Source organism: Achromobacter sp. ACM05 (assembly GCF_019218915.1).
Classification (GTDB): domain Bacteria; phylum Pseudomonadota; class Gammaproteobacteria; order Burkholderiales; family Burkholderiaceae_B; genus Achromobacter; species Achromobacter animicus.
In genome coordinates this window covers 1,081,075-1,137,431 of sequence record NZ_JAHUWQ010000001.1, presented here as the reverse complement: position 1 = coordinate 1,137,431, position 56,357 = coordinate 1,081,075, and the positions used below count along the sequence as shown (strand labels likewise).

Below are 56,357 nucleotides of genomic sequence, written 5' to 3'. Positions count from 1 at the left end.
ATCCGCCAGGGCGCCAAGCTGGTCGAGACGGCCATGGACATCACGGATGAATTGGGCGGCGGACCCACGCCGCCGCAGCCCGCCCGCAAGGACGCGCCCGTCGTGCTCCCCCCGCATCCCGTGTTGGACGCATTGGGCTTTGACCCGCTGCACCTGGATGCCATCCAGGCGCGTTGCGGGCTGGAAACCGCCGCCCTGCAGACGCAACTGGTTGAACTGGAATTGCAGGGCCGCATCGCCCGCCTGGATGACGGCCGCTACCAGCGTTTGCACTAGCACCGCAACGGGGCCGGATGCGATGGCGCTAATATGTTCGGCAGCGCCGCAGCCTTGTAGCGCCGGTCACCCAATACCGATACAGGAAGAGACATGGCATTGCCCTCCCGCGTGAAGATCGTCGAGGTATCGCCCCGCGATGGTCTGCAGAACGAAAAGGAATTCGTCCCCACCGACATCAAGGTGGAACTGGTCAACCGCCTGACTGCCGCAGGCTTCCCCAATGTGGAAGCCGCGTCGTTCGTGTCGCCCAAATGGGTGCCGCAGATGGCCGACGGCGCCGACGTGATGGCGCGCATCGAGCGCCGGCCCGGCACCATCTACTCCGTGCTGACGCCGAACATGAAGGGCTTTGAAGGGGCGCTGTCCGCCCGCGCGGACGAGATCGTGATCTTCGGCGCTGCCAGCGAGGCCTTTTCCCAGAAGAACATCAATTGCTCGATCGCCGAATCCATCGCGCGCTTCGAACCCGTGGTGCAGGCGGCGCGCGAAGCCGGCATTCGCGTGCGCGGCAGCATCAGCTGCGCGCTGGGCTGTCCCTACCAGGGCGAAGTCCCCGTCGAAGCGGTGGTCGACGTGGCGCAACGCTATCTGGCGATGCAGGTCGACGAGATCGACGTGGCCGACACCATCGGCGTGGGCACGCCCAAACGCGTGCGCGAAGTCATGGCCGCAGTCACGCGCGTCGTGGACCCGGCGCGCATCTCCGGCCATTTCCACGACACCTATGGCCAGGCGCTGGCCAACATCCTGGCGGCGCTGGAAACCGACATCTCCATCTTCCACACCTCGGTGGCCGGCCTGGGGGGCTGCCCTTATGCCAAGGGCGCCACCGGCAATGTCGCGACAGAAGACGTGCTGTACATGCTGCGGGGTCTGGACATCGACACCGGCGTGGACTTCGACGCCGTGGTCGACATCGGTCAATGGATGTCGGCGCATCTGAACCGCAAGGGCTCCAGCCGCGCTGGCAACGCCATCGCCGCCAAGCGCGCGGCTTGATCTGCGCCGCATGACCCGCACCGCATGACCACGCAGAATGCCCCCTCCGCGCCCGAAGACCTCGCGGCGCTGCTCCGCGCCATCGGCCCGTTGCCTCTGGCGGGCCAGGCCTGGCCGGACTGGGTGCGCATTCTGACGTGGGTGTTGCTTGCCGTGCTGGGCGTGCAGGTCGTCACAACCGCAATCCGCGCGCCCTCGCAGCCTTTCGACACGCTCTTGGCGGTGGCCGTGGTGCTGTGCTTCGTGGCGCTGCTGTTCGTGTCGTGGCACATGCAGACATCCATCACCACGATCGACGACCGCGGCATCCGCCAGACCTGGTTCACCCGGCGCGAAGTCGCCTGGGAAGACGTGCGCTTTGCACGGTTTGTACCCATGGTGTTTTCCAAGCGGCTCGTCGTGTTCACGCACCGTGGAAAACCTGTGATTTTTCAGGGCGGCACGCGGGAACTGCGCGTGGCGTTCGTGAAGATCGCTCAGGTGTATCGGCGCGGCTAACCAACGCGGTTAATCAACGCGGTCAAGCAGAAAAAAACGCCCCGAGTCCGGGGCGTTTGGTCATAACAGGGCGATCCAGCTACGCGCCGCACTGGGCGCGTAGCCGATGCCGCCAAATCATCGAATCGGCAACGCGTACATCAACCCGCCCTGCGTCCACTGCGCATTCAGGCCGCGCTTGATCTTCAGCGGGCTACCCTCGCCCACATTCCGCTCAAAACTCTCGCCGTAGTTGCCCACCTGCTTGACGATGTTGTACGCCCACTTCTCGTCCAATCCCAGGTTGGCGCCGCCACCCGGCGTCACCCCCAGGATGCGCTTGATGTTGGGGTTGGCGCTCTTGGCCTGTTCATCCACGTTCCTGGACGTCACGCCGTATTCCTCGGCTTCGATCATGGCCGACAGCGACCAGCGCACGATGTTCAGCCACGCGTCGTCGCCCTGGCGAACGAACGGGCCCAGCGGCTCTTTGGAAATGATCTCGGGCAGCACGACGTAGTCGTCGGGATTCTGCAGCTTGGAAATACGGATCGAGGCCAGGCCCGACGCGTCGGTCGAGAACACGTCGCAACGGCCGGACGCGAACGCGTTGACGACCTCGTTGAAGGTCTCGATGACGACCGGCTTGTACGTAACGTTGTTGGCGCGCGCCCAGTCGGCCAGCGTGTTTTCGTTGGACGTGCCGGTCTGCAGGCAGATGGTGGCGCCGTTGATTTCCTTGGCGCTTTTCACGCCCAGCGACTTGTGCACCAGGAAGCCCTGGCCGTCGTAGAAGTTGATGCCGGCGTGGATGATGCCCAGCGCTGTGTCGCGCTGCTGCGTCACGGTGGTGTTGCGCGTCAGCACGTCGACTTCGCCGGATTGCAGCGCGGTGAAGCGTTGCTGCGAATTGAGCGGCACCACCTTGATCTTGTTCGCGTCGCCGAACACCGCAGCGGCGATGGCGCGGCACAGGTCCACGTCCAGGCCCTGCCATTTGCCTTGCGCGTCAGGGGCGGAAAAGCCTGCAAAGCCCGTGGTCGTGCCGCACGCCACGGCGCCGCGCTGTTTCACGACGTCCAGCGTCGCCGCCTGCGCGCCCTGCGCGGCCGCCATCAAGAGCGCCGCGCCCACCAACCCTTTTGCAATGTTCATGACCTGGATTCCTTTCTGCTACCGGGCGCGAAGGCGCGCCAAGGCAAGAAGCTTATAGACATGAAGCGCCCCCGCCAAATAACGAGCGCTTATTTAGGTATGCCGCCGGCGGATGCCGGCGGCCTGCGCAGAAAGGATAGCAATGCGGGGCGGGCGTGGCGCTGCGCGCCGTCAAGCCGCCAGCGAGATCGACACCGGTTCGTTGGCCTGGCACGCGTCCAGCGCGCGGCCGAGGCGGACCATGCCCTGCGCGATCTGGCTTTCGTTCATGGTGGCAAACGACATGCGCATGGCGAAAAGATCGGCCTTCGCCGGGTCGGCGTAAAACGCCTTGCCCGGCACGTAGACCACCTCGTGCTCGATCGCGTAGGGCAACAGGCGCGTGGCATCCACATCGCCCGTCAGCCGCGCCCAGAAGAACATGCCGCCCTCGGGCTTGCTGAAGGTGATGCGCCCGTCCAGTTCCCGTGCCAGCGAGTCAGCCATGGCCGCGCAGCGCAGGCCATAGGCAGCGCGGATGCGCGGCACGTGTTCGTCGTAGCGGCCGTTTGCCAGGTACTGCGCAACGATTTCCTGGATCCAGGCCGAGGACGCCATGTCGTCGGCCGCCTTGGCGCCGACGCAGCGGCGGCGGATCTCGGGCGGCGCGACCAGCCAGCCGATACGCAGCGCGGGCGCCATCGTCTTGGACATGCTGGCCATGTACACCGCCCAGTGACGGGCCTCGCCCTCTGCCAATGCCGCGATGGGCGGCACGGCTTCGCCGGCGAAGCGCAGTTCGCTGTAGGGATCGTCCTCGACGATCAGGAACCGGTGCTTGACCGCCAGTTCAAGCAAGCGCAGCCGGCGCTCACGCGTCAGGGTGGCGCCGCAGGGATTCGAGAACGAGGCGACGACGCAGACCATCTTCGGTTTCACGCGCGCGGCCAGTTCGTCCAGTGCGTCCACGTCGATGCCATCAGGGCCCGACGGCACGGTGTGCACCGTGGCGCCCGTGTAGCGCAGGGCCTGCACGGAATTCGGGAAGGCCGGCGACTCGATGATGGCGTGGTCGCCCGGCTGCAGCATCACGCGGGTCAGGAGCGCCAGCGCCTGCTGCGAGCCGCCCGTCACGACAAGTTCGGTGTCGGCATTGCAGTGCAGGCCGCGCGCCGCGGACAGGCGCGCCAGCTCATGCCGCAGGCTGGCCTGGCCGTCGATGTTGGAATACTGCAGGCAGGCGCCCAGCCGGGCCGTGACCTGCGACGACGCGATCGACAAGCCGTCGACGTCGAACAATTCCTGGGCCGGATAGCCGCCGGCCAGCGAAATGGTGCCCGGACGCATGGCGTAGGGCATGAGCGATCGGATGGGCGAGGCGGGGGGATTCAGGAAAGGCGTGGCGAAGACGTATTCGGGCGCTGCACTGGACATGGCGTGGGGGCTGATTAAGAGGGAAACGTGTCGCCCGAATGGGCGGCGCCGGACGGCATAGAACTTTGAAATATAAACAAATCTCCGCAAATTCTAAGCCTGCCGATCAGACAGGGTCAACGGCGGGATTCGGGGCGGCGGATACCCGCCCGGCGGCGGGCCCGAAACCCGTCCTACACTATGGGACTTCCTGTTTTTGCCAGAGAGCTGCATGACCGCCGAAGACACCATGGCCGGGCGCCTCGCCCAGATCCAGCAACGCATCCACGAGGCCTGCGAGCGCGCGGGCCGCGCACCGGGCAGCGTGACTTTGCTGCCCGTCAGCAAGACGTTCGGCGAGGACGCCATCCGCGAGGCGATGGCGCTGGGCCTGACGCGCTTTGGCGAAAACAAGACGCAGGAGATCCGCCAGAAGGCCGCCGCGTTCGAAGGCGCCGGGCTGCAATGGGTGCTGATCGGCCACCTGCAGACCAACAAGGCCAAGGATGCCGCGCGCGACGCCGCGGAAGTGCAATCCCTGGACCGCGTGGAGCTGGCAGATGCCCTGCACCGCCGTCTGCAAAATGAGGGCCGCACGCTGGACGTGCTGGTGCAGGTCAAGACCTCGTCCGAGCCCAGCAAGTTCGGCATGGAGCCCGAGGAGGTCGGCCCCTTCCTGCGCCGCATTGCCTCGGAATACCCGACGCTGCGTGTGCAGGGCCTCATGACCCTGGCGGTCAACTCGCCCGATGCCGACGAAGTCCGCGCGTGCTTTCGCGCGCTGCGCGAGCTGCGTGATGGTCTGGTGCAGGAGAACATTCCCGGCGTGGCGCTGGACCGTCTGTCGATGGGCATGAGCGGCGACTTCGAACTGGCCATCGAGGAAGGCTCGACGGAGGTGCGCATCGGTTCGGCCATCTTTGGCGCGCGGCACTATCCGGATCCGCAATAACGCGGACCCACGCGCACTTGTCGCAGCGGCAATAGGCTGGCGCGTGACGATTTGAGGGGGCCCAGATCACGGGCCCCTTTTTGCGTAGGCGCAAGGCATAATAGCCACGCAAAAAATATGCGGCGCAAGTTGACGTCGATCAACACGCGGACGCCGCGCTCACGATACCCCGCACGAGGAGACACTCCATGCACAAGCACGCAAAGCGCCTGCTGGCGCTTGCCGCCCTATCACTGGCCGCCACCGCGGCCGCAGCCCAGTCCTGGCCCACGCAACCGGTCCGCTGGATCGTTCCCTACCCCGCCGGTGGCGGCACCGACGTGGTCGCACGCACGGTGGCCAGCAGCCTGGAAAAGACGCTGGGCCAGACCATCGTGGTCGAGAACCGTCCGGGCGCCGGCACCATCATTGGCGCCACGGCCATCGCCCAGGCGGAACCGAACGGCTACCTGGTGGGCACCGCCGACTCGGGCACGCTGGCCTTCAATTCGTCGCTGTACGCCAAGCTGTCGTACGACCCCGCCAAGTTCACCTACATCGGCGGCATCGCCAAGTTCCCGCTGCTGCTGGCCGTGAACGTCAACTCGCCGTACAAGACGGTCGAAGACGTGCTCGCCGCGGCCAGGAAGGAACCCGGCAAGCTGACGTCGGCCTCCGCCGGCGCAGGCTCGCCGCATCACCTGGCGCTGGAACTGTTCAAGCAGCGCACCGGCGCCAACGTGCTGCACGTCCCGTACAAGGGCGCCGCGCCCGCCATCCAGGATCTGCTGGGCGGCCAGGTGGACATGATGTTCATCGATCTGGGTTCGGGCCTGCCCAACGTCAAGGCCGGCAAGCTGCGCGTGCTCGCCGCCGCGACGCCCGAACGCGTGACGGTGCTGCCGGATGTCCCGACGATGGCCGAACAGGGCGTCGCCAATTTCACGGCCTACGCCTGGCAAGGTTTGGTCGGCCCGGCCGGTCTGCCCGACGCGGTGGTGAAGAAGCTGTCCGCGGATCTGGACGCCACGCTCAAGTCGCCCGCGGTGTCGCAGAAGATGCTGGACATGGGCGTCATCCCCATGCCGATGTCGGCGCAGGATTTTAAGACGTATGCCGATCAGGAACGCAGCGCCTGGGCGGACGTCATCAAGAAGGCGAACATCAAGCTGGAGTGATCGCCCCCGGCGTCATGCGTCAAGGCAAAAAGCCGCGGTCGACTGACCGCGGCTTTTTTATGGAATAGATGTAGTCCTTACTAGAATCCGTTGAACAGGTTGTTCATATCGACACTGTTTTGCATGCTGCGCAACTGGGCATCCCGTTCGCGTTGAGCGGCTTCGTGTCGCTGCGCTTCAGTGGGCGGGGCCAGGGTCACCGGATTGCCCGTGCCTCGATAGACGCGACGATAACGCAGGTATCCCTGCGGCTCCCAACTGCCGGGCACCGGATCCACGCAGCCAGCCCAGCCTTGGGGATGGTCAAAGGGCCGAAAGCCCGCATAGGAATCGTGCGTATAGTTGGCAAACAAGTACGCTTGCAGCGTCAGATGCTCAGGGTTTTCGGGCGTGCCCAGTATCGGATGTGCCTTCAGGTGAGCCAATACGTCTTTGGCTTCGCTGGCCAGGGTGGAGCGACGCAAGAGATTGCCAAGCGCCACGCTGGCGTATAGCGAAGGACTGATCATGGCAGCCCTTTCGTAGCGTTGGACTTGCTCTTCGGTCTGGCCATCCAGCGCGGCGATGTCGCCCAGCAGTGTCTGGTTGGCGCCCTCCAAGTCCTGGAAGTCCTTGGGAAAGTTCGCTTGGGTACGCGATACCCAGGATAGTGCGGACGCATAGACGTCGCGTACCTGATAGCGCCAAGCCAGGTAGGGCAACAGCGATTGGGCAGTCGTTGCTGCGGCTGGGGTTGCCTTCATAAAGGCGGTGTAAGCGTTGAGGACATTGGGGTGGATGGCGAAAGGGTCGTAACCGTCGAGTTTGGCAGCATCCGTGCGGTCCAGGGGAACTTGCGCCTGCCTCGCCGCTTCGTACATCAGCGCCAAAGGTATCTGCGACAACATATCGTCATGCTGCCCGCTGGGACCACGCCCCTGACTACCCGGTAGGTAGCCCCCTCCCACATCGGAATGCATGCCAGGCAACGCGTATTGCTTGTGCTTTTCTGCAAGAATGCCATCGGAGCCGCGCACGCTTTCCAATGGGAACGAAGCGCGGTTCTCGTGCATTGCGGTGTAGTGCACACATTGCACATGGCTTGGTACGCGCAATGCCGTGGCGCTGGCCCAGGCAAAGTGTCCATCGCCGCCGGCGCTATTAGGCAGGCCCACGGAAGCGACTGTGTCGAACAGCCCTAGAAAGCGAATTCGCGTGGGCACGCCACATAAGCGGTCGCCGTCCATCATCGTCAGCAGCCAGTTGCAGAACACGCGGGCTTGCGCGGCGCCACGGGAAAAGCCGAATACATCCATCGTGATGTCCACCAGCTTCGGTTTGCTGGTGTTGGCTATCTTGTCCGCCAACGCCTGAGTCTCGCGCTGAAAAAAAGCTTCCGCATGAGCACGGGCGCCATTGCTGTCGCACAGCAGGCCGCCTTCGGTGCGCATGCCAACTGCATCCAGCGCCTGAACGTCCTGTACGCCCCCTTTCAGCGGCGCGTACATGCTGTGTCGTCGGTGGTATCCGCGTTTGCCGTTGCGGCACAGGGCGAGGATGACTTCGTCCACATATCGATTGCGACCGCTGCTGATCGACGCATGGATCACGTTCAGCACGCCAAGCAACGCATAGTTGATGCGCCCATCGCCACCCCGTCCCATCGCCGGGCCGAAAGAGGCGTAGACGTCCTCACCAATGTCTGGAAAGGGCGTGCCCACACCCGGAACATAGAGCCGGTACTTACCCTCGTATTCACGTTCCGGGTAAGCCCGGAACAGCCTGGCCACGTTACTGTCCTTGCGCGCCATGCGTTGAGTCACTCCTGGCCCGAGTCCCGGCTCGCATCCATCCGCTTCATTCCAATCCTGATTGTTGCCTGTGCCGTCGAAAAAGATGCCAATTTGCAGGTCTATCTCGCAGTTCTCCGAAGCCGGAATGCATTGCGGAAACATCGGCTCGATCCTCGGGGTTTGCCAGATTGGATGTGTTCCAAAAACCTCGTTCATAAATCATTCCCGTTATTACTCGTGATTTTTCGAGGGCACTATCACTCGTCCAAGGATTCGATCAATATGGGTTCCGCGCCCACAGGACAGCGCGGCGACCACGCTCCGTAGATCCTGGATGGTCTTATTCTGGATATAGGGTCATGAGGGCCGGGGTAATCTACATTCCCATAGCCCGGACTGATATTCGAAGAGATGGCACGAACGCTTCCGTCGGACAGGAAGTGGATATACAGACGTCCCGCCTGCTCGTAACGCTCCACGGGCACGCGACGTTCACGGCTTTCCCAGGTGCAGTCGCGCCAGTTGGTCACACCCCAGCTCACTCGCACGGTCAGGTCAGGCCGCCATTTCCGGGGCAGCTTCGCGCAGCAAACGATGCTGCCTCCTGTACCAGCCTGGTGCCCACTGACACCATTGACCCAAAAGTCCTGAACGCTCAGGTGATCGGCCAAGTGGTCGATGCCCGATAGGGATGCGGGCACCATGGCTTCCTTAGGTTGAACAACGTCGCAACCGGCCAAACCCAACAGCAACACCAATCTCATCGTCAACCGCGTAGCGCAGTTCATATCAGTTCGCCTCCTCCATCACAACGGGTCCGCCGCGGGAGGGACAACGTTCGCCATAGTCGCCGTAGGCATGCCAGGGATTCTTGTCGGGGATGGGGTCTTGCGGGCCAAGGTATTCCTCGTTCCCGTACCCGGGACTGATGTTCGAGGAAATGGCGCGGACGCTTCCGTCGGACAGGAAGTGGATATACAAACGTCCCACCTGCTCATACCGCTCCACCGGCACCCGGCGCTCACGGCGCTCGCCACCACAGTCCCTCCAATTGAGGACATCCCACCCCACCAGCACCGTCAAATCATCGCGCCATCGTCGAGGCAGCTTCGCACAGCACACGATGCTGCCTCCGGAGCCCGCCTGATGGCCGCTGGCGCCATCGACCCAGAAATCGGGAACGCTCAGATGGTCGGGCAGATGGTCGATTCCCGTCAGAGATGCTGGCACCACGTCTTCCTTGGGTCGAACGCCGTCGCATCCATTCAATCCAAGCAGAACAAGCAATGCCATCATCAATCGTGCTGTGGCGTTCATATCAACTGGCCCCTTGAGTCGAAGATGCAGGGCCAAATGCCAGGATGCCACTGACATCGCCGCTTCGGCTTGCCTGCCTTAATGCCGCCTCGAATCGGTCATCGTGCAACACTTGCGCCGCCGTCTGCCATACCACCAATACCGCTGATATCTTTACGGCCACGTCGTGCACCTGCAGTCGCTGGAGCCGTTCATGGACTTGTGCAGCCCAGTCAAGGCGTTGTCCGCTCGTGCCTTGCGCGGGTATGCGGTGGTTGGCCCGCGATGCGGCGAGGAACAGCTCGCCGACTCGAGTGGCCTTGAGCATCCGGTGCCATTGTTCGGGCTGCAGATGCAGTGGGAGAGAATCGCAAGAACGCGCTGACCGTACTGGATCTTGTCGCGCGCAACATTCCCTGCCCGCCATATCGTGGTGATGCCACGCCTGCACCGGACCCAGTACGGCCCGGCGCTGTTCGGAAGATAGCGTCAGCCAGACATTGGAAAACGCGCGGCCGTCGGCGAAGCGGAAGTGGTAGCGCTTGCCGCTACCGGCATGGATGAACCGCAGTTGTTGCAAGTGCTGCAAGACTTGCTCCATCGGGACCGAGCCGCGCAACACGCCATAGCCAAACATTACATCCGGATTGCCGGCCGAAAGCTGATTCATCAGCTGAACCACGGACTGACACGCGGGCAATAGCAGCGGGCCAACACGGGCAGCCTGGGGGCCTTCGTCCTCATAAAGCAGACGGATATCCGGTGCTTCCAGGATGCGGTCGCGAAGCGCAATGTCATGCAGCAATGCGCCATCGAAGAGCAAATAGCTGTACGCGGAGATGCTCATACGGGCACCACCGGGCCACCCGTTCGCGCGGCGCGCAGGAAGCAATCCAGGCAGAAGTCGCTTTCCACGCCGGCATCCGGATTCCCTTCGATGGCAAAGGGATTGCCGTGGCCTGTTGCCACGCATTGCAGCGGTCCTTTCATCTGGACTTGCACCCCATTCAGCGTGATGCCGTCGGCATGCAAAGTGATGGCTCCGCCGGGGCCCTTTAGGCTGAACACCTCGCCGGCTTGCAACGCGATCACACACGAACGCCGGCGGATCGCCTGGCCCGCTTGCAGGTCCGCGTGGCCCTCGACAGTGTGTTCCTGGTGTCCGCCGATGCGCACCCAATGATTCGCCGCGGTCTTATCGCGGCGGTTATTGCCCACTTCCTCGGTACGGTCCTTGGTGGTGTAGATCGTGTGATTGCGGCCCACCGTCAAAAGATCATCCCGCCCGATGTCGTGCCGCCGGTCCTGGCCGATGGTGACCTGTTCGTCGTTGCCCACCGTCTCCTTGCGGTCGTGTCCAATGGTGATGGTTTCATCGTTCTCGACCTGCTCGCTGCGGTCGTGTCCCACAAACGTCGACTCGTCGTTGTTGACGTGGATGTTCTGATCCTTCTGCGCGTGGACGTAGATTTCTTCCTGGTCCTTCTCATCCTCAAAGCGCAGTTCGTTGTATCCCTCGCCCTTGTGGGTCTTGCTCTTGATCGTCATCCTGGTCTTGTGGCGCGGCAGTTCGTAGGGCGGCAATTGCAGGCGGTTGTAGACGCGGCCGGTGATCACGGGCTGGTCGGGGTCGCCGTCGAAGTAAGAGACGATGACTTCCTGACCGATGCGCGGGATGGCCATGTGGCCCCAAGTGGCGCCGGCGATGTTCTGCGAGACGCGAATCCAGCATGAGCTGTACTCGTCCTCCTTACCGAGCCGGTCCCAGGGGAACTGGACCTTCACCCGGCCGTATTCGTCGGTATAGATCTCTTCATTGGGCGGGCCGACCACCACAGCGTTCTGTGGACCGTCGATGCGCGGCCTGGGTAGCGGTTCCGCGCGCCATTCGGCGTCGTCCGGGACCAGCTCCGCCTCGTAGCTGTAGTGCGTTCCCAGCTGGGCCTGTGCGCTTTCCTCGGCCTGACTTGTGTATTGGATGCCACGGTGGACGATGCGCACCGGGCGCCAGCCGCGGTTCAGGTCTTCGCGCGGATGCCCAGCAAGGGTGAATGAAATGCCCGGCTGGAGCCGCGGGTCATCCCCTTCAACCAAAGCGACGCACGAATCGCGGCGGTGGCCGCGCAGGCGGTTCTCGGCGAACGATCTGCCCGCTTCGTCGAATTTGGCGCGGGCCGGGTAGTCATAGCGTTCGTAGCGGCGGCCCTGATGGTCCAGATCTCGTCCGTCGCGGCTGTGCTGGTGGGTGTAGCGCGGATGGTGAAAGGTGTAGTCGCGCTGGGTCTGGCGCGCGGTGCGCACGTTCTCGGTGTAGGAGAATCGCCGCAGCGCTGGCTGCGGCTGGTCGCCGCCGGGTGTGGGGTTGTACTGCGCTGGCTCGTCGCCCACGCGGCCGTGAATGAACAGGCGGTCGCTGTGGATAAGTTGATGCCCCTCGGCCCCATGACGGAAGGAATAGAAGAAGCCTTCCTCGCGCATGATGCGTTCGACAAAGTCGTAGTCCGTGTCGCCCGCTTGCACGCAGTATTCGCGCGCCTGATGTTCGGTGGTGCTGCGCAGCTCGTAATCCTGGGTAAGACCATGCGCCTTGAGCACCGCCTCGGTGATTTGCGGCACGCTCTGGCGTTGGAAGATGCGCCAGTCGGAACTGAGCTTTAGCCGCGCCAGGCGCGGCTCGACAATCGCCGAGTAGCGCGTACGCCGAAAACCCGTGTCGCCCTGAACAAAGGAGGACACCACACCGTGAACATGGCGCATGGGGGTGCCGCCCTGCCAGATCGTCAGACACGCGGGACGGTCAAGCACTTGGCCAAAATCTACGGCGGGGTTGGCGCTGGACAGATCGACCGTAAGCAGAAACGTCTCGGAAAGCGCTTCGTGCAGATCGAACCGAACCACCTCGAACGCATCTGTCGCCGTACTGCCGATGAGATCGAAGGTGAATCGCAAATCAGATTGGACGGGCATGGCAAGCTCGGGGATGACCGGGGCGGTTGCCCGGTATCAACGTTGAGGAAGCTGACCGGCGATTCGGGGCCTGCAATAGCCTGGTGCAGCGGCAAGCGCTTTTGTGCCGTGACCCTGCGTCTGAACATGCCGCTGCGTCATCGGTGAACACAGGGCAACTATGCAAACTTCATGCCAGAATTTTCTGATCTTCCCTTAGCTTTAATAATCAGTGGGTTACGCAAGGGGCGCTGAGAATCGGGCTTGTCCGAGGTTGCAGAAGCCGCGAGAACTGGTTTTCTGAAAGGATTTTCGAGCCAACCTTGACCCGGTTTTTTTTAAGTCTTTGAGATTCAACGAAAAAATAACGGGCCAGGATTGGCCCGCCCGGGCCAATCCTGGCCCGATCAATTGAGCGTTTGCACACCGTCCCCAGGGCGACCCTGCGTCAAACATCAACGCAAGGCCGCAGTCGCACAATCGCGGCTTTCCTGATGGGCATGCTCGGGCACGGTGTCAGACACCCGGCAGAGAGGGCCGACAGCTTACGGCGGCACCTCAACAGGTGTCCGACACCTTGGTCGCGAATCGCGCCCTGAGGCGCAAATCACCCCGCCACGACAGGAATCTGCCGCGGCTGCGCCTCGCGCACGCGCGGAATGCGCAGCGTCAGAAGGCCCTGCTTCAGGCTCGCACTGATCTGCGCGCGGTCGAACTCCTGTCCCAACCGGAACGACCGGCGAAAGAGCGGCGCGCGCATTTCGCCCAGCACCAGCCGCAGGTCGCTGGGGGTCTCGACGGCAGCTTCGCCTTCGATCTGCAGCACGTCGGCCTCGACGTTGATGCGCAGCCTTTCCTTGGACACGCCCGGCAGATCCGCAAGCAGCGTGATGCCTTCCTTGTCCTCGTAGATGTCCACGGCCGGCACGGTCACGCCGCGCCCGTCGCGCTTGTCAGACACGGTCGCTTCGGCGGGCACGGTCAGGTCTTTGCGTTCATTCATGATCGATACTCCTATGCGGTTGCGTTGGCGGGTCACTGCACGGTCACGGTGCGCGGCTTGGCCGATTCCTTACGCTTGATGGAAATGGCGAGGCAGCCGTCCGTATAGCGCGCCTGCACGTTGTCGGGATCCGCGTCTGCAGGCAGCTCGATGATGCGCGTGTAGCGGCCCTGCGTGCGTTCGCGCGCGTAATAGCGGGCGCCTTCGGGAAGTTCCTGCGGTTTGCGTTCACCGCTGATGGTCAGCAGGCTCTTCTCGATCGACACGTTCAGGCCTTCGGGGTCCATGCCGGGCACGAAGGCGACGACTTCGATGGAATCGCCCGACACGCCGACGTTGACGGGTGGGAAGTACGCCTGCGGCGTCGCCCGCAAGGCAGCAGGTACGCCGGCATTGCGCAGCACGCGGCCCATGTGTTCCTGGATCGCGTCGAACGCGCTGGCAAAGCCGTTATCGCTGAAAGGAAAGTTGCTCATGAAGGTCTCCTCGAACGAAAAAAGGGACCGATGCAGGCCCATCACAGCCGCGACTTGCGCGACCGCAGGTCTGATCGCTTCAGTCCGAGTATGGGATCGGTTTTTGGAGTTTCAAGAGGGCTTTTCAGTCCGGCAAAACACGCGCGGCCCCCTGTCCGACAGCGCAAAAAAAACCGCGGCCATCGCTGGCCGCGGTTTCCATCTGGCGCGTGCTGAGGCTACACCAGGACGCGTTCGATCCCGCCTGCGTTCGCCCGGCGCACGTAGTCTTCCATCCAGCCTTCGCCCAGGATGTGGCGGGCCATCTCGACCACGATGTAGTCGGCTTCCATCTTGGTATCGCCCTCGTAACGCGACAAGCCCTGCAGGCACGACGGGCACGAGGTCAGGACCTTCACGTCGCCCGTGAAGCCGTCACTGCGCATCGCGGCATCGCCCTTGAGCAGTTCTTCCTGCTTGCGGAAGCGCACCTGCGTCGAGATGTCCGGACGGCTGACCGCCAACGTGCCCGACTCGCCGCAGCAGCGGTCGCTCTTGACCGCGCCATCGCCCACCAGCGCACGCACCGTCTTCATGGGTTCCTGCAGTTTCATCGGCGTATGGCAGGGGTCGTGGTACATGTAGCGCACGCCCTTGGCGCCTTCCAGCTTGATGCCTTTTTCCAGCAGGTATTCGTGGATGTCGATCAGCCGGCAGCCGGGGAAGATCTTTTCGAATTCATACCCGGCAAGCTGGTCGTAGCAGGTGCCGCAGCTGACCACCACGGTCTTGATGTCCAGGTAGTTCAGCGTGTTGGCCACGCGGTGGAACAGCACCCGGTTGTCGGTGATGATCTGCTCGGCCTTGTCCGTCATGCCGTTGCCGCGCTGGGGATAGCCGCAGCACAGGTAACCCGGCGGCAGCACGGTCTGCACGCCCGCATGCCAAAGCATCGCCTGCGTAGCCAGGCCCACTTGCGAGAACAGGCGCTCGGAACCGCAGCCCGGGAAGTAGAACACCGCTTCCGTATCGGCCGTGGTGGCCTTGGGATCGCGGATGATCGGCACGTAGTTCGCGTCTTCGATGTCGAGCAGCTTGCGCGCGGCCTGCTTGGGCAGTCCGCCGGGCATCTTCTTGTTCACGAAGTGCACCACCTGCTCGCGCAGCGGCGGCTTGCCCACCGTGGCCGGCGGCTTGGCGGTCTGCTTCTTGACCAGGCCCGAGAACAGGTCGTGCGCGGCGCGCTGGACCTTGTAGCCCACGCCCACCATCGCCTTGCGGGTGGCGTTGATGGTGGCCGGATCCTTGGCGTTCAGGAAGAACATGGCGCTGGCCGTGCCCGGATTGAACGACTTGCGGCCCATGCGGCGCAGCACGGCGCGCATGTTCATCGACACGTCGCCGAAGTCGATATCGACCGGACAGGGGTTGTAGCACTTGTGGCAGACGGTGCAGTGGTCGGCCACGTCCTCGAATTCTTCCCAGTGCTTGAGACTCACGCCGCGACGGGTCTGTTCTTCGTACAGGAAGGCCTCGACCAGCAGCGACGTCGCCAGGATCTTGTTGCGGGGCGAATACAACAGGTTCGCGCGCGGCACATGCGTGGCGCACACCGGCTTGCACTTGCCGCAGCGCAGGCAGTCCTTGATGGATTCCGAGATGGCGCCGATGTCGCTCTGCTGCATGATCAGCGACTCGTGGCCCATCAGGTTGAAGCTGGGCGTCCAGGCGTGGCGCAGGTCCGCGCCGGGCATGAGCTTGCCGGCATTGAAGTGGCCGTTGGGGTCCACGCGCCGCTTGTAGTCCTGGAACGGGGCCAGTTCGGCTTCGGTCAGGAACTCGTACTTGGTCAGGCCGATGCCGTGCTCGCCCGAAATCACGCCATCCAGGTCGCGCGCAATCTGCATGATGCGCTCGACGGCCGCGTGGGCCTCGCGCAGCATTTCGTAGTCGTCCGAGTTGACCGGGATGTTGGTGTGCACGTTGCCGTCGCCGGCGTGCATATGCAGCGCGACGAACACGCGGCTCTTGAGCACGCGGGCATGGATGGCAACGAGCTCGTCGACGATTTTCTTGTACGCGGCGCCCGAGAAGGCGCGCTGCAGGCCGGCCAGCACTTCGGTCTTCCAGGAGACGCGGATGGTGCGGTCCTGCACCACGTCGAAGACGCGGGCCCCGGGTTGTGCGGCCAGGCGTGCGGTCAGCGTGGCGTGGAGCTCGCCCAGGCCAAGGCCTTCGAGTTGCGGCAGCGCATCGCCCAGCGGCAGGTCCAGGTTGTCCAGCAGCCACTGCCAGCGCTGGCGCGTGGCGGCGATCAGTTCGATCGCCTGGCGCGTGCGCTCGGCCAGCACCTCGGCGCGCGTGGTCTCGATGTCGGCGTCGTCGATCTTGCCGACCGGCAGCGGCGTGCACAGGTACGCGTCAAGCTCGCCCAGCAGCTTGAGCTTGTTGCTGGTCGACAATTCGATGTTGATGCGCTCGATGTGATCCGTGTATTCGCCCATGCGGGGCAGCGGGATCACGACGTCTTCGTTGATCTTGAAGGCGTTGGTGTGACGTGCGATCGCGGCGGTGCGCGAGCGGTCCAGCCAGAATTTCTTGCGCGCCTCGGGGCTGACAGCGACAAAGCCTTCGCCGTGGCGCGTATTGGCCAGGCGTACGACTTCGCTGGCGGCCGCGGCCACTGCGTCGTCATCGTCGCCGACGATGTCGCCGATCAGGACCATCTTGGGCAGGACGCCGCGCTTGCTCTTGGTGGCGTAGCCGACCGCGCGCAGGTAGCGCTCGTCCAGATGCTCCAGGCCGGCCAGGATGGCGCCGCGCGCCTTGCCTTCGCCGTCCAGGTAACCCTTGACCTCGACGATCGACGGGATGGCGTCGCGCGCCTGCCCGAAGAACTCCATACAGACGGTGCGCGTATGGCGCGGCATGCGGTGCAGCACCCAGCGCGCCGACGTGATGAGACCGTCGCAGCCTTCCTTCTGGATGCCGGGCAGGCCCGCCAAAAATTTGTCGGTCACGTCCTTGCCGAGGCCTTCCTTGCGGAACACGCGGCCCTGGATCTCGAGCGTTTCGGTCTTGAGCAGGCGCTCGCCGGGCTTGCCCTTGCCGTCGAACCACTTGAGCTCGAAGCGGGCCACTTCCACGTCATGGATCTTGCCCATGTTGTGGTCCAGGCGCGTGACTTCCAGCCAGTTGCCGTCCGGATCGACCATGCGCCACCAGGCCAGGTTGTCCAGCGCGGTGCCCCACAGCACGGCCTTCTTGCCGCCGGCGTTCATGGCGATGTTGCCGCCCACGCACGAGGCTTCGGCGGACGTCGGGTCCACGGCGAACACGAAGCCGGCCGCCTCGGCCGCCTCGGACACGCGCTTGGTGACCACGCCGGCGCCGGCGTGGATGACCGCGACGGGCTCCGTGAGGCCGGGCAGGATACAGGACTCGACCTTACCCAGCTTGTCGAATTTTTCGGTGTTGATGACCGCCGACTTCCAGGTCAGCGGAATGGCGCCGCCGGTGTAGCCGGTGCCGCCGCCGCGCGGCACGATGGTCAGGCCCAGTTCAATACAGGCAGTGACCAGCGCGGCGATCTCGTCCTCGGTGTCCGGCGTCAGCACCACGAAGGGGTACTCCACGCGCCAGTCGGTCGCGTCCGTGACGTGCGACACGCGCGACAGGCCGTCGAACTTGATGTTGTCGCGCGCCGTGATGCGGCCCAGCACCTTCTGCGCCTGCTTGCGCATCATGGCGGTCTGGTCGAATTCGCCCTCAAACGCCGCAATGGCGGAACGCGCCCGGGCCAGCAGACCGACGACCTTTTCGTCGCGATGCGGATCGTGGCCGGCTTCAGCGGGCGCGCTCGGGTCGCGGCGCTTGTCGATTTCGCCCAGGCGGTGATGCAGCGCTTCGATGAGCTGCTTGCGGCGCTTGGGATTGTCGAGCAGGTCGTCCTGCAGATAGGGATTGCGGCGCACGACCCAGATGTCGCCCAGCACTTCGTAGAGCATCCGGGCGGAACGGCCGGTGCGGCGCTCGCCGCGCAGGTCGCTCAGCAGGCTCCAGGCGTCTTCACCCAATAACCGGCCCACGATTTCGCGGTCGGAAAACGACGTGTAGTTATAGGGGATTTCGCGCAATCGCGCGGGTGCGGCGGGCGGCATCGCCCCGTTCAAGATGTGGCTGGCGAGTGGGGCGTTCATGGCGGCAAGAGGGGGCCCTTAAAAAAGTATTTTATGCCATTGTCCCGACTTGACCCCTAATAAGTCTGGCAAGGCGTCCAAAAGCGCGCCGGGGACGGCATGTACCGTCCCCGTTTAAGTCCGGCGTCAGGGCTAGATTTTTCCAGGAAAGAACCAGAGCAGCCCGGCGGTCATGAACAGATAGCGCATGAATTTGCCGATGGCCATGTAGAACACGCAGGGCCAGAACGACAGGCGCAACCAGCCGGCAACCGCGCATAGGGGATCGCCCACCGCGGGCAACCAGGACAACAGCAGCGCGGGCGGTCCCATCCGGTGCAGCCAGTCATGGGCGCGCTCGTTCCAGCGGCCGCGCATGCGGCCACCCTCGGTTGCCTTCGGATGCGGATGCGGGTGCTTTTCCTTCCAGCGCTCGACCGCCTTTTCGGCGCCCAGTCCCATGGCGTAGCTGATGGCCCCGCCCACGGTGTTGCCTGCGGTGGCCACCAGGATGGCGGGCCAGAACATGTCCGGCGAAAGCTTGATGTAGCCGAACACCGCCGGCTCGGAGCCCAGGGGCAGCAGCGTCGCGGACACGAGCGAAACGGTGAAGATGGCCGACAGGCCGACTGAGGGCAATGCCAGCACGCCCAGGAGCCAATGAACTGCGGATAAGAGACTTTCTTCCATGGTTGCGGCAGTGTAGCCGCGGGAATCCCGGAAGGCGACACGCATTTCCCTGCAATAATCTTGGCCAGTCCTCACTCTTGCCTGTTGCGCGGTCCATGTCCACTGATTATCTGAAACGCATCCTGACTTCCAAGGTTTACGACGTCGCGGTCGAATCCCCGCTCGAGGCGGCGCCGCTGCTGTCGCAGCGGATGTCGAACACGATGTTGCTCAAGCGCGAAGATACCCAGGCGGTGTTCAGCTTCAAGCTGCGCGGCGCGTACAACAAGATGGCCAACCTCACGCCGGCGGCGCGCAATCGCGGCGTGATCGCGGCCTCGGCCGGCAACCACGCCCAGGGCGTTGCGTTGGCGGCAAGCCGGCTTGGCTGCCGCGCCGTGATCGTCATGCCCACGACCAGCCCGCAGGTCAAGATCGACGCCGTGCGCCGCCTGGGCGGCGAGGTCGTGCTGGCCGGTGAGAGCTTTTCGGACGCCTACGCGCATGCGCAGGTGCTGGAAAAGAAAGAGAAGCTGACCTTCGTCCATCCGTTCGACGATCCCGACGTGATCGCCGGCCAGGGCACCGTGGGCATGGAAATCCTGCGCCAGCATCCCGGCCACATCGACGCGATCTTCGTGGCGATCGGCGGCGGCGGCCTCATCGCCGGGGTGGCGGCCTACATCAAGCAGCTGCGCCCCGAGATCAAGATCATCGGCGTGCAGACCGAGGACTCCGACGCCATGCTGCGCAGCGTGCGCGCGGGCCGCCGCGTTCAGTTGAACGACGTGGGCCTGTTCTCGGACGGCACAGCAGTCAAGATGGTGGGCGCCGAGACCTTCAAGCTGGCGCGCAAATATGTGGACGACTACGTGGTGGTCAACACCGATGCGATCTGCGCCGCCATCAAGGATGTCTTCCAGGACACGCGCAGCGTGCTGGAGCCGGCCGGCGCGATGGCCGTGGCCGGCGCCAAGCAGTACGCGGCCGAACACAATCTGAAAAACAAGACGTTGGTGGCGATTGCCTGCGGCGCCAACATGAACTTCGACCGGCTGCGCTTCGTGTCCGAACGCGCCGAGGTCGGCGAAATGCGCGAGGCCGTCTTCGCGGTCACCATGCCCGAGCAGCGTGGGAGCTTCCGCCGCTTCTGCGAACTGGTGGGCGAACGCAGCGTCACCGAATTCAACTACCGCATCTCGGACGCGGACCGCGCCCACGTGTTCGTCGGCATCCAGGTGTCTTCGGCCGCAGAACCTGACAAGATCGCGGCGAATTTCCGCCGCCACGGCTTCGACACGCTGGACCTGACCCACGACGAAATGGCCAAGACCCACCTGCGCCACATGGTGGGCGGCCGTTCGGCGCTGGCGCGCAACGAACTGCTGTACCGCTTTGAATTCCCCGAGCGGCCGGGCGCGCTGATGCGCTTTTTGAATGCGATGAATCCCGACTGGAACATCAGCCTGTTCCATTACCGCAACCAGGGCGCGGACTACGGCCGCATCCTGATCGGCATCCAGGTGCCGCCGGCGGACAAGAAGCAGTTCCGCAACTTCGTGGCGGAACTGGGCTATCCGCATTGGAACGAAACCGACAACCCGGCGTACAAGCTCTTCCTGTAGCCGCTGCGATTCAGGTGTCCTGAATGCGAGAGGGCCTCCTTGCGGAGGCCCTTCCCTTCTGTGCGCAAAGCGCGCCTGGCTGAACCCGATCTAGGGGGGGTTCGCTGTCACTCAGCGGTCCACGGAGAATGGCCCGCACATTCAGCAAGGTCCAGCCGGACGTCCTGACGCTTAGAAACGGTGGCGCAGGCCGACGGCGACGGCCGTGTCGGTCGCGTCGTGCTGGAACGCGTAGTTGTCGCCATACGAGGCATACGCGTACAGGTTCGTGCGCTTGGTGAAGTCGTACGTGTAGCCAAGGCTGTACACGTTGAACGTTGCGTCGTCGCCCGTCAGCTTGTCGTTGCTGGCGGTGGCGCGCTGCCACGAACCGAACACGGCGTGCCGGCCCATCGGCACGGTGGCGCCGATCATGTACGAATTGGCGCGGAAGCCATCAGCCAGCTTGAACGAACCCAACTTGTTCATGCCGTCGGGCGTCGTGCCCATGTTCTGGCCGACGAACCAGCCGTCACGCGTCTGGCCGAAAGCCGCCGCGATCTTCACGACTTCAAAGTCGTACGAACCGCCGACAATGTATTCCTGGATGCGCGCTGCGTCCTTGCCGCCGACGCGGTCGTTGGACGGGTTGAAGCGGTCATAGGCGGCCGCCAGATTCAGCGGGCCGTTGACGTACTGCACACCGGCAGTGATCACTCGGTTGTTGTTGCCCGTGGCAAAGCCTTTCTGCGTCGTGTCCGTGACGGTGTCGTCCGCGCTGAACGCGTAGCCGAGGCCGACCTTCAAACCGCCCAGGCTGGGGGTTTGATACAGGACCATGTTGTCCAGGCGCATCGTGTTGGCGCTGCCGAACGTCGTACCCATGTTGGCGTTGTTGTAGCTGATCGAGAACGGGTCGATCGAGCCGAAATACTTCGACGCCAAGTTCGTCTGACGGCCGAATTCCAGACGGCCCCAAGAATCGCTGTCCAGGCCGACCGTCGCTTGGCGGCCGAACAGACGATCGTTCTGCAGCGACTTGCCGTTCAGGGGACCGAAGCCGCCTTCCAGCGTGAACACGGCGCGCAGGCCGTCGCCCAGGTCTTCCGTGCCGCGCAGGCCAAAGCGCGAACCGCTGCTCACGCCCTGAACCGCACCGATGCGGCTCTGCGAATTGCCCTTGAACTTCACTTTTTCGTAACCGAGGCCAGCATCGATCAGGCCGTACAGCGTCACGGAATCGGCGGCCTGCGCGGCGCCGGCAAAGCCGGTCAGCAACGCGACGGCCAGAAACGTCTTCTTCATTTGAATCCCCAAAATGGCGAGATGAAAGGCGCATTGCGGGGCGCCGCCGAACACCGCGGGCCCTCGCATGCCGCAACGTTGAATCGAGCGGCGATGCACTGGGCGTAGTGTCCGGCTTGTAGCAGTTCGTAGTAACCCGGATTTCGACGAACTACTTTCCATGGCTGGGATAATGACGCGAAACTGAAGGCTCGCTTTGTTCCAAAAAGCTCGCTAAGGCCTTGATCTCAAATATGAATCATTGCTCGCATCAGAATATCGCGAGATCAGATGCGGCTTTCCTTGCCCTTCCGGCCGGCAACATATGTAGTGCAGGCGGAATAGTTGTGCGGCGTAAACGCCACACTGTTTCCGCACAGATAAAAACGCGAGGCGCAAAAAAACCCCTCGGCGTCACAAGGGGTTCTTTCGGTGACCTGCGGGGCGGCGCGGCGCGCCAGCGCTGAAACTCAGCGGCCCTTGGGCGGGTAGTCCAGTTCGCCAAACGTGTATTCGCCGCGCGCCTTGGCGTCGGCCAATTCCTGGCGGACTTCTGCACGGCTCTTGCCGGCGGTCTGCGCCACGGTCTTGGGCGGGTAATCCAGTTCAGCGCTCGTCACCTGACCTGCGGCCTTGGCGCTTTGCAATTCCTGCTGAACCTGTTCGCGCGACAGGCTGGTGGTCTGGGCGACGGCGGGCGGATAGTCCAGTTCACCAAAGGTGACGGTGCCGGCGGCCTTGGCGGCTTGCAGTTCCTGTTGAACCTGTTCACGCGTCTTGCCATCGGCGTGAGCGGCGGACATGCCGACCAGGGTAGCGGTAACCATAAGTGCGGTTGCTAGGGCTTTCATTGAGATGACTCCATCCTAAACGTTGCACATCGTCTTGCGCCGGGTTGGCGGCATTCGATATGACAATTTGATTGCTGGGACGAAGTATCTGGTTATTAGGCCCTAGTAAAAACCCTTAATTTGGTGAACATATTTGCACGGATGGGACAATTGCAAGTCGTATCCGTGCGGAGCACGGTAGGTGAACCTGCTCGCCAGACTGATGCACCAAGCGCGCAGGCATTGCATTCATTCAGTTTCGCGCAAGCTAGGTAACGCAATCTGACGCGGCGCGCGATGGAACTGTTGTGCAATCCGGAGAAATAGACATTTCTACTGGCGGGACAATAATTCCATTTATCATACGAATCTGCCAGAAATGGAAATTTGAGTCTCGAGGGCATTCATGGACATCCAGCTTAACGACATCGCGCTATTCGTCGAGGTCGCCAAGCGCAAGAACTTCAGCCACGCCGCCGAAGCCCTGAATATCCCGACTTCCACACTGTCGCGCCGGGTCAGCGAACTGGAACGCAGCGTCGGCATGCGGCTGCTCAATCGCAGCACCCGCAAGATCGATCTGACCGAAGCGGGCGCAATCTACTTTGAACGCTGCCGGCACATCGTCGAAGAGGCGCGCATCGCGCACGATCAGTTGCTGGACATGGCGGTGCAGCCCAAGGGCCGCCTGCGGATCTCGCTGCCCACCAGCCTTGCGCAGTTGTTCCTGCCCGCCGTGATCCGCGAGTTCCGCGAACAGCATCCCGATATCGAGTGCGACTTCGACCTGAGCATGCGCCCGATCGATCCCATCAGCAATCCGTTCGACCTGATCCTGCGCTTTGGGCAGCAGCCCGATTCCAGCCTCATCTCGCGCAAGATCGTGCTGATGGCGCACCAGCTCTATGCGTCGCCCGAATACCTGGCGCGCCATGGAGAACCGCGTGTGCCGGCGGACCTGACGCACCACGAATGCCTGCGCCCGACCATGCGCGAGGAGTCGTCCTTCTGGATGCTCCATTCGGGCGACAAGGTGGAACGCGTTCAGGTGTCTGGCCGCCTGTCGGCCAATAACGTGGGGATGCTGGGGCGCTTGGCCGGCCAGGGGTTGGGCATCACGCCGCTGCTGGTGTTTGATGCGATGGAGCGCGCCATCAAGCAGACGGGCCTGGTGCGCGTGTTGCCGGAATGGAGTCTGACCCCCCTGCCCTTGTTTGCGCTGCTGCCTTCGCGCATGCTGCCCGCCAAGACGAAGGCGTTCCTGGACTTCATCCAGCCGCGCTTGTCGGAGGCGTAACTGGCAAATGGTGCTGAAGGGCGGCGCCGAGCTGCGGCGCCATCACGACAACACGGACTACGGCGTCGTGTCCGCGCCGTACTGACAGACCGTGTAAAGCGGCGTGCCGGTCGCGGCCACCTTGGCCGAGCCGCCGAGATCCGGCAGGTCGATGATGGCGGCGGCTTCCACCACGTTGGCGCCCAGGCGCTGCAGCAGCTTGATGGCCGCGAGCATGGTGCCCCCGGTGGCGATCAGATCGTCCACCAGCAGGACGCGCTGGCCCGTGCGGACCGAATCCGTATGCATCTCGACGGCGGCATTGCCGTATTCCAGCGAGTATTCCTCGGCCACCGTGCGATAGGGCAGCTTGCCCTTCTTGCGCACGGGCACGAACCCCAGATTCAGTTCATAAGCCAGCACGCTGCCCACGATGAAGCCGCGCGCGTCCACACCCGCCACCAGATCCAGGCGCTGGCGCATGTAGCGATAGACGAAGAGATCGATCAGGACACGGAACGCACGAGGGTCCTGCAGCACCGGCGTGATGTCGCGGAACGTGACACCGGGTTGGGGCCAGTCCGGAACGCTGCGGATGGTGCGCCGGATGAACTCGGCGTTGTCGGTCTGCATGGAATCGGCCCTGAAGAATTGAAGCAAGGCGAACTATAACCGCGCCGCTGCGCTTAAGCCAGGATTGCCGCGCGCGATGACATGTCATGCAGTTGCCCATCGCGCAACACATGGCAACGATGTACCGCGCCGTCGGGCAACGCGGCGTGCGTGGCCAGCACCACGGTGCGTCCGCGCACCGCGTGTTCCAGATCCGCGAAAAACGCGGCCTCGGCCGCGGCGTCCAATCCCGCGGTCGGTTCGTCCAGCACGATGACGGCGGCAGGCGCCAGCAAGGCTCTGGCCAGACACAGGCGCCGTGCCTGCCCGGCCGACAACTGCGAACCCGTCTCGCCGGCCCACGTGTCCAGGCCATCGGGCAGGCCGCGCACGAAATCGCCAAGTCGTGCCGCATCCAGGGCGCGCCACAACGCGGCATCGTCGGCATCGGGATCGCCGATCAACAGATTGGTGCGAAGCGTACCCAGAAACACCGGCGCGTCCTGCGACAGCAGGACGATCCGCCGATGCCAGTCCGCCTGTGCGCATTCGCGCGCATCGCGACCGCCGAACCGGACCTGCCCGCCCTGCGGATCCTCGAGCCTGAGGATCAGATGCAGCAGCGTGGACTTGCCCGCGCCGCTTGCGCCCACGATTGCCACGCGTTCGCCCGGCTCGATCCGCAGGTTGACGTCCTGCAGCACCGGCGCACTGTCGCCTGCTGCGCGGGCCGGGTACGCAAAGCGCACACCCGCCAGCTCCAACGCACCGTTTGTGGGCAGCGGGCGCGGCATCGCCGGGTCCTGCATGTCGGGTTCGCTTTGCGTGATCTCGCGGATGCGCGCCGCCGCCGACATCGCGGAACCCATCCGGGATGCGCCCCGCATGATCGGGCCGGCAACCTCGAAGATGCCGATGACGGCCAGCAGCAGACCGGCCAGGAGAGGGCCTTCGATCCGTCCCGACTCAAGCCCGGCGAGACCGAACCACAGCAGCGCCAACACCGCCACACCTGCGGCCACCTGCAGGAACCATTGTCCGCGCACCGCCACCCGAGCCTGGCTGCGTCGCGCCAGAGCGCTTGCCTCGCACAGACGCTCGAAGTGCGCCAGCGTCTGCTCCTGCGCATGCAGGGCAACCATGTCCCCGTGCCCCTCCACGGCGTCCAGCGTAGCCGCGCGCAATCCTGCCGCACTTTCCTGCGCCGACACGCCCGGTTTGCGCGCCGCGCGCAATAGCCACAAGGGCACCACCACGCACGCGGCCAACAGGGCCAATGCAAAAATCAGCGCCGCGGCCGGCACCCATTGCCCCAGCACGGCGGTGAGCACCGCCCCGGCTAGTATTGCGGTGGCCAGCGGCGCCAGCACAAACAGAAATACCGTATCCAGCGCATCGACGTCGTTCGTCATGCGGGCGACCAGGTCGCCGCTGCGATAACGCGAAAGCTGGCGCGGCGTCAGCCGGGTCAGCGCCGCAAACACCATGGCGCGCAGATCCGCCAGCAGGCGCAAGGTGGCGGCATGCCCGACCACGCGGTCGGCGTAGCGCGACACGATGCGCAGGAACGACAGCCCGCGCACCAGCGCGGAGGGCGCGAACAGGTTGAATACGCTGCCGGCGCCGGCCAGGAACGCGCCGGTCAGAAACCACCCCGATACGCCCAGCAACCCGACGCCGGCCGCGACGGTCGCCAGCGCACAGAACAATGCGAGTAAAAGCCCGCCTTTGCGGCGCGCGTATAAGGGCAGGAGCAACAACAGATTCTTCATGCGTCTTTCACCGTGCCATTGGCGACGCGCGCCACCCGGCCAAATCGCGCGGCCACCGCGGGCGAATGCGTCGCCAGCACCAGGGTGCGGCCAGCAGAGAACTGCAGGATCTCGTCCAGCACCCGAGCCTGCGTCGCTTCATCCAGATGCGCGGTAGGTTCGTCCAGCAGAATCAGGCCAGGGTCCCGCAGGAACAGACGGGCCAGCGCCACGCGCTGCGCCTGTCCGCCGGACAAGCCATGACCGCGGCTGCCCAGCGCGGTATCCAGGCCGTGCGGCAGGTCTTGCGTGAATTCCAGCACGCAGGCGCGCCGCGCGGCGTCCTGCACCTGGGCATCCGTGGCGCCGGGCTGGCCCAGCCGGATATTGTCGGCGATCGATCCGGCCAGCAACTGCGGCCGCTGGCCGATCAGCGCCACGCGCTGACGCAAGGCGGCTTCATCCCATTGCGCCAGCGGCAAGCCATCAATGCGGATTTCGCCGCTGGCCGGCCGCAGACGGGCGATGGCCTCGATGAGCGTGGATTTGCCGACGCCGCTCGGTCCCATCAGCGCCACGTGCTCACCCGGCGCCAGGACCAGGGCAGCATTTTCGAGCACCGTCTGGCCACGGCCCGGCGCCTCGGCGCGCAGACCTTCCACGGTAACCACCGCGCCCTTGCCCGCGTGCGCGGGTTGGCCGCGCAGTGCGGACGTGTCTTCGGCATCGGCTTGCGGCAGCCCATCGAACAGGACGGCGATCTGCGTCACGGCAGCCAGCGCCGTCGCGCGGTCGTGATAGTGGGCGGCAAACTGGCGCAGCGGCGCATAGACCTCGGGCGCCATCAACAGGCAGAACAGTCCGGCCTGCAAGGTCAGCGGTGACCAGCGCACGTCCAGGAATCCCAGGTACGTCAGGCCGATGTACACCGCAACACCCGCCACGCCCAGCGCGGCGAAGAATTCCAGTACGGCCGACGACAGGAACGCAATGCGCAGCACCGACATCGTCCGCTGGCGCAGCGCATCGCTGGCCGCCACGACGGACTGCGCCTCGGCCTGCGCGCGCCCATACAGTTTCAGGGTGGACAGCCCGCGCAGGCGGTCCGCGAAAAAGCCCGACAGGCGGGCGAAGGCACGCAGGTGACGGCGGCTGGCGCCTTGCGCCCCCCACCCCACCAGCGCCATGAACAGCGGAATCAGCGGCGCGGTAATCAACAGCACCAGACCGGCGATCACATCCACCGGCAACAGCACCACCGAGAAGGCCACTGGCAGCATTGCCGCCGCGGCCATCGCGGGCAGGTACTTGGCAAAGAAGCCATCCAGCGCCTCTACCTGGTCGACCACGGCGCTCGCCAGTTCACCCGACGCCTTGCCGCGGCTCCAGTAAGGGCCCTTCTGTACCAGGCGTTGGAACAGGGACTGGCGCACGTGGCGCTTGATGCGTTCGGACGCATCCGCGCCAGCGCGCTCGCCCGCCCACGTGATGCATGCGCGCACCAGCATCAGCCCTGCGATGGCGGCGATGCCGCCAATCAGTTCATGCCGGGGCACATGTCCCACGATGGCCGAATCGAGCACCCTGGCCAGCAGCCAGGCCTGCACGACCAGCAAAGCGCCGCTCACCAGCGGCGCGGCGGCCGCCAGCATCAGCGGAAACCGTGCCGACCGGGCCAGTCCCATCAGCCACCGCGACTGCTCGCGCGGTGGCTTCTGCAAGGACGCCGACGGATCGTGCTCGAGGCTGCTTGCGCCGTTACTCACTCGACGTCGCGGCTGGCTTTCGGGTCATGCGTCTGACCTTCGCGCAGCTCGAACCACATCGCATTGAGAATGGCGAATGCGCACGCCAGGCCGAGGCCGAGGATCCACGAGAAATACCACATGGTGGAGGCTCCTTTATCAGTACGAGTTGGGCGTGTCGCCCACCGATTCATGGGTGACCTTGCCGCGCATGACGCGATACACCCAGCCGGTGTAGAGGGTCACGATGGGCAGGAAGATCGCTACGGCGATCACCATGATCCACAGCGTCAGGTGGCTGGACGAACCGTCCCAGATGGTCAGGCCGGCCTTCGGATTGGTCGAGGACGGCATGATGAACGGAAAGAGCGAGAAGCCCACCGTCAGGATCACGCCGGCGATCGATGCCGAGGACGACAGGAATGCCAGCATGTTGGCGCGCACGGTCAGCAGCAGCGCCGCCAGCACCGCGCCCGCCACGCCCAGCGCGGGCGCGATCCACATCCACGGCCACTTCGCGTAATTGGCCATCCAGGCGCCGGTCTGCACCGACACGGTCTTGAGCATCGGATCGGACGGCGCGGACATATCGACCGCGCTGGTGATTGCATGACCCGGCACGCCGCCCGCGACCCAGAAGCCGCCGGCCACGAACAGCACCGCCGTCAGCACCGCGCACAGACGGCCCCAGTTGCGAGCGCGCGAGGACACGGGGTCATCCGTGCGCCAGGCCAGCAGCACCGCGCCGTGCATGGCCAGCATCACCACGCTTAGCACGCCCGCAAGCAGGGCGAACGGCATGAACAGCTGGAAGAAGTGCCCTTCGTAGATCGGGCGCAGCGTCACGGCGTCGAACGTGAACGGCACGCCCAGCACGATGTTGCCCATCGCCACGCCGAACACCAGCGATGCCACGACGCCCGAGAAGCACAGCACGGCGTCCCAGCGATTGCGCCAGCGCGTGCCTTCCATCTTGCTGCGGTACTTGAAGCCCACCGGCCGCAGGATCAGCGCCAGCAGGACCAGCATCATCGCCAGATAAAAGCCGGAGAACGATGCGGCATAGAGCAAGGGCCACGCGGCAAAGATGGCGCCGCCCGCCGTGATGAGCCAGACCTGATTGCCTTCCCAGACCGGTCCCACCACGTTGATGACGATGCGGCGCTCGGCGTCGGTCTTGGCGACCACCGGCAACAGCGCCGCCACGCCCAGGTCAAAGCCGTCCATGACGGCAAAGCCGATGAGCAAGGCGCCCAGCAGCACCCACCACACCACGCGCAGCGTGCCGTAGTCAAAAGGAATTAGGGTATCCATTTGCGTTTCTCCCCTTACGCGCGCACGGCGGCGTGGACGGGATCGGCGGCGGCATCACCCGGCGCCGGCCCGTCGGATTTCGGTCCCGCCTTGATGGCGTGCAGCATGACCTTCACGCCGATGATGAGCAGGATCGTGTACAGCACCAGGAAGATCGACAGGCTGATGACGAGGTCGGTCATGGTCAGACCCGACGCCGCGTAGTACGTGGGCAGCACGCCTTCGATCACCCAGGGCTGGCGGCCGTACTCGGCGACGAACCAGCCGCTTTCGATCGCGACCCACGGCAGCGGCAGGCTCCACAACGCCACCTTGAGCAGCGCCGGACGCTTGTCCAGGCGGCCGCGCGAGGCAAGCCAGAACGCCACGCCGAAGAACAGGATCAGGTACATGCCCACCGCGACCATGATGCGGAACGCCCAGAACAGCGGCGCCACCGTCGGCACGGTATCGATCGCGGCCTGCTTGATGTCCGCCTCGGTGACCTTGCTGACGTCTGGTTGATAGCGCTTGACCAGCAGCGCATAGCCCAGGTCCGGCCAGGTCTTGTCGAACACCATGCGGGCATCGACGTCCTTGGGATTGGCGCGGATCTTCTGCAAGGCCTCATACGCCACGAGGCCGTCGCGGATGCGGTTCTCGGCGCGCAGGATCAGGTCGTTGATGCCCAGCAGCGGCGTGGTCAGCGACCGCGTGCCGATGATGCCCATGACATAGGGAATCTCGATCGCGAAATCGTTGCGGCGCTCGGCCTGGTTCGGGATGGCGAACAGGTTGAACGAAGCAGGCGCTGGCTCGGTGTGCCACATGGACTCCATGGCCGCGATCTTCATCTTCTGGTGTTCGGTGGTGAGGTAGCCGCTTTCGTCGCCCAGCACGACCACCGACAGGGCGCCGGCCAGACCGAAGCTGGCCGCCACCGCCATCGAGCGCTTGGCCAGATCGATATGGCGGCCGCGCAGCAGATACCAGGCGCTGATCGACATGACGAACATGGCGCCCGCCACATAACCGGCGCTGACGGTGTGCACGAACTTGGCTTGTGCGACCGGGTTGAAGATGACCGCGGCGAAGTCGGTCATTTCCATGCGCATCGTGTCCGGATTGAAGACCGCGCCGACCGGGTTCTGCATCCAGCCGTTGGCGATCAGGATCCACAGGGCCGAGAAGTTCGTGCCGAAGGCCACCAGCCAGGTCACGGCCAGGTGGCTGACCTTGGACATGCGGTTCCAGCCGAAGAAGAACAGGCCGACGAAGGTGGCTTCCAGGAAGAACGCCATTAGCCCTTCAAGGGCCAGCGGCGCGCCGAAGACGTCGCCCACGTAGTGGCTGTAGTAGGACCAGTTCATGCCGAACTGGAACTCCATCACCACGCCCGTGGCCACGCCCAGCGCGAAGTTGATGCCGAACAGCGTGCCCCAGAACATCGTCATCTTCTTCCAGATGGCGCGTCCGGTCATGACGTACACGCTTTCCATGATGGCCAGCATGAACGACAGGCCAAGGGTGAGCGGGACAAAGATGAAATGGTAGAGCGCAGTCGCGGCGAACTGGAACCGCGAGAGATTCACGACATCGAGATCAATCATGAGGCTGCTCCCAAGGCGTCGACGCGCTGCGGCAACCGGCATGGTTCCCAGGCCGTCTACCGCGCCATGTTAGGGGCGTTGCATACAACTTCATAGAGGTTTCCTGAAAAATCGGGGCGTGATGGGTCAGCCCTTGCCCCGCAATTTGCCGGCGAATCCCAACACCTTCTGAACCTTGGAACCAAGTTTCATGAGGCTTTGGAGGGTTTCGGGCGGCAGCCGTTGAACCTCATCGAACCACCCCGTGGATAGTTCGATGAGCTCCAGCATTTCGGTCATTCGTTGTTGCGCGTAGGCCTCGTCCGCGCCGGACGGCGACTCCAGCAGCGTGTCGCGCAGGAGCGTGAGGGTGGGATCGACTTCGCGCTTGCGCTTTTCTTCCATGAGGATGCGGAAGATTTCCCAGACGTCCTTGGGAGTCTCGAAGTAGTCGCGGCGGTCGCCCACCTGATGGATCAGCTTGACCAGGCGCCAGGACTGCAGCTCTTTCAGGCCCAGGCTGACGTTCGAGCGCGAAAAGCCCAGGGCTTCGGCGATGTCGTCGGCATTGAGCGGCTGCGGCGCGAGAAAAAGCAGGGCGTAGATCTGGCCGACCGTGCGATTCACGCCCCAGCGGCTGCCCATTTCACCGAAGTGCAGGACAAAACGTTCAATTTGGGGGGAAAGCGCCATGAGGATCAGCCGGTAACACAACGACCCGCTGCACGACATATGCAGTTACGTTGATTTCAGAAATTTCTGAAATTATCGAACAAACGATGAGAAAGCGCAAACCACACTTGCCGCAGGGGCAAGGGCGCAAACCCACGTCATTCAGAGGACGCGCAGGGAAAATTAGCCGCCGAACGTGACAGCCATACAACACATGGCGGGCGGCGCCGGACAACAAAAAAGCCACCGGCCGGGTGGCGGGTGGCTTTCTTCGGGGGAAAAAGCGGCGGGAACGGCGGGCGTTATTCCGTTAGCAACGTTGGGGCGAAGCGGTCAGCCGGCCTTGACGGTCACGGCGGCCGACACGCGCTTGGCCTTGGCGCGGGCGGCGGCAACGTCCTCGGCCACGGCCAGCCCCACGCCCATGCGGCGCTTGACGAAGGATTCGGGCTTGCCGAAGAGTCGGATGTCCGTGCCGGGCTCGGCCAGCGCCTCGGCCACGCCGTGGAAAGTCACGGCCTTGGCTTCCACGCCGCCATAGATGACGCTGCTGGCGCCCGGCTGGCGCAGGCTGGGGTCGACAGGCAGCCCCAGGAGCGCGCGGGCGTGCAGTTCGAATTCGTTCTGCACCTGGGTGATCATGGTGACCATGCCGGTGTCGTGCGGACGCGGACTGACCTCGGAGAACCAGACCTGGTCGCCGGCCACGAAGAGCTCGACGCCGAAGATGCCCAGCCCGCCCAGTTCGGACGTGACGGCCAGTGCGATGTCGCGAGCGCGCTGCAGTGCTGCGGGCGACATGGGGTGCGGCTGCCAGCTTTCGACGTAGTCGCCGTCGACCTGCTTGTGGCCGATGGGCTCGCAGTACCGGGTCTCGACCTGGCCGTCGGCGCCGCGGGCACGCACGGTCAGAAGCGTGATTTCGTAGTCGAAGCGGATGAACCCCTCGACGATGGCGCGGCCGCCCCCGACCCGGCCCCCTTCCTGGGCATAGCGCCAGGAGGAAGCGACATCGTCGGCGCTCTTGATGACCGACTGGCCCTTGCCCGAGGACGACATGACCGGCTTGATGACGCACGGATAGCCGATGCCGCCGTCGATGGCCTGGCGCAGTTCTTCCTCGGTGTCGACGAAGCTGTACGGCGAGGTGGGCAAACCCAGAATCTCGGCCGCCAGGCGGCGGATACCCTCGCGATTCATGGTGAGCTGGGCCGCGCGGGCCGTCGGGGTAACCCGCGCCACGCCGGCCGCTTCCAGTTCCACCAGCAGGCTGGTGGCAATGGCCTCGATTTCGGGGACAATAACGTGCGGCTGCTCCTGCTCGATGACCTGCCGCAGGGCTTGCGGGTCTGTCATCGAGACCACATGCGCCCGGTGCGCCACCTGATGGCCCGGGGCGTCCGCATACCGATCCACCGCAATGACTTCGACGCCCAGACGCTGCAGGGCGATGATGACCTCTTTGCCCAGCTCACCGGAACCCAGCAGCATGACGCGGGTGGCCAAGGGGGACAGTGGCGTGCCAAGGACGGGACTGGAAATGCTGGACATGGAGCGGGCCTGGAAGGAAAGTTTGAAAGCCGTTGAAAGACTCGCCAGCATGCCATACGCCCCTGCGCGGGGCAAACTAGCATACTGCGATTAAAATCCGCCCATGACCGACCATCCCACCTCATCGTCCGGCACCGCGCTGGCATCCGCGCGCAGAACGCTACAGATCGAAAGCCAGGGCCTGCTGGACCTGTCCGCCCGGCTGGATGACAGCTTCACGCGGGTCGTCGACCTGCTGCTTGCCTGCCGCGGCCGGGTAGTGGTCAGCGGCATCGGAAAAACGGGACATATTGCCCGCAAGATCGCCGCGACGCTGGCCTCGACCGGCACGCCTGCCTTCTTCGTGCATGCCGCCGAGGCCGTCCATGGCGACCTGGGCATGATCACCCGCGACGACGTCCTCATCGCCATCTCCTATTCGGGCTCGGGCGAAGAACTGCTGACCATCCTCCCCGTGGTGCGCCGCATGGGCGCCGGCCTGGTGGCGATCACCGGCAACCCGCAATCCAAACTGGCCCGCCAGGCCGACATCCACCTGGATGCCAGCGTGGCGCAAGAGGCCTGCCCGCTGAACCTGGCGCCCACCGCCAGCACCACGGCCGCGCTGGCACTGGGCGACGCCCTGGCCGTCGCCTGCCTGGAAGCGCGCGGATTCGGGCCGCAGGATTTTGCCCGCTCGCATCCGGGCGGCGCGCTGGGCCGCCGGCTGCTCACCCATGTGCGCGACGTCATGCGCGAGGGAACGGCCCTGCCCATCGTCACGGCGGGCACCTCGGTGTCGCAGGCCCTGGAGGTCATGTCGGCCAAGGGCATGGGCATGACGGTCGTGACCGACGCGCAGCACCGCCCGCTGGGCATCTTTACCGACGGCGACTTGCGCCGTCTCATCGCGCGGCACGGCGACATCCGCAGCCTGACCGTCGAGGCCGGAATGACGCGATCGCCGCGCAGCATCAACCCCGAGGCGCTGGCCGTCGAGGCCGCCCGGCAGATGGACGAACAACGGCTCAATCACATGCTGGTGATGGACAATGACGGCGCGCTGGTCGGCGCATTGCACATGCACGATCTGATGGCCGCTAAAGTGGTATGACTATGAACCTCTCTGCTTCCCTGAATCACCCGGCCGAAGCGCTGGTGCTTGCCCGTATCCCCGCCATCGTGCGCGAACGCGCCGCGGCTGTGCGCCTGATGGTCTTTGACGTGGACGGCGTGCTGACCGACGGCAGCCTCTATTACGGCGAAGGCGGCGAACTGCAAAAGCGCTTCCACGCGCTGGACGGCCACGGGCTGCGGCTGCTGATGGAAGGCGGACTGAAAGTCGCGCTGATCACGGGCCGTTCCGGCCCCATCGTCGCGCGCCGCGCGGCCGAACTCGGTATCGCCGAAGTCATCCAGGGCGTACGCGACAAGGGCGCCGCCCTGACCGAACTTGCGCAGCGCTGCGGTGTCCAACTGAATCAAACCGGCTACATGGGCGATGACATCATCGACCTGCCGGCCTTGCAGCGCGCGGGCTTTGCCGCCAGCGTGCCCAACGCCCCCGGCTACGTCAGCCAGGCCGCGCATTGGGTTTCGACCCTGCCCGGCGGAAGCGGGGCCGTGCGCGAATGCTGCGATCTCCTGTTGGCCTCGCAAGGCCGCCTGGGCGCCTTCCTGGCTGCGCCGGGCCTGCTTGGCCCCGGGGCAATCCAGTGATTCCGCCCGTAACGAATACGCCCTCGCGGCGCACCCGATGAAAGAACGCTTTCCCTCACTGATCGCGCTGTTCCTGCTGCTGGTGCTGGTCACCAGTTCTTGGTGGGCGGCCGATTACGCGCAACGCGCCATCCAGGTGGACCCGCCGCGCCGCGTCACCCATGAAATGGACGCGTGGTCGCGCAATTTCGTGATGTTGCGCACAGATCCCACGGGCAAGCCCATCAACCGCCTGGAAGGCGAGTACATGGAACACTTCCCCGACGACGACTCGTATCACGTCACGGCGCCCCGCGCCGTGGGCCAGCGCGAGACCAATCCGATCACGGTGGCGGTGTCCAAGACGGCCGTGATGGAACAAGGCGGCAAGCGCATCGTCATGCAGGGCGATGCCCATGTGCTGCGGCAGCCGGACCCCGAGAACGACATGCTGGACGTGCGCAGCCAGCAGCTCATCATCCTGCCCGATGAAGACGTGGTCTTCACCGACCTGCCTGCCACGGTCCTCAAGGGCCGCTCGCGCATGCAGGGCACGGGCATGCACTACAACAACAAGACTCGCCAATTGCAGGTTTCGGCATCGACCGACGTGGAAATTGCCGGTTCGGAAGGCAGACAGCAACGCCGCACCGAAATTCCAGCCAACAACACTGACCAGAAAAAACCATGACCGACCTTCGGACCCTCCTCGCCCCGACGACCCGCCTGATGGGCGCCGTGCTGTTGACGGCCTGCGCGCTTGCGCCGGCCCACGCGGCGGAACCGAAAGCGGCCGCGCCGGCCGAAGAGCCCAGCACGCTGATCCTGTCGGACACGCTGCACTACGACGACGTGAAGAAGCAAAGCGTGTTCACCGGCAACGTCAACATGACGCGCGGCCTGATGACGCTGACCTCCGACACCTTGCAGATGAACGAGGATGCCAAGGGCAACCAGTACGGTACGGCCACGGCCAACAAGGGCAAGGTCGTCACCATCCGCCAGGAACGCCCCGAAAACTTCGAACTCATCGAAGGCAAGGGCCTGCGCGCCGAATACGACGGCACCAATAGCACGTTCGACCTGATCGGCCAGGCCATCGTGACCCGCTACGTCTGTGGGAAACCGTTCGATACCATTCGCGGCGACCGGGTACGCTACAACGAGAAGTCCGGCACTTACGAAGCGCAAGGCGGCCCGAACTCCGCCGCAGCCGGTGGACGCGTGCGTTCCTTGGCCGAACCGCGCGCCAAGCTGGACGCCGCCGTCGCCGAATGCCGCAAGCAGCAGGCAGCCAAGAAAGGGCGCTGAAGCGCTTCTCCCGCAACACCAATCGCAGCCACGATGAATCAACCTTCAGTGCCGACCCCCGTGACCTCCGCCCCTTCGGGCGTCAAGCAGGGCAGCCTGCGCGCAACCGGACTGCGCAAGACCTACAACGGCCGCACCGTCGTGCAGGACGTGTCCCTGTCAGTGGTCAGCGGCGAAGTCGTCGGCCTGCTGGGCCCCAATGGCGCAGGCAAGACCACCAGCTTCTACATGATCGTCGGCCTGGTGCCGGCGGACGCCGGTCGCATTCAAATCGACGGCTCCGTCATCACCGCGATGCCCATCCACAAGCGCGCGCGTATGGGCCTGTCGTACCTGCCGCAGGACGCCTCCGTGTTCCGCCGCCTGACGGTGGAGCAGAACATCCGCGCGGTGCTTGAACTGCAAGTGGGTGCGGATGGCCGTCCGCTGTCGACCCCCAAGATCAACGAACAGATGGAATCGCTGCTCGAAGAACTGCAGATCGGGCACATCCGCAGCAACGCCGCCATCTCGCTGTCGGGCGGTGAACGCCGCCGCGTGGAAATCGCACGCGCGCTGGCCACCAGTCCGCGTTTCATCCTGCTGGACGAACCGTTCGCCGGCGTGGATCCCATTGCGGTCATCGAAATCCAGCGCATCGTGCGCTTCCTGAAGGGCCGGGGGATCGGCGTGCTGATCACCGACCACAACGTGCGGGAAACCCTGGGCATCTGCGACCGCGCCTACATCATCAGCGAAGGCAAGGTGCTGACCGACGGCCACCCCGACGAAATCGTGGGCGACCCCGCTGTTCGCCGGGTGTACCTGGGCGAACACTTCCGTATGTAACCACTGCCTGAAAGACCCCGTAACGCATAAAAATAGACCGCCATACGCCCTCGGGCTCAGCCATAAAAATGCCATGAAGTTGCGGTAGGTCAGCTTGTTTTATCGGCCCGAGTCTATACACTAGAGCTAAACGAACCCTGCTTATTGAAGGAGAACGCCTACGACCCCACCGCGCCTTTTGCGCAATTTTTTCCTCTTTTAGAAGGAGAGCACACTATGAACCTGAGCATCTGCGGTCGTCACCTCGACGTCACCCCGGCCATCCGGGAATATGTCATGAACAAATTGGCGCGAGTGCTGCGGCATTTCGATCACGTCATCGATACCCAGGTCATGCTCTCAGTAGAGCCCCTGCGGCATAGAGCCGAAATCACCATGCGTCTGAGCGGCAAGGACATTCATTGTGAAGCAACCGATGAAAACCTCTATGCAGCCATAGACCTTCTTGCTGACAAAGTCGACCGTCAGGTCATCAAGCACAAGGACAAGGTAAGGAGTCATTCAGCAGAGTCCGTGAAGCGGCAAGCGGCGACACTCTCGCCACCCCAGCAGTAACGCGCTTCATGACCGCTCACCTGAGCGACTAGCAGTACAGCGATCCCCGGATCCTGCCTAAGTCCCGGTGTCCCGCTAGACCTTGCGTCCAGCCGGGGCATCGGCAAACTCCCCTCCTGCACTACCCAATCCCTCTTGTTTCATCCGCTGCCGCCTGACGGCCTCTTCGCGTTTTCCCTGGCTTTGTCCGATACGTGCCTCTGCGGGAACCCTCCGAGGCCCAGGAATGTCCACAAGGTATCGCGATCAGACTATGCTGTCGCTCTTGTGGTCCCGCTGGCATCTCGGTCTTCCGAGGCCCGGGTCGGTTGATTGTTGCAGTGCGTCATATAACCCTATAATGCCCCGATGAATCATTTGTCGCGCATCCTCCCCGCCGGCAACGTCGTGCTCGATATGCTCGCCACGAGCAAGAAACGTGCGTTCGAACAGGCCGGTCTGCTTTTTGAAAACAACAACGGCTTGGCACGCGCCCTCGTGTTCGACAGCCTTTTTGCCCGCGAGCGCCTGGGGTCCACTGCCCTGGGTCAGGGCGTGGCCGTACCGCATGGCCGTGTGAAGGGTCTGGAGCAGGCACTGGCGGCGTTCATCCGCCTTGCCCAGCCCATCACCTTCGACGCGCCCGACGGACAGCCCGTGTCGATGCTGCTGTGCCTGCTGGTGCCTGAAAACGCCACGCAGCAGCACCTGGACATCCTGGCCGAACTTGCCCAGCTGATGTCCAACAAGGCATTGCGCGAGGCCCTGGCCACCGAGCCCGATCCGGCCATCGTCCACAAAATGCTCACGACCGGCCAACTCTGATCCCACGCGGAATCGCTGCCATGCTCACGGTGCAGGAACTCGTCGACGACAACGCCGACAAAATCCCCTTTAACTGGATCTCGGGCCAGGGCGCCGCAGACCGCGCGATTCCCGACGACGGCATGGCAGCCGCCGACCTCGTCGGCCACTTGAACCTGATCCACCCGTCGCGCATCCAGGTGTTCGGCCAGGAAGAGCTGGCGTACTACACGCGATTCGACCTGCGCCGCCGCATGCATCACATGGACGAGCTGCTGATCGGCGGCGTGCCGGCGATTCTGCTGGCCGATGGCCTGACGCCGCCGCAAGATCTGGTCGACCAGTGCGACCAGCACCAGGTGCCGCTGCTGTCCACGCCGGTGGCCGCCGCGCAGCTCATCGACCTGTTGCGCATCTATCTCGGCAAGAAGCTCGCGCCCACCACCACGGTGCACGGCGTGTTCCTCGACGTGCTGGGACTGGGCGTGCTGATCACCGGCGAATCGGGTCTGGGCAAGAGCGAACTGGCCCTTGAACTGATTTCGCGCGGCCACGGGCTGGTCGCCGATGACGCGGTCGAGTTCTCGCGCACCGCGCCCAACATGATCGAAGGCCACTGTCCGCAACTGCTGCAGAACCTGCTCGAAGTCCGCGGCCTGGGCCTGCTCGACATCCGCACGATCTTTGGCGAAACGTCGGTGCGCCGCAAGATGCGGCTCAAGCTCATCGTGCACCTGGTGCGCGCCACGGCGCAGGACAAGTTCGAGCGCCTGCCGCTGCAGGACATCACCCAGGACATGCTGGGACTGCCCGTGCGCAAGGTGATGCTGCAAGTGGCCGCGGGCCGCAACCTGGCCGTGCTGGTCGAGGCGGCGGTGCGCAACACTATCCTCAAACTGCGCGGCATCGACACGCTGGGCGAGTTCATGGAACGCCAGGCCATGGCGATCCTCCAAAGCAGCAAATGAGCCCGCAACGTCGCCCTGCGGCATCGTGAGCCTTTACGAAACCCTGGCCGACGAGATCGCCGCGTCGATTGCAAGCGGCGTCCTGCGTGCCGGCGACAAGCTGCCTTCGGTGCGCGACGCGTGCGCCGCGCGCAGCGTCAGCCCTTCCACCGTCTTCCAAGCCTATTACCTGCTAGAAGCGCGCGGCCTGATTCGCGCGCAGCCGCGCTCGGGCTACTACGTCAACGCCCCCGCCGAATCGCTGCCGCCCGAACCGGGCACCTCGTGTCCCGACGGCGAGTCCACCGAACTGGCGATCAGCGAGCGGATATTCGACATCCTCGGCTCGGTGCGCAACCGTGACGTTACGCCGCTCGGTTCGGCCTTCCCCTCTCCGCTTCTGTTTCCGTTGCCGCGATTGGCGCAGGCCATGGCCGCGCATCTGAAGCGCCAGGATCCGCGCGACACCGTCGAAGACCTGGCGCCCGGCAATCCGCGCCTGCGCCGGCAGATCGCGCTGCGCTACCTGATCGGCGGCATCAACCTGCCTGCCACCGATATCGTCGTCACCAACGGCGCCCTGGAGGCGTTGAACCTCTGTCTGCAAGCGGTCACGCAGCCGGGCGACACCGTCATGGTCGAGGCGCCCACCTTTTACGGTGCGCTGCAGGCGCTGGAACGACTTGGCTTGAAAGCGCTGGAAGTCCCTACCCATCCGCGCACGGGCATCGACCTGGACGCGATGCAGGCTGCCATCCTGCGTCACGCACCGCGCGCCTGCTGGCTGATGACGCAATTCCAGAATCCGCTGGGCTGCCTGATGCCCGACGACCGAAAGCGGCAACTGGTCGAACTGCTTGCGCGGCACGACATTCCGCTGATCGAAGACGACGTCTATGGCGAGCTGTACTTCGGCACGACGCGGCCCGTGCCCGCAAAGGCGTACGACACGCGCGGACTGGTGCTGCATTGCTCGTCGTTTTCGAAATGCCTGGCGCCCGGCTATCGCATCGGGTGGGCCAGCGCCGGACGCTATGCCCAGCAGGTGCAGCGCCTGAAATTGTCATCGACACTGTCGGCATCGGGCCCCGCGCAAGGCGCGATTGCCGAATACCTGGAGCAAGGCGGCTACGACCGCCACCTGCGTCGCCTGCGCCAGACCTTGCAGGCGCAGCAGGAGCGCATGGCCGACGCCATCGCACAGGCCTTTCCCGCCGGCACGCGCGTGACGCGGCCACAGGGCGGATTCTTCCTGTGGCTGGAACTGCCCGCCGCCGTGGATGCGTTGTCGCTGCACCGCCAGGCGCTGGCGCGCGGCATTAGCGTGGCGCCTGGCCCGATCTTCTCGGCCAGCGGCCAGTTTGGAAGCGCGCTGCGTCTGAACTACGGACATCCCTGGGAAGCCGGCATCGAGACCGCGATCCGCACGCTGGGCGATCTGGCGCACGAAGCCTGCCGCGCGGCGACCGCCGCACGCTAGCGCGCCTGTCCGGCCGCGCGCGGGACATCCGCCCGCGGCCTTCATCAGCGCTAATTCAACGTCGACGACGCCCGCGCGCGCTTGACCTCCAGCGCGCTGACCCCGCCCGCCTCGTTGCCCCAGCTATTGCGGATGTACGTCACGAGCATCGCAATGTCGTTGTCGTTCAGCACCTGGCCAAATGGCGGCATGCCGTGAGGACGCGGGTTTGCTGCAGTGGCGGGCGCGTACCCGCCGTCCAGCACCATGCGGATGGCATTGACGGGCGACGGCGCAGTCACCGTCGGATTGCCGGCCAGCGCGGGCCACGCCGTGCCGCTGCCCTTGCCGTCCGCCTGGTGGCATTGCGCGCATTGCTGGCTGTACAGCTTGCCGCCCAGCTCCATGGCCGCAGGCGCGGGCGCGGCGGCACGCGCATCGGTTGCGGGCGGCGTGGCGGGCAGCGACTTCAGATACACGCCGATGGCCAGCGCGTCATCCTCTGTCAGGTGCTGCGTGCTGCCCAGCACGACTTCCGCCATCGGCCCGCTGACCGTCGAATGCGCCGCAATGCCGGTCTTGAGCAGCGTGGCGATGTCCTGCGCCGACCAGCGCCCCATGCCGGTCTGCATGTCGTTCGTCAGCGGCGGCGCGTACCAGTCCAGCACGGGAATCACGCCACCGGCCAGCGCGTCGCCGCTGCGCGTGGCGCCCAGGCTGTTGCGCGGTGTGTGGCAGGCCGCGCAATGGCCCAGCCCTTCGACCAGATAGCGGCCGCGATTCCATTGGACCGATTGACCGGGATCGGCGTCTTGCACTCCCGGCTTGAAATACAACGCGCGCCATGCCGCCAGCAGCATCCGCTGGTCGTACGGAAAGGCCATCTCGGGCGGTCGGTTGGCCTGCCTGACGGGCGAAATGCTGCGCAGATAGGCATACAGCGCATCCGAATCGCTGCGCGTGACGCGCGTGTATTCGGTGTAGGGGAACGCCGGATACAGCAGCGTGCCGTCCTTCGATTTGCCGTTGTGCAGCGCCTGCCAGAAGTCGTCGGCCGTCCACGCGCCGATGCCGGTCTCCGCGTCGGGCGTGATGTTCGGGCCGTACACCGTGCCGAACGGCGTAGGCACAGGCGTGCCGCCGGCAAACGCCTTGCCCCCTCGGCTGGTGTGGCAGGCCATGCAGTTGCCAGCCAGCGCCAGGTAGCGGCCACGCTCGATCTGCGCCGCGCCGTCGGCCGCCGCCACGGCGGGGCCGGTGCTGGCATCGTCACGCGTGCCGAGCCAATACAACGTGCCTGCGGCCACCACGACCACCAGCAGCAGAACAACCAGGATTCTTTTCATCAGCGTCATTCGCGGCCCCGTTCAGCGTTGCGTCTGGCTGCCGCATTCCGCGGGGAGCCGGACCGAATTCGCGGCGTCGGGCACGTAGGGCTCGACGACGGGCTGCGACGACAGCCACGCCGCCAGGGCGCCGATGTCGTTGGGGGTGAGCTTGTTGGAGATGTCGGCCATGCAATCCGGCGCGGCAGCGCGGCGCAGGCCGTTCTTCCAGCCGCCGATCTGCGCGCCGATGTAGTCGCGCGGCAGACCCAGCAGGCCGGGGATCGCGGGCAGCATGCCGGACAGGGCCGCGCCGTGACAGGACGCACAGGCCGGCAGACCGCGCGCCGCATCGCCCTCCTTGGCAAGCCGGCGACCGGCCTCCAGCGTGGCGGCGGACACGTCCGCGCGAACGGGCGCCGGATACGGCACGTGCTGCTCGGAAAAATACGCGGCCATCTCGCGCAGGTAGTCGTCGGGCAAGCCGGCCAGCAGGTGCGTCATGGGCCGGTACTGCCGCCGCCCGTCGCGAAAGTTCAGAAGCTGGTGATAGAGGTAGTCCTGCGGCTTGCCGGCCAGCCGCGGATAGTAGCCGTCGGCGCCCGCCCTGCCCTGTGCGCCGTGACAGGCGGTACAGGCCGCGACCCGGGCCGCCATGGTGTCGGGCTGCAGCGTAGGCGGCGCCGTCTGCTGCGCCAGCGTCGGCGCGGACATAAACACAACAGCCGCAGCCGCCAAAGCGCTGCGGAAGGCCCAAAACCGCGGCAGTGAAACACTACAAGAGGAAATGAGGGCTAACATCTAGGTCAAATTCCAACCCCCCGAATCGTGATGGCGGGGCGCGTAAAAGTGGAACTGCGATGGAACTGCGGCGTCTGCGGCCCCTAGCTTACGTCAGGGCATGCAGCGGGGAACAGGCGCAGATCCTGAGTTTATGGCCATATCAGATGCTATCCCGCCGGCATCGTCCTGGAAAAGCGTGCCACAATCATGTCCATGTTGAAAGTCGTCCTCGTCACCGGCATTTCCGGTTCCGGCAAATCCGTCGCGCTGCGCATGCTCGAGGACGCGAGCTACACCTGTGTCGACAATCTTCCCGTCCGTTTCCTGACCGAGTTCATTGCGCAGGCGCGCGATGACGGCATGGAACGCGTCGCCGTCGCAATCGACGTGCGCTCACCGGGTGAACTGGCCGAGCTGCCCGACGTGGTCACCGCGCTGCGCGCCATGGGCACCAGCCTGCGCGTGGTCTTCCTGGATGCCAATACGGCCACCCTGGTACAGCGCTATTCCGAATCGCGCCGCCGCCATCCGCTGACCGACCGCCTGCAACGCGGCGGCACGGCGCCGTCGCTGACCGAATGCATTGCGCTGGAAAGAGAGCTGCTGGCGCCGCTGCGCGAGCAGGAGCACGTCATCGACACGTCAGAGCTGACGCCCGGCCAGCTTCGTGCCTGGATCCGCGACCTGATCAAGGCGGACCGCGCGCCGCTGGTGCTGACGTTCGAATCCTTCGCCTACAAGCGCGGCGTACCGGGCGACGCGGACCTGGTGTTCGACGTGCGCTGCTTGCCCAATCCCCATTACGACCGCAACCTGCGTCCGCTGACCGGCCGCGACGAACCCGTGGCCACGTGGCTCGCCGGGTACGAGCAGGTCGGCCTGATGATCGACGACATCGCGGGCTTCCTGAAACGCTGGCTGCCGCTGTACACGCAGGACACCCGCAACTATCTGACCGTGGCCATCGGCTGCACCGGCGGCCAGCACCGCTCGGTGTATGTCGTGGAGCAACTGGCGCTGCGCTTTGCCGACCACGACCCGCTGCTGGTGCGCCACCGCACGCAACTGCCCGACGAAACCGCATGACGCTTTCCCGCCCGCTACATTTCCTTTTCATGCTGCTGCTGGCGATCGCCCTGGCAGGCTGCTCCACCAGCGGCGGACGCAAGAAGGGCGGCTACTACAAGGACGACGGGCCGGACGCCAATCCGCCGTCGAACCTGGACCAGATCCCCGATGCGGTGCCCAAGCTGGAACCTTACGCCAGCGGCGCGAACCGGCCTTACGTCGTGTTCGGCCAGCGCTACGTACCCGACACCAGCGGCCAGGCCTACAAGAAGCGCGGCATCGCCTCGTGGTACGGCAAGAAATTCCATGGCAACTCCACGTCGATCGGCGAGACCTACGACATGTATGCCATGACCGCCGCGCACACGACGCTGCCGATCCCCAGCTACGCGCGGGTGACCAGCATGGTCAACGGCAAGACGATCATCGTGCGGGTGAACGACCGCGGCCCCTTCCATAGCGACCGCATCATGGACTTGTCCTACGTCGCGGCCTACAAGCTGGGCATCATCGGCCCGGGCAGCGGACAAGTGGTCGTGGAAGCCATCCAGCCCGAAGAGATCCGTCGTCTGGCCTCGCAAGGCGCGCCTGCGGCCCCCGCGCCGGAACCGGAATCGGCCACGGGCTCCACGCCGGTCATGGCGCCGGTGACGTCCACCCCCGTGGCTCTCGCGCCCGAGCCCCTGGCGCCTGCCGCGCCCAGCCCCGCCCCGATGCGTCCGGCTGTCGGCGCCGCCACGGGCAGCGTCTACCTGCAGGTGGGCGCGTTCAGCCAGCCCGGCAATGCGCAGTCGCTGGTCAGCCGCATCAATACGCAGCTCGGCGCCGAAGGCGCGCCGCCGGCGTCGGTGGAACAGGCCAATAATCTGTACCGCGTGCGGATCGGTCCATATCCCGATCGCCAAAGCGCGCTCAATGCCGTGCCGCTGGTGTCCGACCGGATCGGCATCCTGCCGACGATCGCGTCGCAGTAAGCGGAACGACGGCTACCAGGGCAGCTCTGCCTGCCCGTCGCACACCCGGCGCGCGTGCGCGCTGCGGCTCACATAGCGGTTGCCTTCATGCGCCAGCAGCGCCTGCTTGCGCGGCAATCCGCCGCCGAAGCCCGTCAGCGAGGTGTCCGCGCCGATCACGCGGTGACACGGAATGATGATGCTGATGGGATTGCGGCCGACCGCGCCGCCGACTGCCTGCGCGCCCTTGGGCCGGTTCACCGTGCGGGCCAGTTCGCCGTAGCTGGTGAGCGTGCCGAATTCCAGCGCGCACAACGCATGCCAGACCTGGTGCTGAAAGGTTGTCCCCACCGGGTCGAGCGTCACGTCGAACAGGCGGCGCTCGCCGGCAAACCATTCGTCAAGTTCGCGCCGCGCCTGCTCCAGGAACGGATCGCTATCGGTCAGCGTCCATCCATCCGGCGGCGGCAGCAGCGCCTGATCGGTGAACCACGCGCCGCGCAATCCCTTCGGGCTGGCCACCAGGCGCAGATCACCGAGCGGCGTGGGCATGTCGCGATAGGTCAGCCGCTCTTGCGGGTCGGCAGGCTTGTTGGACACGACGGTCGAATACACCATGGCTTACTCCTGCCCCTTCTTGCGGGTCAGGGCCCGGTTGTAGAGCACGTCGCGCGGCTGGCCGGTGACCTTGGCCGCGACCCGCGCGGCGTCGCGCACGGACAGCGACTCCAGCAAGGCGTCCAGCAGAACGTCGTGGGCGGGATCGACGTCTTCAGACTCAGGCGCGTCCGCCTCGGCATGGACGATCAGCACGAACTCGCCCTGCTCGCGATGCGCATCGGCGGCCAGCCATGCCGCGGCCTCGCCCAGCTTGACGGTGCCGATCTCTTCGAAGCGTTTGGTCAGTTCGCGCGCGACGGTCAGTTCACGTTCCGGACCGCAGACCTCGAGCAGGTCCGCAACGGTGGCCGCCAGCCGGTGCGGCGATTCGAACATAACGACGGGCGCGGGCAACGCGCACCATTGGCGCAGCCAGCGCTGCCGGGCCACCGCCTTGGACGGCGCAAAGCCCGCGAAGGCGTAGGCAGGATTCTCGTCCGTGGTGACGCCGCTGCCCATCAGGGCGGCGATCACGGCGCTGGGGCCGGGTACAGGCACCACCGCATAGCCCGCGGCGCGCACGGCGCGGACCACGCGGGCGCCGGGGTCGCTGACCGCGGGCGCGCCGGCATCGGACACCAAGGCCACGCGCTGGCCTTGCGCCAGTCGCTCGCAAATGGCTTGCGCCGCGGCGGCCTCGTTGTGGCGATGCGCCGCCATGAGCGGCGTGCTGACGCCCCAGGCATCCAGCAGCGTGCGGCTGGCGCGCGTGTCCTCGGCAGCGATCACATCAGCCCGTTGCAGGGCGTGCCAGGCGCGCAGGCCCAGATCGCCAAGATTGCCGATGGGCGTGGCCACGACATACAGCGTCGAGGCGGGCCAATGCTGGCCCGCCACGCGTTCCGACACGCGGGACCAGGCATCGCCGGCAATGGGAGGTGAGACGTTTTGATTCATTGCTGCCTGCTGACACGAAAAACCATGTCAGTGTAGCCGCCTATGCCCGCTGCTTTCGGAATCCCATGACGGACGACACCCTGCGCCTGGCCTGCGAACTTGCCCTGGCGGCACGCCGCCGCGCCGCAAAACGCCGGCGGCGCACCGGGCGCACGCCTGCCGATCGCCCGCCCCCGCGCCGCTCGCCCACCCAGCGGCGCGGCGACCATCATGAAGCGGCGGCGTTGCGCCTGCTGGCGGCACACGGTCTGACGCTGCTGGCGCGCAATTTGGCCTGCCGCGCCGGGGAAATCGACCTCGTCATGCGCGAGGGCGACACGCTGGTCTTCGTCGAGGTCCGGGCGCGCGCCGCCAGCCGCTTCGGCGGCGCCGCCGCCAGCATCGGCCCCGAAAAACAGACGCGCCTTGCCCGCGCGGCGGCGTATTGGCTGCCCGAACTGGCCCGCCGGCACTGGGGCGGCCTGGTCCCGCCCGCCCGCTTCGACGCCGTGGTTTTCGACAGCGGCGACCCCGCCTGGCTGCGCGGCGCATTCTGGCTGCCATGACCCGGCAAGTCTGGCGTGACATCCCCCCTCGCCCACGATGCGCATGGACGGAACCGCGGCCCTGCCCCGTGAGATAATCGCGCCCATGGATATGACCTCTCGTATGACGTCGCACTTTCGCGACGCCATGGCCGCTCACGAACAAAGCATGAACGTCCTGGCCGAACCGCTGGCCGTGGCCGTGGACGTGCTGTTCGGCGCCCTGGCGAACAACGGCAAGATTCTGGCTTGCGGCAATGGCGGCTCGGCTGCCGACGCGCAGCATTTCATCGCGGAACTGGTGGGCCGCTTCGAACGCGAACGCCTGCCGCTCGCGGGCATTGCGCTCAACACCGACACCTCGATTCTCACGGCAGTCGGCAACGACTACGGCTTTGACGAGATCTATGAGCGGCAGGTCAACGCCTTCGGACAGGCCGGCGACGTGCTCGTGGCCATCTCGACCAGCGGCAATTCGCCCAACGTGGTCCGCGCCATGGAAGCCGCCAGCGCTCGCGAGATGCACGTCCTGGCCCTGACCGGCAAGGGCGGCGGCGTCATGGGGGAACTCATTACCCCGATGGACGTCCATCTATGTGTTCCCAGCGATCGCACCATGCGCATCCAGGAAGTCCATATTCTGCTGCTGCACGCGCTGTGCGACGGCATCGACGCTCTTCTGCTTGGAGACACCGAATGATTCTTGACGTCAGACCCGCAGTCCGCCCGCTGATGCTTGCCGCCGCGCTATCGACCGCGGCGCTTTCGCTGACGGCCTGCGCGCCCTTGATCGTGGGCGGCGCCGCCGCCACCACGGCGGTCGTGGTCACCGACCGCCGCACGTCCGGCGTCCAGCTCGAAGACCAGAACATGGCGTTCAAGGCCCAGAGCCAGATCGCCCAGAAGCTGGGCGACACGGCCCGCGTCAACGCCATGGCCTACGGCGGCCACCTGCTGCTGACCGGCGACGTGCCCTCCGAAGAAGCCAAGAACCAGGCCACGGCCATCGCGCAAAGCGTCGAAAACGTGAAGCAGGTCATCAACCAGCTCAACGTCGGCCCCATCGCCTCGTTCGGCCAGCGCTCCAACGACACCTGGCTGACCTCCAAGGTCAAGACCGCGCTGCTCAACACCAAGTACGTACCCTCGGGCACCATCGCGGTCACCACCGATCGCGGCGTCGTCTACCTGATGGGCAAAGTCACCCAGGTCGAAGGCGAATACGCCGCCAATGCCACCGCCGACGTCGGCGGCGTGACCAAAGTCGTCAAGCTCTTTGAAATCATCAGCCGCGAAGAAGCCATCCGTCTGTCTGGCAGCGGCTCCAAACCCGCCACCACCGAAAGCAAGGCCCCCATCGAAACCGGAACCGGTCCGGCCACCGACAACGCGGCTGGCACCGGCGGCACGAGCAGCGGCGTTGAAGCAATGCCCATCAAATGAAAAAAGCCATCGTAGCCCTCGCAGTTCTCGTGGCGGTCGGCATCGGCGCCTGGTTCGCCATGCGCCCGGCCCAGACCGCCCCCGACGTCACCTTCACCACGCTGGAAGGCAAGACCTTCTCCATGCAGGACCTGCGCGGCAAGGTCGTGCTGGTCAAATTCTGGGCAACCAGCTGTGTGACCTGCGTGAAGCAGATGCCCGACACCATCTCCGCCTACAACGAGTATGCGGACAAGGGATATGAAGCCATCGCGGTCGCCATGAACTACGACCCGCCCAACTTCGTGCTCAACTTCGCCGAAACCCGCAAGCTGCCGTTCCCGGTCGCGCTGGACACCAAGGGCGAGATCGCGCGCGCCTTCGGCGACATCCGCCTGACGCCCACGGCGTTCCTCATCGACAAAGAGGGACATATCATCAAGCGGTACCTGGGCGAATACGACAAGGCCGAGTTCCACGCCACCGTCGAAAAGGCCCTGGCCGCCGGCTGATCCGCCGCATCGGCGCCGCCCCAAGGAATCGCCCGCTGCAAGCGGGCGTTTTTTTTGGGCACGCGTCCCGCTTCGACTGTCTTCATGCAAAAAGCCGCCCGGGGTCAACGGGCGGCTTTTCGGCAATGCGGCGGGCTGATCCCGACGGGCGCGGGCGGTTCAGACCGCCCGCGACAGGTGCGTCAAAATCAGAAGGCGGGAACCACTGCGCCCTTGTACTTTTCCTGGATGAAGGTCTTGACCTCCGGCGAGTGCAGCGCGTCGACCAGCTTCTTGATGCCGGGCGCGTCCTTGTTGTCGCTGCGGGTGACCAGCACGTTGGCGTACGGCGAATCGGCGCCTTCGATGAACAGGGCATCCTTGGTCGGCACCAAACCGGCTTCCAGCGCGTAGTTGGTGTTGATGAGCGCCAGGTCCACGTCGTCCAGCGCGCGCGGCAGCATGGCGGCTTCGAGTTCGCGGAACTTCAGCTTCTTGGGGTTCTCGACGACATCGGCGGCGGTCGCCAGGATGTTGGCCGGATCCTTGAGTTTGATGACGCCCTGCTTCTGCAGCAGCACCAGGGCGCGGCCGCCGTTGGACGGGTCATTGGGGATGGCGACCGTGGCGCCGTCCTTCAGGTCGGACAGGCTCTTGATCTTCTTGGAATAGCCGCCGAAGGGCTCGACGTGGACCAGCGCCACCGGCACGAGCGTCGCCTTGCGATCCTTGTTGAAGCTCTCCAGGTACGGCTTGTGCTGGAAGAAGTTGGCGTCCAGTTGCTTGTCCGCCAGTTGCAGGTTGGGCTGCACGTAGTCGCTGAACACCTTGATGTCGAGCTCCACGCCTTCCTTGGCCAGCTTGGGCTTGACCACTTCCAGGATCTCGGCGTGCGGCACCTGCGTGGCGCCCACGACCACCTTTTCGGCGTGAGCCGCGTTGGCGGCAACCAGGAGGACCGACGCCGCCAGGGCGGAACGGACAAAGTTCAAACGCATGTGTTGCCTCTTTTATGGTGAAAACCGGGATCGATGTCCCGCAGGTTCGGGCAGGCCCCCTTTTGCGGGGCGTGCCGTTGTGAAAACGCCCCCAATTTACCTGAATGCCGGTTATTTGTCGGGCATATGGACATGGGTTTGCAGCATAAGAAACCTGTGGGGACTACAATCCGTCGTATGCTTGCGCTAGGCGCGTTCCAACCGCGTTCTTGTGCAGGCATTTTTTTAACGCCCATTAACTTTTTTGTTATTTATCTGCCGACTTAGCTGCCATGACCGACACCCCCGACCCTGCTGCCGTTTCGTCTCCCGCCGTCAAAGCCGCCGTGCTGTCCGAGGCTCTGCCGTATATCCGACGATTTCACGGCAAGACCATCGTGGTCAAGTACGGCGGCAACGCCATGACGGAAGAGCGATTGCAGCGCAGCTTCGCGCACGATGTCGTGCTGCTCAAGCTGGTGGGTCTGAACCCGGTGGTGGTCCACGGTGGTGGTCCGCAGATCGATGACGCCCTGCGCCGCATCGGCAAGCAAGGCACCTTCATCCAGGGCATGCGCGTCACCGACGCCGAGACCATGGAAGTCGTGGAATGGGTGCTGGGCGGCCAGGTCCAGCAGGACATCGTCATGATGATCAACGAGGTCGGCGGCAAGGCCGTCGGCCTGACCGGCAAGGACGGTGGTCTGATCCAGGCCCAGAAGAAGCTGATGGCCAACAAGGACAACCCGTCCGAGCCCATCGACATCGGTTTCGTCGGCGACATCACGATGGTCGAGCCGGCCGTCGTGAAGGCCCTGCAGGACGACCAGTTCATTCCCGTCATTTCGCCCATCGGCTATGGCGAAGACGGCACTGCGTACAACATCAACGCGGACGTGGTCGCCGGCAAGATGGCCGAAGTGCTTGGCGCCGAAAAGCTCCTCATGCTGACCAACACTCCGGGCGTACTGGACAAGGGCGGCAAGCTGCTGCGCAGCCTGTCGGCCCAGACCATCGACGAGCTCTTTGCCGACGGCACGATCTCCGGCGGCATGCTGCCCAAGATCTCGTCCGCGCTGGACGCCGCCAAGAACGGCGTCAATTCGGTGCACATCGTCGACGGCCGCGTGCCGCACTGCCTGCTGCTCGAAATCCTGACCGACCAGGGCGTCGGCACGATGATCAGCTCGCACTGATGACGCACACCCCCGCAGCACGGCGCGCCGCGCGAGCCTCATGATGCAAGCGCGACGCCAGTTGCTGCGGCCCGCGGTGCGGATGCGCCGCTCCCGCGGGATTGCCACAGGCGCGCCCGAGCGCCTGTGGCTGTTCGATCTGGACAATACGCTCCACGACACCTCGCACGCCATCTTCTCCAAGATCGACCACGGCATGACCATGGCGGTGGCCGAGGCGCTAAACGTGGACGTGGATGCCGCCAACCTCGTGCGCAAGCAGTACTGGAAACGCTACGGCGCCACCATGATCGGCATGGTGCGCCACCACGGCGTCGACGCCCACGAATTCCTGCATCGCAGCCACGACTTCGACGTCGCGCCGTTGATGCGCTCGGAAAAGGCGCTTGCCTACAAGCTGCGCCGCCTGCCCGGGCGCAAGGTCCTGCTGACCAACGCGCCGCTGCACTATGCGCGGTCCGTCCTGTCGCAACTGGGCATACTGCGCCAGTTCGACAGCCTGTGGGCCATCGAGCACATGCGGTTGCATGGCGAGTTCCGGCCCAAGCCCTCCGCGGCGCTGCTGCGCTACGTGCTGGCGCGCGAAGGCGTTCCCGCCCACCGCGCCGTGCTGGTCGAAGATACGTTGGCCAACCTGCGGGGCGCCCGTCTGGCCGGCCTGAAGACGGTCCACGTGTATCACCCCGGCACGCCCTTCGGCCGCGGACGCTCGCACCGCCCGGCCTACGTCGACTTGCGGGTAAACTGCGTCAGTGATTTATTGTTACGCCGACGCCCCCTGCGGGGCTGACGGCTCGCAGCATCCCCTCCACCCGTCATCCTGCGCGAAGCAGTCCCTCCCATGGCGAGCAAACCCGGCGAGCGCAAGACCCAGATTCTGCAGACTCTGGCCGAAATGCTGGAACAGCCGCACGCGTCCCGCATCACTACGGCCGCTCTGGCCGCGCGCCTGGAGGTCTCCGAAGCCGCCCTCTACCGGCACTTCGCAAGCAAGGCGCAGATGTTCGAAGGACTGATCGAGTTCATCGAAACCAGCATCTTCACGCTGGTGAACCAGATCGCCACCGCCGAGCCCTACGGATTGCCTCAAGCCCACAAGACGGTCTCCATGCTGCTGACGTTCTCGGAGCGCAACAAGGGCATGACCCGCGTGCTGACCGGCGATGCACTGGTCACGGAAGACAACCGGCTGCAGGAACGTATCAACCACATCAACGACCGCATCGAGGCGTCGTTGAAGCAATCGCTGCGCATCGCCATCACCGACGGCGGCCTGCCGCAGGAAGCCAACGTTGCCGCGCATGCCAGCCTGCTGACGCATCTGGTGCTGGGCCGCTGGCTGCGCTACGCGCAAAGCGGATGGCGCGTCACGCCCACGCTGCATCTGGACGAACAGCTGCGTCTGGCCTTGGGCTGAAGCGCCCGCATTAGTGCCGTTTCACGTACCAATCCCGATTCTTTTCGCGGGTCAGGCGCACGCATCGTGATCCGATTGGTTCGCGCCGATGCAACACTCACACGCTTGCCCCGCGCGGGGGGCGACGAGCATAATGCCCAGGACGAGTTTTCCACAAGCGCTGTTCTCCACCTTCTTGACGTTCATCAATACGGGTTTTCCACAATGCCGTCACGATCATCCTGTAGCGTCGACACACCGATTTGATTGACCCCGTGCTCGCGGGCGGTGTTTCGTCAGTTTGACCTCAACCGGAGAAGGATATGGCCGCGGAAACCGCAGTCCCCGCCTCGCAAGCCCCCAAGAAAACCAAAATTCCAATCGGGCTCATCGCCGGCATCCTCGTGATGATCGGCGTTTTAATGATGCCCTTGCCCGCAGACCTGCCCGTTGCAGGCCACCGCATGCTGGCAATCCTGGCGTTCGCCGTGGTCGTGTGGATCACCGAAGCCGTGTCGTACGAAGCCAGCGCCATCATGATCACGACGCTGATGGCTTTCCTTCTGGGCACCGCGCCCACCATCAAAGACCCCAACGTTCTCTACGGCACGTCCGCCGCCATCAGCATGGCGCTGACGGGCTTTGCGAACTCGGCGCTGGCGCTCGTCACCGGCGCCTTGTTCATTGCCGCCGCCATGACATTCACCGGACTGGACCGGCGCATCGCGCTGGTGACGCTGTCCAAGGTGGGCACCAGCACGCGCCGCATCCTCATCGGATGTATCGCCGTGACGATCGTGCTGAGCCTGGTCGTGCCCAGCGCCACCGCGCGCAGCGCCGCCGTGGTGCCGATCATGATGGGCGTCATCGCGGCCTTTGGCGTGGACAAGCGCTCGAACATCGCCGCCGGCATCATGATCATCGTGGCCCAGGCCACCAGCATCTGGAACGTCGGCATCCAGACCGCCGCCGCGCAGAACCTGCTGACGGTCGGCTTCATGGAAAAGATGCTGGGCGAACGCGTGGCGTGGTCGGACTGGCTGATCGCCGGCGCCCCCTGGTCGCTGATCATGTCGGCCGTGCTGATCGTCATCGTGCTCAAGCTGCTGCCGCCTGAAAGCAACAGCATCGCCGGCGGCAAGGAAGCCGTCGAGAAATCGCTGCTCGACCTGGGTCCCATGACCGGTGCGCAAAAGCGCCTGATGGCCGTGTCGGTCATGCTGCTGCTGTTCTGGTCCACGGAAGGCAAGCTGCACAAGTTCGACACCACCTCGACCACCTACTTCGGCCTCGTGCTGCTGATGCTGCCGCGCTTTGGCGTGATGACGTGGAAAGACGTGCAATCGCGTATTCCATGGGGCACGGTGATCGTGTTCGGCGTGGGTATCAGCCTGGGCACGGCGCTGCTCACGACGCAGGCTGGCCAGTGGCTGGGCAACCAGGTGGTGCTGCACACCGGCCTGGACCATCTTGGCCCCCTCGCCATCTTCGCCATCCTGGCGGCCTTCCTGATCGTCATCCACCTGGGCTTTGCCAGCGCCACCGCGCTGACCTCGGCCATGCTGCCCATCCTGATCTCGGTGCTGGCAACGCTGCCGGGCGACTTCAGCCGCCTGGGCATGACGATGCTGCTGGGCTTCGTGGTCAGCTACGGCTTCATCCTGCCCATCAACGCACCGCAGAACATGGTGTGCCTGGGCACCGAGACCTTCAACGCCAAGCAGTTCGCCAAGGTCGGCATCATTGTGACCATCGTCGGCTACCTGCTGATGCTGCTGATGGGCATGACGTACTGGCGCTGGCTGGGCTGGCTGTAAGGAGTCGTCATGAAAATCACGCTAGCCCAAGCCAACGAATACGGCCGCCGGGTGCTGATGGCACAAGGCGTGCCGGAAGACATTGCCCGCGACGTGGCCGAACATCTGGTGGAGTCCGACCGTGTCGGCTACACGAGCCACGGTCTGTCGATCCTGACGAATTACCGCCGCGTGCTGTCCGAGGGCCTGGCTCAGCCCGACGGCCGCCCCGAACTCCTCAACGACCGCGGCGCCATGCTGGCCTACGATGGCCACCACGGACTGGGTCAATACGTGGGCAAGGTGGTCATCGAAAAGGCGATCGAGCGCACGCAGGAACACGGCCAGTGCATTCTGACCCTGCGCCACAGCCATCACCTCGGCCGCATGGGCCATTTCGGTGAAATGGTGGCGGCCAAGGGGCTGATCCTGCTGGCCTTCACCAACGTGATCAACCGCTCGCCCACCGTCGCCCCGTTCGGCGGCGCGCAAGCGTGCCTGACCACAAACCCGCTGTGCTTCGCGGGCCCGTTGCCTGGCGGCCGCCCGCCGTTCATTGTGGACATGGCGACCAGCTCGATCGCGGTGAACAAGGCGCGCGTGCTGGCTGCCAAGGGTGAACAGGCGCCGCCAGGGTCGCTGATCGATGCAGACGGCAATCCGACGACTGACCCGGGTGCGCTCTTTACCGATCCTCCCGGCGCGTTGTTGCCATTCGGCGGCCACAAAGGTTACGCGCTGGGACTGGTGGCAGAACTGCTCGCGGGTGTGCTGTCCGGCGGCGGCACGATCCAGCCTGAACATCCGCGCATCGGGGTGGCGACCAACAACATGTTCGCGCTGCTGCTGGATCCGCAGGTGGACTTCAATACTGACTGGCGGTCGATGGAAGTCGGCGCGTTCATCGACTACCTGCATGCGTGCAAGCCGCAGCCTGGGGTTGAGTCGGTGCAGTATCCGGGTGAATACGAAGCTCGGAATCGGGCGGTCAATGCGGATTCGGTGGAATTTGATAGCCGGATCTGGGATGGGTTGACGAAGTTGGCCGTGGAGCTTGGGGCGCCTGACGCGTTGCCTTAGGGTGCTTTGGATGGCGGTGGTTAGGCTGGCATCGAGTCAGGTTCTTTAGACGCCCGCCGCAGCGGGGGCTTGGGTGCGCGGGGCTACGATTGCGGTCCGGAGCCTTCGCTCCGGACTGCCCCGTCCTCAACCTCGTCCGCCTTCGGCTCCCTTCGGTTTCCGTCGGGCGCATCTACACGCCCCGCGCACCCAAGCCCCCGCTACGTCGTGCTCCAGTTGCTTCAGCTTTGCCGGCGGCGGGGCGAGTTGGGTTCTTTAGGTTCTTGCCCACGGCGGGGGAGAGAGAAAGATCTTGCGGGGCCCGCCCCCGGCCGGCCGCGCGGGCGGCCTTTGGGGGCTTACGCGGCGTCTTGCGTCGTGGCGATGACGCTTCGCGTGTGGCTGCTTCTGCGCTAGGTGTCTGACACCAGCAAACCAGCAAATTCGTAAGACCGAATGAGGTGTCTGACACCCTGATGATGCGGTTCGATTCTTGGCGCTCTAGTAGGTGTCTGACACCCTTACGAGGCGGCTTACGCGCCGAGATCGTGTCCACGGGTGTCTGACACCGGCAGAAGAATGAAAGCCGTCGCACATTTCGGTGCCCAAACCCAACAGCGAAGCGAGCCCGGCTCGCCATTAATCGTCACTTGAACTCAAGTATCCGATGGGCGGCGCGCGTACGGGTCGGGAAGCTGTGGCAGGCGGTCGACGCGCGCCGCCCATCACCGCCCCTCCCCCTTGTTCGTGATGCCATCAGCACACCAACTTCCGCCAGCGCGAAGCGCACCCCGCCACGACGACCCACCGCCACGATGCCGATTGCCGCCGCCCGGGCGGCAGCAATTCGGCGGCCCCGCAGATCTCCTACCCTGACCACAGGTCTTGCAGCGCCCCATACCAAAGACCCTGGCAGCACGGCGTCGCGGTCACCGTGGGCGCGAGCGCCGTCGATGCGCCCGAGGGAATCTGAAGGGAAGGCCGAAGGCCTGGACGAAGATGACGAAGGGGCAGTCCGGAGCGAAGGCTCCGGACCGCAATCGTGGGCGATCGTGCCCACGGTGACCGCGGCGTCGGGCGACCTACAAAGAACTTCTTGGCGCCAAGATCACCGACCTACGAAGCGCCCCAGGCAACAGGAGCCAACAAATGCAGGAGATAAAAACTACGCAGCGACCAAGGAATTCGATCAGCAAACCACCATCAAGTCTTCACAGACCGATGCCGACTAATACTCATCATGATCCCAAACGCAATCCCCATCGTGAACAACGCCGTCCCCCCATAACTCATGAACGGCAACGGCACCCCCA

The 56,357-nt window shown here is 64.8% G+C and carries 54 protein-coding genes (2 of these 54 only partly in view); 27 read left to right on the top strand and 27 right to left on the bottom strand.

Annotation, left to right across the window (positions count from 1 at the left end; genetic code table 11):
* The 3 genes from dprA to KW836_RS05215 form a co-directional block, all read left to right on the top strand.
* Positions 1 to 276, top strand: partial view of a DNA-processing protein DprA gene (dprA, locus tag KW836_RS05225; RefSeq protein ID WP_218343270.1) — the final stretch only. Its footprint begins 837 nt before the window's first position; 276 of the gene's 1,113 nt are visible here — the last part of the coding sequence; the start codon falls outside the window, past its left edge; the stop codon is at positions 274 to 276.
* 93 nt (positions 277 to 369) lie between these two features.
* Entirely contained in the window at positions 370 to 1,278 is a 909-nt protein-coding gene (locus KW836_RS05220; RefSeq protein WP_218342610.1) for a hydroxymethylglutaryl-CoA lyase, read from the top strand.
* A 24-nt stretch (positions 1,279 to 1,302) separates the two neighbouring features.
* The gene (locus tag KW836_RS05215) at positions 1,303 to 1,776 is read left to right on the top strand and encodes a hypothetical protein (RefSeq protein WP_175122057.1); all 474 of its coding nucleotides are present in this window, start codon (positions 1,303 to 1,305) and stop codon (positions 1,774 to 1,776) included.
* Positions 1,777 to 1,893: 117 nt separating this feature from the next.
* Here KW836_RS05215 and KW836_RS05210 read toward each other — a convergent pair whose 3' ends face one another.
* Both KW836_RS05210 and KW836_RS05205 read right to left on the bottom strand, forming a co-directional pair.
* The gene (locus tag KW836_RS05210) at positions 1,894 to 2,910 is read right to left on the bottom strand and encodes an amino acid ABC transporter substrate-binding protein (RefSeq protein ID WP_175139005.1); all 1,017 of its coding nucleotides are present in this window, start codon (positions 2,908 to 2,910) and stop codon (positions 1,894 to 1,896) included.
* A gap of 171 nt (positions 2,911 to 3,081) precedes the next feature.
* Positions 3,082 to 4,323 (bottom strand): PLP-dependent aminotransferase family protein, encoded by a 1,242-nt coding sequence (locus KW836_RS05205; RefSeq protein ID WP_175122055.1) that lies wholly within the window; start codon positions 4,321 to 4,323, stop codon positions 3,082 to 3,084.
* Positions 4,324 to 4,534: 211 nt separating this feature from the next.
* Between KW836_RS05205 and KW836_RS05200 the strand changes: the two genes are divergently transcribed.
* Positions 4,535 to 5,254: a YggS family pyridoxal phosphate-dependent enzyme gene (locus KW836_RS05200; protein WP_218342609.1), complete on the top strand. Its 720-nt coding sequence runs from the start codon at positions 4,535 to 4,537 to the stop codon at positions 5,252 to 5,254.
* Between the two features lie 188 nt (positions 5,255 to 5,442).
* Complete coding sequence (locus tag KW836_RS05195) at positions 5,443 to 6,411, top strand: tripartite tricarboxylate transporter substrate binding protein (RefSeq protein ID WP_175122053.1); 969 nt, start codon at positions 5,443 to 5,445, stop codon at positions 6,409 to 6,411.
* A gap of 80 nt (positions 6,412 to 6,491) precedes the next feature.
* Here KW836_RS05195 and KW836_RS05190 read toward each other — a convergent pair whose 3' ends face one another.
* The 9 genes from KW836_RS05190 to KW836_RS05150 form a co-directional block, all read right to left on the bottom strand.
* Positions 6,492 to 8,399: a DUF2235 domain-containing protein gene (locus KW836_RS05190; protein ID WP_218342608.1), complete on the bottom strand. Its 1,908-nt coding sequence runs from the start codon at positions 8,397 to 8,399 to the stop codon at positions 6,492 to 6,494.
* 41 nt (positions 8,400 to 8,440) lie between these two features.
* Positions 8,441 to 8,887 (bottom strand): DUF3304 domain-containing protein, encoded by a 447-nt coding sequence (locus tag KW836_RS05185; protein WP_255595289.1) that lies wholly within the window; start codon positions 8,885 to 8,887, stop codon positions 8,441 to 8,443.
* An 85-nt stretch (positions 8,888 to 8,972) separates the two neighbouring features.
* The gene (locus KW836_RS05180) at positions 8,973 to 9,500 is read right to left on the bottom strand and encodes a DUF3304 domain-containing protein (RefSeq protein WP_255595126.1); all 528 of its coding nucleotides are present in this window, start codon (positions 9,498 to 9,500) and stop codon (positions 8,973 to 8,975) included.
* A gap of 1 nt (position 9,501) precedes the next feature.
* Positions 9,502 to 10,326: a DUF4123 domain-containing protein gene (locus KW836_RS05175; RefSeq protein ID WP_218342607.1), complete on the bottom strand. Its 825-nt coding sequence runs from the start codon at positions 10,324 to 10,326 to the stop codon at positions 9,502 to 9,504.
* Complete coding sequence (locus KW836_RS05170; RefSeq protein WP_255595125.1) at positions 10,323 to 12,428, bottom strand: type VI secretion system Vgr family protein; 2,106 nt, start codon at positions 12,426 to 12,428, stop codon at positions 10,323 to 10,325. Before KW836_RS05170 ends, KW836_RS05175 begins: the two co-directional genes overlap by 4 nt.
* A 604-nt stretch (positions 12,429 to 13,032) precedes the next feature.
* Positions 13,033 to 13,428 carry an Hsp20/alpha crystallin family protein gene (locus KW836_RS05165; RefSeq protein ID WP_218342605.1) on the bottom strand — a complete coding sequence of 132 codons (396 nt, stop codon included), beginning with the start codon at positions 13,426 to 13,428 and terminating at the stop codon, positions 13,033 to 13,035.
* Between the two features lie 32 nt (positions 13,429 to 13,460).
* Positions 13,461 to 13,904 (bottom strand): Hsp20/alpha crystallin family protein, encoded by a 444-nt coding sequence (locus KW836_RS05160; RefSeq protein ID WP_218342604.1) that lies wholly within the window; start codon positions 13,902 to 13,904, stop codon positions 13,461 to 13,463.
* Positions 13,905 to 14,122: 218 nt separating this feature from the next.
* Entirely contained in the window at positions 14,123 to 18,082 is a 3,960-nt protein-coding gene (locus KW836_RS05155; protein ID WP_218342603.1) for an FAD/FMN-binding oxidoreductase, read from the bottom strand.
* Positions 18,083 to 18,214: 132 nt separating this feature from the next.
* Complete coding sequence (locus tag KW836_RS05150) at positions 18,215 to 18,751, bottom strand: YqaA family protein (protein WP_175122049.1); 537 nt, start codon at positions 18,749 to 18,751, stop codon at positions 18,215 to 18,217.
* A 95-nt stretch (positions 18,752 to 18,846) separates the two neighbouring features.
* Here KW836_RS05150 and ilvA point away from each other — a divergent pair, with 95 nt between their 5' ends.
* The gene (ilvA, locus tag KW836_RS05145) at positions 18,847 to 20,355 is read left to right on the top strand and encodes a threonine ammonia-lyase, biosynthetic (RefSeq protein WP_175122048.1); all 1,509 of its coding nucleotides are present in this window, start codon (positions 18,847 to 18,849) and stop codon (positions 20,353 to 20,355) included.
* A 171-nt stretch (positions 20,356 to 20,526) separates the two neighbouring features.
* Here ilvA and KW836_RS05140 read toward each other — a convergent pair whose 3' ends face one another.
* Together KW836_RS05140 and KW836_RS05135 are read right to left on the bottom strand one after the other, a co-directional pair.
* The gene (locus KW836_RS05140) at positions 20,527 to 21,639 is read right to left on the bottom strand and encodes a porin (protein WP_175122047.1); all 1,113 of its coding nucleotides are present in this window, start codon (positions 21,637 to 21,639) and stop codon (positions 20,527 to 20,529) included.
* Between the two features lie 449 nt (positions 21,640 to 22,088).
* The gene (locus KW836_RS05135) at positions 22,089 to 22,469 is read right to left on the bottom strand and encodes a DUF4148 domain-containing protein (protein ID WP_105241081.1); all 381 of its coding nucleotides are present in this window, start codon (positions 22,467 to 22,469) and stop codon (positions 22,089 to 22,091) included.
* Positions 22,470 to 22,854: 385 nt separating this feature from the next.
* Between KW836_RS05135 and KW836_RS05130 the strand changes: the two genes are divergently transcribed.
* Entirely contained in the window at positions 22,855 to 23,745 is an 891-nt protein-coding gene (locus KW836_RS05130) for a LysR family transcriptional regulator (RefSeq protein WP_175138999.1), read from the top strand.
* 57 nt (positions 23,746 to 23,802) lie between these two features.
* On the opposite strand, the gene KW836_RS05125 is transcribed toward KW836_RS05130, so the two are convergent.
* The 8 genes from KW836_RS05125 to purT all read right to left on the bottom strand — a co-directional run bounded on the left by KW836_RS05125 (position 23,803) and on the right by purT (position 32,937).
* Positions 23,803 to 24,357, bottom strand: coding sequence for an adenine phosphoribosyltransferase (locus tag KW836_RS05125; protein ID WP_056319625.1), 555 nt, complete (start codon positions 24,355 to 24,357; stop codon positions 23,803 to 23,805).
* A 53-nt stretch (positions 24,358 to 24,410) separates the two neighbouring features.
* Positions 24,411 to 26,108: a thiol reductant ABC exporter subunit CydC gene (gene cydC, locus KW836_RS05120; RefSeq protein WP_218342602.1), complete on the bottom strand. Its 1,698-nt coding sequence runs from the start codon at positions 26,106 to 26,108 to the stop codon at positions 24,411 to 24,413.
* The gene (gene cydD, locus KW836_RS05115) at positions 26,105 to 27,853 is read right to left on the bottom strand and encodes a thiol reductant ABC exporter subunit CydD (RefSeq protein ID WP_218342601.1); all 1,749 of its coding nucleotides are present in this window, start codon (positions 27,851 to 27,853) and stop codon (positions 26,105 to 26,107) included. The genes cydC and cydD overlap by 4 nt, the downstream gene beginning before the upstream one ends.
* On the bottom strand, positions 27,850 to 27,975 hold the full coding sequence (cydX, locus tag KW836_RS05110) for a cytochrome bd-I oxidase subunit CydX (RefSeq protein ID WP_175122043.1): 126 nt from the start codon (positions 27,973 to 27,975) through the stop codon (positions 27,850 to 27,852). Before cydX ends, cydD begins: the two co-directional genes overlap by 4 nt.
* A 16-nt stretch (positions 27,976 to 27,991) precedes the next feature.
* The gene (gene cydB / locus KW836_RS05105) at positions 27,992 to 29,146 is read right to left on the bottom strand and encodes a cytochrome d ubiquinol oxidase subunit II (RefSeq protein WP_218342600.1); all 1,155 of its coding nucleotides are present in this window, start codon (positions 29,144 to 29,146) and stop codon (positions 27,992 to 27,994) included.
* Positions 29,147 to 29,160: 14 nt separating this feature from the next.
* Positions 29,161 to 30,735: a cytochrome ubiquinol oxidase subunit I gene (locus tag KW836_RS05100; protein ID WP_218342599.1), complete on the bottom strand. Its 1,575-nt coding sequence runs from the start codon at positions 30,733 to 30,735 to the stop codon at positions 29,161 to 29,163.
* 126 nt (positions 30,736 to 30,861) lie between these two features.
* Entirely contained in the window at positions 30,862 to 31,407 is a 546-nt protein-coding gene (locus tag KW836_RS05095; protein WP_175122040.1) for a GbsR/MarR family transcriptional regulator, read from the bottom strand.
* Positions 31,408 to 31,719: 312 nt separating this feature from the next.
* The gene (gene purT / locus KW836_RS05090) at positions 31,720 to 32,937 is read right to left on the bottom strand and encodes a formate-dependent phosphoribosylglycinamide formyltransferase (RefSeq protein WP_218342598.1); all 1,218 of its coding nucleotides are present in this window, start codon (positions 32,935 to 32,937) and stop codon (positions 31,720 to 31,722) included.
* Between the two features lie 103 nt (positions 32,938 to 33,040).
* Here purT and KW836_RS05085 point away from each other — a divergent pair, with 103 nt between their 5' ends.
* The 9 genes from KW836_RS05085 (at position 33,041) to KW836_RS05045 (ending at position 40,518) form a co-directional block, all read left to right on the top strand.
* The gene (locus KW836_RS05085; protein ID WP_218342597.1) at positions 33,041 to 34,030 is read left to right on the top strand and encodes an SIS domain-containing protein; all 990 of its coding nucleotides are present in this window, start codon (positions 33,041 to 33,043) and stop codon (positions 34,028 to 34,030) included.
* Entirely contained in the window at positions 34,027 to 34,635 is a 609-nt protein-coding gene (locus tag KW836_RS05080) for an HAD family hydrolase (RefSeq protein WP_191578447.1), read from the top strand. Before KW836_RS05085 ends, KW836_RS05080 begins: the two co-directional genes overlap by 4 nt.
* 37 nt (positions 34,636 to 34,672) lie before the next feature.
* Positions 34,673 to 35,305 carry an LPS export ABC transporter periplasmic protein LptC gene (gene lptC / locus KW836_RS05075; RefSeq protein WP_175122036.1) on the top strand — a complete coding sequence of 211 codons (633 nt, stop codon included), beginning with the start codon at positions 34,673 to 34,675 and terminating at the stop codon, positions 35,303 to 35,305.
* Positions 35,302 to 35,925: a lipopolysaccharide transport periplasmic protein LptA gene (gene lptA / locus KW836_RS05070; protein WP_218342596.1), complete on the top strand. Its 624-nt coding sequence runs from the start codon at positions 35,302 to 35,304 to the stop codon at positions 35,923 to 35,925. The genes lptC and lptA overlap by 4 nt, the downstream gene beginning before the upstream one ends.
* Positions 35,926 to 35,958: 33 nt before the next feature.
* Entirely contained in the window at positions 35,959 to 36,753 is a 795-nt protein-coding gene (gene lptB, locus KW836_RS05065) for an LPS export ABC transporter ATP-binding protein (RefSeq protein WP_218342595.1), read from the top strand.
* A 216-nt stretch (positions 36,754 to 36,969) separates the two neighbouring features.
* On the top strand, positions 36,970 to 37,308 hold the full coding sequence (gene hpf, locus KW836_RS05060) for a ribosome hibernation-promoting factor, HPF/YfiA family (RefSeq protein ID WP_056319592.1): 339 nt from the start codon (positions 36,970 to 36,972) through the stop codon (positions 37,306 to 37,308).
* Positions 37,309 to 37,656: 348 nt separating this feature from the next.
* The gene (locus KW836_RS05055) at positions 37,657 to 38,112 is read left to right on the top strand and encodes a PTS sugar transporter subunit IIA (protein WP_175122034.1); all 456 of its coding nucleotides are present in this window, start codon (positions 37,657 to 37,659) and stop codon (positions 38,110 to 38,112) included.
* A gap of 20 nt (positions 38,113 to 38,132) precedes the next feature.
* A complete protein-coding gene (gene hprK / locus KW836_RS05050) occupies positions 38,133 to 39,059 on the top strand; it encodes an HPr(Ser) kinase/phosphatase (protein ID WP_006216298.1) in 927 nt (308 codons plus the stop codon).
* Between the two features lie 25 nt (positions 39,060 to 39,084).
* Positions 39,085 to 40,518, top strand: a complete 1,434-nt coding sequence (locus KW836_RS05045) for a PLP-dependent aminotransferase family protein (protein ID WP_218342594.1) — start codon at positions 39,085 to 39,087, stop codon at positions 40,516 to 40,518.
* Between the two features lie 50 nt (positions 40,519 to 40,568).
* On the opposite strand, the gene KW836_RS05040 is transcribed toward KW836_RS05045, so the two are convergent.
* Together KW836_RS05040 and KW836_RS05035 are read right to left on the bottom strand one after the other, a co-directional pair.
* Positions 40,569 to 41,852 (bottom strand): cytochrome c, encoded by a 1,284-nt coding sequence (locus tag KW836_RS05040; RefSeq protein WP_218342593.1) that lies wholly within the window; start codon positions 41,850 to 41,852, stop codon positions 40,569 to 40,571.
* A gap of 12 nt (positions 41,853 to 41,864) precedes the next feature.
* A complete protein-coding gene (locus KW836_RS05035; RefSeq protein WP_218342592.1) occupies positions 41,865 to 42,623 on the bottom strand; it encodes a c-type cytochrome in 759 nt (252 codons plus the stop codon).
* 195 nt (positions 42,624 to 42,818) lie between these two features.
* Here KW836_RS05035 and rapZ point away from each other — a divergent pair, with 195 nt between their 5' ends.
* Together rapZ and KW836_RS05025 are read left to right on the top strand one after the other, a co-directional pair.
* Positions 42,819 to 43,691, top strand: a complete 873-nt coding sequence (rapZ, locus tag KW836_RS05030) for an RNase adapter RapZ (protein WP_056566400.1) — start codon at positions 42,819 to 42,821, stop codon at positions 43,689 to 43,691.
* Positions 43,688 to 44,647 (top strand): septal ring lytic transglycosylase RlpA family protein, encoded by a 960-nt coding sequence (locus KW836_RS05025; protein ID WP_218342591.1) that lies wholly within the window; start codon positions 43,688 to 43,690, stop codon positions 44,645 to 44,647. The genes rapZ and KW836_RS05025 overlap by 4 nt, the downstream gene beginning before the upstream one ends.
* A gap of 12 nt (positions 44,648 to 44,659) precedes the next feature.
* Here the strand turns inward: KW836_RS05025 and KW836_RS05020 are convergent, their stop codons facing one another.
* Together KW836_RS05020 and rsmI are read right to left on the bottom strand one after the other, a co-directional pair.
* The gene (locus KW836_RS05020) at positions 44,660 to 45,244 is read right to left on the bottom strand and encodes a methylated-DNA--[protein]-cysteine S-methyltransferase (RefSeq protein ID WP_175122029.1); all 585 of its coding nucleotides are present in this window, start codon (positions 45,242 to 45,244) and stop codon (positions 44,660 to 44,662) included.
* Between the two features lie 3 nt (positions 45,245 to 45,247).
* Positions 45,248 to 46,183, bottom strand: a complete 936-nt coding sequence (gene rsmI / locus KW836_RS05015; protein ID WP_218342590.1) for a 16S rRNA (cytidine(1402)-2'-O)-methyltransferase — start codon at positions 46,181 to 46,183, stop codon at positions 45,248 to 45,250.
* 65 nt (positions 46,184 to 46,248) lie between these two features.
* Between rsmI and KW836_RS05010 the strand changes: the two genes are divergently transcribed.
* From KW836_RS05010 to KW836_RS04995, 4 genes are all read left to right on the top strand, one after another.
* A complete protein-coding gene (locus KW836_RS05010) occupies positions 46,249 to 46,728 on the top strand; it encodes a YraN family protein (protein WP_218342589.1) in 480 nt (159 codons plus the stop codon).
* A gap of 85 nt (positions 46,729 to 46,813) precedes the next feature.
* A complete protein-coding gene (locus KW836_RS05005; RefSeq protein WP_175122026.1) occupies positions 46,814 to 47,407 on the top strand; it encodes a phosphoheptose isomerase in 594 nt (197 codons plus the stop codon).
* Positions 47,404 to 48,150 (top strand): BON domain-containing protein, encoded by a 747-nt coding sequence (locus tag KW836_RS05000; protein ID WP_175122025.1) that lies wholly within the window; start codon positions 47,404 to 47,406, stop codon positions 48,148 to 48,150. Before KW836_RS05005 ends, KW836_RS05000 begins: the two co-directional genes overlap by 4 nt.
* Positions 48,147 to 48,641, top strand: a complete 495-nt coding sequence (locus KW836_RS04995) for a peroxiredoxin (RefSeq protein WP_056560300.1) — start codon at positions 48,147 to 48,149, stop codon at positions 48,639 to 48,641. Before KW836_RS05000 ends, KW836_RS04995 begins: the two co-directional genes overlap by 4 nt.
* A 188-nt stretch (positions 48,642 to 48,829) precedes the next feature.
* Here the strand turns inward: KW836_RS04995 and KW836_RS04990 are convergent, their stop codons facing one another.
* Positions 48,830 to 49,618, bottom strand: a complete 789-nt coding sequence (locus tag KW836_RS04990) for a MetQ/NlpA family ABC transporter substrate-binding protein (RefSeq protein ID WP_056560303.1) — start codon at positions 49,616 to 49,618, stop codon at positions 48,830 to 48,832.
* Positions 49,619 to 49,890: 272 nt separating this feature from the next.
* Here KW836_RS04990 and argB point away from each other — a divergent pair, with 272 nt between their 5' ends.
* The 5 genes from argB (at position 49,891) to KW836_RS04965 (ending at position 55,065) form a co-directional block, all read left to right on the top strand.
* The gene (argB, locus tag KW836_RS04985) at positions 49,891 to 50,793 is read left to right on the top strand and encodes an acetylglutamate kinase (RefSeq protein WP_013396740.1); all 903 of its coding nucleotides are present in this window, start codon (positions 49,891 to 49,893) and stop codon (positions 50,791 to 50,793) included.
* 43 nt (positions 50,794 to 50,836) lie between these two features.
* The gene (locus tag KW836_RS04980; RefSeq protein WP_218343267.1) at positions 50,837 to 51,583 is read left to right on the top strand and encodes a pyrimidine 5'-nucleotidase; all 747 of its coding nucleotides are present in this window, start codon (positions 50,837 to 50,839) and stop codon (positions 51,581 to 51,583) included.
* Between the two features lie 51 nt (positions 51,584 to 51,634).
* A complete protein-coding gene (slmA, locus tag KW836_RS04975; RefSeq protein ID WP_056560305.1) occupies positions 51,635 to 52,210 on the top strand; it encodes a nucleoid occlusion factor SlmA in 576 nt (191 codons plus the stop codon).
* A 302-nt stretch (positions 52,211 to 52,512) separates the two neighbouring features.
* Positions 52,513 to 54,006: a DASS family sodium-coupled anion symporter gene (locus KW836_RS04970; RefSeq protein WP_175122023.1), complete on the top strand. Its 1,494-nt coding sequence runs from the start codon at positions 52,513 to 52,515 to the stop codon at positions 54,004 to 54,006.
* A 9-nt stretch (positions 54,007 to 54,015) separates the two neighbouring features.
* Positions 54,016 to 55,065: an Ldh family oxidoreductase gene (locus KW836_RS04965; protein WP_218342588.1), complete on the top strand. Its 1,050-nt coding sequence runs from the start codon at positions 54,016 to 54,018 to the stop codon at positions 55,063 to 55,065.
* A 1,182-nt stretch (positions 55,066 to 56,247) separates the two neighbouring features.
* On the opposite strand, the gene rodA is transcribed toward KW836_RS04965, so the two are convergent.
* A protein-coding gene (gene rodA / locus KW836_RS04960; protein ID WP_056560313.1) for a rod shape-determining protein RodA crosses the window boundary here: on the bottom strand, positions 56,248 to 56,357 show its 3' portion. It continues 1,027 nt past the right edge of the window; only the last 110 of its 1,137 coding nucleotides appear in the window; the start codon falls outside the window, past its right edge; it ends in the stop codon at positions 56,248 to 56,250.

Coding starts and splice junctions, on each gene's coding strand:
- KW836_RS05040 (WP_218342593.1), bottom strand. CDS start 41,852: ATGACGCTGATGAAAAGAATCCTGGTTGTTCTGCTGCTGGTGGTCGTG.
- KW836_RS04995 (WP_056560300.1), top strand. CDS start 48,147: ATGAAAAAAGCCATCGTAGCCCTCGCAGTTCTCGTGGCGGTCGGCATC.
- KW836_RS04980 (WP_218343267.1), top strand. CDS start 50,837: ATGCAAGCGCGACGCCAGTTGCTGCGGCCCGCGGTGCGGATGCGCCGC.
- cydB (WP_218342600.1), bottom strand. CDS start 29,146: ATGGATACCCTAATTCCTTTTGACTACGGCACGCTGCGCGTGGTGTGG.
- KW836_RS04970 (WP_175122023.1), top strand. CDS start 52,513: ATGGCCGCGGAAACCGCAGTCCCCGCCTCGCAAGCCCCCAAGAAAACC.
- KW836_RS05025 (WP_218342591.1), top strand. CDS start 43,688: ATGACGCTTTCCCGCCCGCTACATTTCCTTTTCATGCTGCTGCTGGCG.
- slmA (WP_056560305.1), top strand. CDS start 51,635: ATGGCGAGCAAACCCGGCGAGCGCAAGACCCAGATTCTGCAGACTCTG.
- KW836_RS05180 (WP_255595126.1), bottom strand. CDS start 9,500: ATGAACGCCACAGCACGATTGATGATGGCATTGCTTGTTCTGCTTGGA.
- KW836_RS05135 (WP_105241081.1), bottom strand. CDS start 22,469: ATGAAAGCCCTAGCAACCGCACTTATGGTTACCGCTACCCTGGTCGGC.
- KW836_RS05190 (WP_218342608.1), bottom strand. CDS start 8,399: ATGAACGAGGTTTTTGGAACACATCCAATCTGGCAAACCCCGAGGATC.
- KW836_RS05205 (WP_175122055.1), bottom strand. CDS start 4,323: ATGTCCAGTGCAGCGCCCGAATACGTCTTCGCCACGCCTTTCCTGAAT.
- KW836_RS04965 (WP_218342588.1), top strand. CDS start 54,016: ATGAAAATCACGCTAGCCCAAGCCAACGAATACGGCCGCCGGGTGCTG.
- KW836_RS05195 (WP_175122053.1), top strand. CDS start 5,443: ATGCACAAGCACGCAAAGCGCCTGCTGGCGCTTGCCGCCCTATCACTG.
- hpf (WP_056319592.1), top strand. CDS start 36,970: ATGAACCTGAGCATCTGCGGTCGTCACCTCGACGTCACCCCGGCCATC.
- KW836_RS05130 (WP_175138999.1), top strand. CDS start 22,855: ATGGACATCCAGCTTAACGACATCGCGCTATTCGTCGAGGTCGCCAAG.
- KW836_RS04990 (WP_056560303.1), bottom strand. CDS start 49,618: ATGCGTTTGAACTTTGTCCGTTCCGCCCTGGCGGCGTCGGTCCTCCTG.
- KW836_RS05005 (WP_175122026.1), top strand. CDS start 46,814: ATGGATATGACCTCTCGTATGACGTCGCACTTTCGCGACGCCATGGCC.
- KW836_RS05010 (WP_218342589.1), top strand. CDS start 46,249: ATGACGGACGACACCCTGCGCCTGGCCTGCGAACTTGCCCTGGCGGCA.
- lptA (WP_218342596.1), top strand. CDS start 35,302: ATGACCGACCTTCGGACCCTCCTCGCCCCGACGACCCGCCTGATGGGC.
- KW836_RS05165 (WP_218342605.1), bottom strand. CDS start 13,428: ATGAATGAACGCAAAGACCTGACCGTGCCCGCCGAAGCGACCGTGTCT.
- KW836_RS05000 (WP_175122025.1), top strand. CDS start 47,404: ATGATTCTTGACGTCAGACCCGCAGTCCGCCCGCTGATGCTTGCCGCC.
- KW836_RS05035 (WP_218342592.1), bottom strand. CDS start 42,623: ATGTTAGCCCTCATTTCCTCTTGTAGTGTTTCACTGCCGCGGTTTTGG.
- rsmI (WP_218342590.1), bottom strand. CDS start 46,183: ATGAATCAAAACGTCTCACCTCCCATTGCCGGCGATGCCTGGTCCCGC.
- KW836_RS05020 (WP_175122029.1), bottom strand. CDS start 45,244: ATGGTGTATTCGACCGTCGTGTCCAACAAGCCTGCCGACCCGCAAGAG.
- KW836_RS05140 (WP_175122047.1), bottom strand. CDS start 21,639: ATGAAGAAGACGTTTCTGGCCGTCGCGTTGCTGACCGGCTTTGCCGGC.
- lptB (WP_218342595.1), top strand. CDS start 35,959: ATGAATCAACCTTCAGTGCCGACCCCCGTGACCTCCGCCCCTTCGGGC.
- KW836_RS05185 (WP_255595289.1), bottom strand. CDS start 8,887: ATGGTGCCCGCATCCCTATCGGGCATCGACCACTTGGCCGATCACCTG.
- KW836_RS05210 (WP_175139005.1), bottom strand. CDS start 2,910: ATGAACATTGCAAAAGGGTTGGTGGGCGCGGCGCTCTTGATGGCGGCC.
- ilvA (WP_175122048.1), top strand. CDS start 18,847: ATGTCCACTGATTATCTGAAACGCATCCTGACTTCCAAGGTTTACGAC.
- KW836_RS05100 (WP_218342599.1), bottom strand. CDS start 30,735: ATGATTGATCTCGATGTCGTGAATCTCTCGCGGTTCCAGTTCGCCGCG.
- rapZ (WP_056566400.1), top strand. CDS start 42,819: ATGTTGAAAGTCGTCCTCGTCACCGGCATTTCCGGTTCCGGCAAATCC.
- KW836_RS05175 (WP_218342607.1), bottom strand. CDS start 10,326: ATGAGCATCTCCGCGTACAGCTATTTGCTCTTCGATGGCGCATTGCTG.
- argB (WP_013396740.1), top strand. CDS start 49,891: ATGACCGACACCCCCGACCCTGCTGCCGTTTCGTCTCCCGCCGTCAAA.
- KW836_RS05125 (WP_056319625.1), bottom strand. CDS start 24,357: ATGCAGACCGACAACGCCGAGTTCATCCGGCGCACCATCCGCAGCGTT.
- hprK (WP_006216298.1), top strand. CDS start 38,133: ATGCTCACGGTGCAGGAACTCGTCGACGACAACGCCGACAAAATCCCC.
- KW836_RS05200 (WP_218342609.1), top strand. CDS start 4,535: ATGACCGCCGAAGACACCATGGCCGGGCGCCTCGCCCAGATCCAGCAA.
- lptC (WP_175122036.1), top strand. CDS start 34,673: ATGAAAGAACGCTTTCCCTCACTGATCGCGCTGTTCCTGCTGCTGGTG.
- KW836_RS05085 (WP_218342597.1), top strand. CDS start 33,041: ATGACCGACCATCCCACCTCATCGTCCGGCACCGCGCTGGCATCCGCG.
- KW836_RS05150 (WP_175122049.1), bottom strand. CDS start 18,751: ATGGAAGAAAGTCTCTTATCCGCAGTTCATTGGCTCCTGGGCGTGCTG.
- KW836_RS05095 (WP_175122040.1), bottom strand. CDS start 31,407: ATGGCGCTTTCCCCCCAAATTGAACGTTTTGTCCTGCACTTCGGTGAA.
- KW836_RS05215 (WP_175122057.1), top strand. CDS start 1,303: ATGACCACGCAGAATGCCCCCTCCGCGCCCGAAGACCTCGCGGCGCTG.
- KW836_RS05055 (WP_175122034.1), top strand. CDS start 37,657: ATGAATCATTTGTCGCGCATCCTCCCCGCCGGCAACGTCGTGCTCGAT.
- KW836_RS05220 (WP_218342610.1), top strand. CDS start 370: ATGGCATTGCCCTCCCGCGTGAAGATCGTCGAGGTATCGCCCCGCGAT.
- KW836_RS05080 (WP_191578447.1), top strand. CDS start 34,027: ATGACTATGAACCTCTCTGCTTCCCTGAATCACCCGGCCGAAGCGCTG.
- cydX (WP_175122043.1), bottom strand. CDS start 27,975: ATGTGGTATTTCTCGTGGATCCTCGGCCTCGGCCTGGCGTGCGCATTC.
- KW836_RS05160 (WP_218342604.1), bottom strand. CDS start 13,904: ATGAGCAACTTTCCTTTCAGCGATAACGGCTTTGCCAGCGCGTTCGAC.
- purT (WP_218342598.1), bottom strand. CDS start 32,937: ATGTCCAGCATTTCCAGTCCCGTCCTTGGCACGCCACTGTCCCCCTTG.
- cydC (WP_218342602.1), bottom strand. CDS start 26,108: ATGAAGAATCTGTTGTTGCTCCTGCCCTTATACGCGCGCCGCAAAGGC.
- KW836_RS05155 (WP_218342603.1), bottom strand. CDS start 18,082: ATGAACGCCCCACTCGCCAGCCACATCTTGAACGGGGCGATGCCGCCC.